Here is a 57671-nt window from a genome sequence, read left to right as displayed (position 1 = left end):
TCGCAAAGTCGCTGGCAGCGTTTGTCGTGGCGGCTTCCGGGCCGGCAAAAAACAAGCCCGCGCCGATGATGACCGCCAGCCCCAGCAGTTTGGCCCCGGTGAAAAGATTGGCGAACCACTCGCCGATTTTCACGCCAAAAAGATTCACCACCGTCAAAAAAACAATCATGCCTACTGCTATTGGCAATTCCAACGGGTGGTCGCGCCCGAAGCCGAACAGGTACATCAAATGCTCCACGCACACCAAACTCAGCGCCGCGATGCTGCCCGACGTGCTGATGAACAGAATGAACCAACCATACACGAACCCCACCGCGTCGCCGTAAGCCTCCCGCAGATAAACATAAAGCCCGCCCGCACCGGGAAACATGCTGCCCATCTCGGCGAAAGTGAGCGCCCCGGTCAGCGCCGCTATGCCGCCCAATACCCATAGGGCGATGACGTATTCGGGCAAATGAACCTGCGCGGCGATGCCGCCGGGCGTGCGGAATATCCCGCTCCCGACGGTGCTGCCGACTGCTATCATGACGAGGCCATACAAGGTGAGGCTGCGACGGAGTTCTGCGCTCATAGAAATGTCAGGTGGAGGGTTGAATAGTGTAGTGGTTAATAGCCCAATCCGAACCCAAATTTGTAGAGCGGGTCCTTTGAGTCGTAGGGCGCATCCGCTTTTTGATTGCGCACCGCCTCCATGCTCGATGGCAACTCAAAGGGCAATTTGCCTTCTGGCTTGGCCTTGCCAAAAATCACATCCAATGCGGCAGCGTCGCTAGCCCCGTAGTTGGCAAGCAAGGCCTTGGCCGATGCGTTGATTTCCGGGATAACGGCCGGGCGGTCGAGATATAAGTCCACGATGGTCGGCACGGCTTTGCAAATCGAGAGAATGTCGGCCAATTCATTCCCCTTGAAATCAAGGTCGCCGTGATGGAAGCCCTGTGCCATCGGGATGTCGGACTTGACGGGTACCCAGGGTGTTCGCAGGCGAACGATGGCAATGTCGGCTTCTTTGGGCGTTTGCGCCACTTTCCCATAGCGAGCCACTACCGTCGAATCGCAATTGGGCGCAAAAATTTTCAAATCAGGTTTGCTCAAAGGAAGGATGTTGCCCTCGTTTTTCAACAGTGTGTAAGCCCTGCGCTGGGCAGCATCGGCTTCTTTCTGAAATTCAGGATTGCCGACAACATCGGCCACTTTGGTCTCATCCACAAACGGATTGTCGAACAAGCCCAACTGGAACTTTTGACGCAACAAACGCCGCACCGACTCATCCACGCGCGCTTCCGTAAGCGCCCCCTCTTTCACCAAATCAATGATGTGCTGTGGGCAATTTTCGCCGCCGAATTGGTCAACACCCGCGTCAATGGCTTTTTTTACCCGCTCTTTCTCGCTCAAATGCTCCACCCCCCATGCCCGGGCAGGCCAAGTGAAAGCGGGCGTTTTCAGGTCGGTTATCAGCCCCCAATCAGTACAGACCACGCCGTCGTATTTGAACCGCTCGCGCAGGAGCGTGGTGATGATGGTTTTGTTGAAGGCCATCGCCACGTCCTCATCGGTTTGCCCGACGGGAATGCCGTAGTAGGGCATGATGGCTGCCGTGCCTGCTTGAAAGGCCGCCTCGAAGGGGATGAGGTGATATTCGAATTGGCCGCCCGGATAGATTTGCCCTTTTTGGAAGGGGAAATGCGGGTCGAGGCCCTCGTTTTGCGGCCCGCCACCCGGGAAATGTTTGGTCATGCAAGCCACGCCGTTTCGCAGGTCGTTGGTCTGCAAACCCTTGAGGTAGGCCGTCACCATGCGAGCCGTCAGTTGGGCATCCTCGCTGAAATTGCCGTTGATGCGAGGCCAGCGGGGTTCGGTGGCGAGGTCAATCTGTGGGTGCAGCGCCTCCCTGATACCGACCGCCAGATACTCTTGCCGCACGATGTCGGCAAAGCGCTCCACCAATTTTTCGTCGCCGATGGCAGCAAATCCCGGTGTTTCGCACCACTGCGAAAATCCATTGGCGGCCATGGCGAAAATATTTTCCGAAAAATGATTGCGGGGGTCGCTGGCAATGGTCACCGGGATGCCAAGTCGAGTGCTCTCGGCGTGTTTTTGCAGGTTGTTGTACCATTTTGCCAACACTTGTGGCGCGGGAATTTGCCACAGATTGAAATGCGACATTTTCAGGGTGCTGATGTTCTCCTGCGCGGAGGGCAACATGGCCGCGAAACCTTCCACTAACGCGGGGTTCTTCTCGATGCTGCCATCCTTGTTGACCGCCGCGCCATTGATGAACATTTGCCCTGCTTTTTCTTCGAGGCTCATTTGCGCCAAAAGGTCTTCCACCCGTTTGTCTGTCGGCTGCGAAATGTCTTCGTAGATGTCTTTCTTGCCGTTTTTATTCAAATCTCGGTAGGGCGATTCGCCGCCGCAAGCGATGAGGCAGAGCAGAAGTGTTGCGAAAAGCAATGTCGGAAGGTTTGTCATGTGTGTCCGTATTTTTGATTGAGACTAACCTAAGCGAATTAGAGGTCGAGGCAAAATGCTGAAAACGTGCGCTATTCAGGCAGTGATTTCAAATCAAGGCCTGAATAAATGTTTGAACATCAGACACTAAATTAGTCAAACCCCTAAAACGCATTCACCTATCAAATACCAATCTTGTGAGCGCAATATAGGAACGGCACTCGCATCGTTGGGTAAAAAATGGCCCATATTGTGTGCCCGCCAAGCAAAACCCTCCCAAATATCCGGCTCGTTTTACTTTTGCTGCCCGATTCACGGAGCGTTGACCAGACGCGGCGCTACTCAAAGTCTATCCCACCATGTCTCCCAGCAACTACTACCAACTCGTCCGCGACACCTTTCGCGAAAAGGGCAACCCGGAAATGGCTCAAATGCAAATGGCCTATATGCGCAATCAATACGAGTTTTTTGGACTGAAAATGCCGCAATGGAAGGCTTTGACCAAAGCCATCCACCAAGCGCACGGCCTGCCAACGGGCGATGATTTGAAAACACTTGCCCGGCTCTGCTTCGACGACGACCACCGCGAAATGCACTACTTCGCACTGCTGACGGTGGAAAAAGCCCTCAAAAAGCAATCGGCGACGTTCATCGAATTTTTGGAGGAGCTCATACTGACCCGCTCTTGGTGGGACACCGTGGATTGGGTGAACAAACTGGTCGGCCTGCATTTCCAACGTTTTCCCGAACTCATCAAACCCGTCACCGAACGCTGGATGGGCTCGGGCAATTTCTGGCTGCAACGGGTCTGCCTGATTTTTCAATTGAACTACAAGGAAAAAACCGACGCGGTGCTATTGTTCAGCTATGTGAGGCGACTTTCGGGCGCGAAGGAGTTTTTTATCCAAAAAGGCGCAGGCTGGGCACTGCGGCAGTACTCAAAGACGAACCCCGATGCCGTGCGCCAATTTGTCGAGTCCACACCACTCGCCCCACTAACCCGACGGGAAGCCATGCGCCTCATCAAATAAATTTAGGTAGCGGGTGGAGGGTGTTCACAAAACTGTGTCATCCTAACGGAGACAATAAGAAAACACAGAGACACGAAGAAGGACGCAAAGTTTCCACCCTCTACCTAAAAAACACGCACCTCCATGCCAGCCTTCCACACTTTCCCGGGTGCCAGCGCGACCAACCCTTCTCCGTTGTTGAAGGCATCCACGTTGCAGCTCATTGGTTCGAGGGCGATGCTTTCGCGGTGTGGCGGCGTGAACACCTGAAAGAAGGGAAAGTGGCGGGCATTGGCGCTCACGCTGACGCGGCGCCCGTCGCCTTCAAGCGACATTTTGTATTTGCCAGCCATTTTTTTGCTTGCAAAGCAATTGTCGAGAAAAGTGTCACCCACCTGTTTTTTACGCTGAAAGGCAGTGTATTCGGAGCGCGCCCCGGTGGGAATCATGCGCTCGTTGATGCTGACCATCTCGCAAGGGGGCAGCTGCATCAAATGCTCGTCGGCTCGGTCGCTCAGCCGAAAATAAGGATGCCAGCCAAAACCTACGGGGATGGGTTCGTGGTGCGTATTGTGGCAGGTGGCCTCCAGCGCAAAAATGCCCTCGTCGCCGAGCATAAATTCCACCGTCAGCACAAAGGGAAAGGGATAATAGGGTCTTTGCCCCAGATAAGCATAGCTGCACTGCACGAATGCGCAGTCTTTCGCCAACACCACATAGTCCAGCTCGAAAGCCTCCTCGCGCACAAAGCCGTGAATCGCGTTCTCCGTGGCAGCATTGTTGAGCGGGAACTCATATTTTTTGCCAAGCCATTCGTAGCGCCCACGGTCGAGCCGATTGGGGAATGGGAAAAGCAACACACTTTTGCCCCACTTGGCGGCTTCGAGTTCTTCGGGGCTGCGGTAGCCGTCGAGGATGCTTTTTCCCGAAAAAACGATGTCGAGCACATTGGCCCCGCGTGCAGGCACCACGCTGAATGAATTGCCAGTTGAAGGGTTGCGCAGGGTGTAGCGCGTGTAAGGGCCGAAAGCGGATTTGTCAAGTTCGTACATGAGAAAGATAAGGTTTTTGGTTTGGGAGGGGCTGCCTGCCCGGACGAACATTCGGACGGACATTTTTTTTGGTGGGCAAATGTGAAAAAACAAAAATTACTTTACGGCAAAATTTCACCGCAGCATGAAAGCGACCATTATCGGTGGCGGCATCATTGGTTTGAGCGCCGCCTATTTTATGAATCGAGATGGCTGGGATGTCACTGTGCTCGAAAAAGGCGACCTGACTGACAACTGCTCCTTTGGCAACATGGGCTATCTGTCGCCTTCTCATTTTGTGCCGCTTGCCGCGCCGGGCATCATCGGGCAAGGCATCCTCTGGATGTTCCGGCCAAAAAGCCCCTTCTATGTGCGCCCATCCTTGCGGCGCGACTTGTTGGATTGGGGATTTAAATTCATGCGCGCCAGCAACCAGCGACACGTCGAGCGCAGCGCCCGCCCGCTCGCGGATTTGCTCCTGTTGTCCAAACAATTGACCGCCGAGTGGCAATCAGGCGGCCTTATGCAATTTGAATACACGGAGCATGGCTGCCTCATGTATTACCAAACCGCCCAAGTCGAAAAGGAAGAATTGGAAAACGCCCGCGCCGCCGCTGGCATGGGGCTTAAGGTCGAAATCCTCGACCGCGGACAAGTGCAGGCGCTTGAGCCTGCGCTCCGCCCCGAAGTGCGCGGCGGTGTCTGGTTCAAGGACGACGCACACCTGCATCCCAATGCTTTGATGCGACAACTGCCCGCTCTGCTCGAACAACGCGGCGTGAAAATCGTCCGAAACGCCGAAGTCGTGGGCTTCCAAAAGCAAAACGGGAAAATTGCGGCCGCCATCTACCGCCGTGCCAACGAACAACCCCGTCTGAACGGGCATTCATCCGAGCAGGTAACATCCGATAGTGACCTCGTCGTGCTCGCGGCAGGCGCTTGGTCGCCACAAATCGCCAAACTCGCTGGCGAGTACATCCCTCTCATGCCCGGCAAAGGCTATTCGATGACTGTGGACACGCCCCGCCAATTGCTCCGATACCCCTGCATTCTGCTTGAAGCCAAAGTCGCGCTCACCCCTTGGGCCACCCGCCTGCGCATCGGCAGCACCATGGAAATCGGCCCCATCAACGACCGTATCCTTTTCCCCCGGGTGCAGGGTATTCTGGAAGCTGTGCCAAAATTCCTGCCCGGCTACTTGGACGACCCCGCCTTCCGCGAACTGGCCGATTTTGAGAAATTAAAAAGAAAAATGCGCGAAAAAGTCTGGTTCGGTTTCCGTCCCGTTTCGGCAGATGGCTTGCCCTACATCGGTTTTGCAAAAAAAACATCCAACTTGCTCATCGCCACTGGCCATGCCATGATAGGGTTGAGCATGGGCGCTGGCACCGGGAAATTGGTAGCCGAAATGGCCGATGGGAAGCCGACAAGTGTGGATGCCTCTGCTTTTGACCCTCGGCGCTACTGACCCTCACTCGCCCAAACCCCCATCTCACTCACCAAAAACACGCATCCACTCACCTATGCTTGAAGTGTGAGGTGCCTGCCCCCCACTTTCGTGTCATCAGTTCAACAAATATGAAAGACATGAAAGCACATCATTTGTTTCTTGCCTTGGGCCTTGCCACAGCCTTGGCCGCCTGTGAAAAAGAACAGCCCTTGCTGCCATTTGCCGTGAGCGACGATTTTGCCCCACCGCCCGCCGAGCGTTGCGGGTGCCTGCCGCCCCTCACACTCAAAGTGCGCAGCCTCGCCAGCACCACCGCCGAAATTGCTTGGAACACCATGCCCGAAGCCATTCAATACCGGGTGGAATGGAGCGGCGACCATGCCATAGCGCCTACCATGGCGACGACTGAAGACAACCAGACCACCCTCACGGGCTTGGTACCCGGCGCTTCCTATCGGTTTCGTGTCACCAGCATTTGCGGGAGCGTGGAGAGTGAAGCCTCGGCATCCTTATTCTTTGAGACATCCAAGTACGGCATTGGACCAGTCAGAGAACACACCGTGCGGGCACACTCGACGCCCGTAGTGGAGTAGAGCTATTGCATAGGTGCGGCATGACCGTTTCGAGCACAATGGTACATTACGCAATGAGGGGTTGATTTGATTTCAACCCCTCATTTGCATATACTACACTTCGCCCCTCCAAGTTCTGGGCATGGCTTCAATCGCAATCTGCTTAAAATCATCGGTGTTAATCACGGCTAGCTAACAAATCCTAGCAAATCAAGGCATAAAATTCCCATGAGCGGTTGTCCCACACCCATGCGCTTGCCCATACCTTTACGCCGTCATTGTCTCATATTGTGCAAATAGCCATCATCGGCGGCGGCGCAGCAGGTTTTTTTGCTGCCATCACTTGTGCGGAACTCAATCCGGCCTGCCGCATTACCATTTTTGAGCGCGGAAAAAGCGTGCTGGAAAAAGTGCGCGTGAGTGGCGGGGGGCGCTGCAACGTCACCCATGCTTGCTTCGATGCTCGTGAATTAGTCAAATACTACCCGCGAGGCGGTCGGGAGCTGTTGGGGCCTTTCATGCAGTTTGGCCCAGAACAGACGGTGGAATGGTTCGCCCAGCGCGGCGTACCGCTCAAGACCGAGGCCGATGGCCGGATGTTTCCCGTCACCGATGATTCACTTACCATTGTGCATTGCCTCCAACGCGCTGCCCACCAAGCAGGTGTGCAGGTGCACACAAGCGCCCGAGTGGAGCGATTTGCCCCCATGCCCGACGGTTCATGGCAAGTGTGGGTGGCAGGGCAGCAACGACCACTTGTTTTTGAAAAAATCATGGTAACCACTGGCAGCAATGTTGCCGCGTGGGAAACCCTGCGCTCGCTTGGCCACGACATCGTGGAGCCAGTGCCTTCCCTATTCACCTTCAACACAAAGGACACCCGACTGCGCGACCTATCGGGCGTGTCCGTGCCGAACGCTACACTATCCATTCCGGGCACCAAACTTTCGGCTGACGGGCCGCTGCTCGTGACGCATTGGGGGCTGAGCGGGCCGGGCATCTTGCGCCTTTCGGCTTGGGGCGCTCGTGACTTGCACCGTGTCGCCTATCGTTTCCCGTTGCAAGTCAATTTTTTGGGAAACATGAATGCCGAAGGAGCCGCCGAAGCATTGAAAGAAGTGAAAGCGGAGCAAGGGAAAAAACTTGTGGCTGCACACACGCAATTCGGGTTGCCGCTCCGCTTGTGGCAAAATCTGACAGTCGGGGCATCCATCCCCGAAGCACAGCGTTGGGCCGACATGGACAAAAAAAAATTGGCAGCATTGGTCGGCCAGCTGACTGCTGCCGTTTTCCCCGTCGCGGGCAAAAGCACGTTTAAAGAAGAGTTCGTGACGGCGGGCGGGGTTTCGCTCAAAGAATTGAATTTCAGAACATTTGAGAGCAAAATATGCCCCGGCCTTTTCCTCGCGGGCGAGGTGCTCGATATTGATGCCATCACGGGTGGCTTCAATTTTCAAGCCGCTTGGACGGGGGGCTGGCTAGCTGGCCGGGCCATAGCATCGCTCAATGTTTCCGCTCTCCTCTGAAATTTTTCTCACCCGCGTCCACCATTATGTCGAGGTGGTTCTCTTTGGGCGGGATGGGGCAGTTGAACCCGTCGCTGTAGGCGCACCACGGATTGTAGCATTTGTTGAAATCAATGCTCATCGTGTTGTCAGTGCCGATGTCACCAGTTTTGAGGTCAAGATAGCGCCCGCCGCCATAAGTGGAATCGCCGTTGCTGTGGTCCTTGAAAGGTAGGAACAAGTAGTCGAAGTATTTTTGGGAGTTGAGCAATCTCAGATTCTGATAGACGCGGAGGGTGTGTTTTTTTCCATCTTTTTCAAAAGTAAAAATCCCGTATTGCTGGTAGCGTGCGCTTCGGCCACTGTAAGTGGGCATATCGAAGGGTTCTGTGTCGAAGGTGCGCTCAAAGGTCGCGTTCACACGCCACGAAGCATCCGGCGCAAAAAAGTCGAGGAAGGCCGTGTCGTCTTCCATCAATGGGGAGCGACTTTCGGTAAGAAAATGTTCCTTGTACGCTTGGCGGTGGTGCGCCATTTGCGCCGTGTAGGTCGAGTCGGTGGTTTGTGCGCCGAGTGTTTGCGCCATGAAGAGCAGTAAGAGCGAGGGCAGGTGTTTCATCTTATGAACTTTTATGCCCGCAAAAATCTGAATTATACCCAGACAAAAAAGGGTTTGAACCAGCCTATTGGCAAGGCAAGGGCACTCTTGTTTGATTTGTATGATTTTCAAAGAGTCGCAAGCGTCTTTCGCTCAAAACCACCTTGCCAGAGCCTGTATTCAGGGGCTTGCACGGCCAAGTGAAGCGGACGGGGCTGATTTGCGTTGACTTAAGCGGCATGGCGCACCTGCCGCCGCTTGCTCGCCAATCGGTGCCGGAAAATCTTGCAACGCCGCCGTTGGTAGATTTTGCGCCAGAAATGGCAGGGCGGGGGGAGATTTGTAACTGTTCAGGCAAGGGCAGCGCCCCGAAACACATTCCGAGACGCTGCCCTTGTCTGAATAATCACACAAGCTTTATTTGCAAGCCCTTGTATTTCGGCAGGTTAATCAGCAACACACCAGCGAGAATCACCGCCAAGGCCAACAATTGCCTGCCAGAAAAAGGCTCGTTGGCATACATCCAGCCGAGCATGACAGCCACCACGGGATTCACATAGGCATAGGTGCCTACCTGCACCACGGGTCGGACGCTCAACAACCACACATAGGAGAGATAGCCCAACAAAGACCCAAAGGTGATGAGATACGTCAAGCCCAACCACGACTCCAAACTGACCGCCGATAGGGAGAACTCGCCCGCCTCCCCCAACAGCCCGCCCACCATCAGACTGAAAACGCCCGCCGCAAGCATTTGCACACCCGCGTTCATCATGGACGACTGCGTGTTGGTGTTGTATTTCAGATAGAGCGAGCCGCCCGCCCACGAGATGCAACCCGCCAGCAAGACCAACATGGCGAAAATTGTTTTTCCTGAAAAACTACCGGAGTCAGCAGCAAATAGCGTCAAAACACCCACAAAACCGATGACTATGCCGCCCAGCACTACTTTCTGCGAAAAATTGTACGCCCATTGGCGATAGTCGAGCAACACGAACCAAAAGGGCATGCTCGCCACCACAATGGCTGCCAGCCCAGAGGCAATGTGCTGTTCCACCCACACGACCGCGCCAGTGCCGCCAAAAAGCATCAGCACGCCTGCAAAGGCATTTTGAAACGTAGGGCGAAGGGAGAGTTTTTCTCCTCGCCCCAAACGCCACGCCAGCAGAACGGCACCAGCAATGGAAAAGCGAATGCCAGACATGAGAAAGGGGGGCATGGTCTTCAGGCCGAACAAAATGGCGAGATAGGTGCTGCCCCAGATAAGATAGATGGCGGCGAATGCCGCCACGACAAGGCCCGCGGAGGGCTGCGTTTTTGTGTTCATAGGAAAAGTGTTTTTGTGTTCACGACTTCATTGTTTTATCCTTTGCGTTGCCAAACTATCAGCATGACCGAAGTGGGAATCTATTCAAAATCAGGGTTGCATTTCATTGGCTCGCTCCATGACGACGGCTTCGTCTTTGTCGGGCGTGTGGCGGACAAGATGCCACCGGTCGTCGTTCAGGCGCGTCCAAGTCATGGGCAAAAGATTGGGTTTCACGGGGTCGAGTCGCACGTCTTTTTCTCCAATCCAAGTAACGACCCATTGGCGGTTCGCGCCGTAATAGTAGCGCCCGTCGTTCCAAGTCAGATAGAAGTTATCGGCTCCGCCGGTTTTGCTCGACAACATGATTTCCAGCGAGTTGCCACCGTGAAACAAGAAGGTTTGGTTGTTTGCCGAGCTTTTCCACGCTCCGGCCAACCACCTCATTTTTTGAACGTCGGAGGGCTGGTAGCGAACCTCCGACACGGGTTTTTCCGGGAGGGTTTCATCTGATGGGGGAGGGGTGTTTTGGCAGGCAAATAGAGCAAGCAGAAAGAGTAAAGCAAAAAAAGAGCGATACATGGCAGGGATTGTTTTTGTTCGAGTTCATAGCAAAAGTGGTTTTGGATGGAGTCTGTCGGTTGGTGGGTCAGGATTCAAATCTCAAAAACTTGGTCAAAAGTTCCCTCAACGCCCGTAGCCCTGAGTGGGATAGGCGATGTTGAAAATTTGGTCGAGGTGGTGGTTGAGATGCCGCACATAGTCCTCCGCCACAAAGCGCAGCGTGGCCGGTTCTTCCCACACATCCAATTCGTTTTCAAGGAACTCGGGTTGCAAAGTGGCGATAAGACCCGCCAAATGCACATTGTAGTAGTACCACAACGACAGCAGCGAATGCCAGTCCGCCGACTGATACTGTTGCAAGCCGACCCAATGGTCTTGCGCGTAGCGGTAGGGTTGCAAGTCCGTAGCCCCCAACTGTGCCCGCACGAAACGCTGGTGGTTGTTCGCCGCCGAGTCCACCAAATGGCCGATGATTTCCTTGACCGACCATTTTTCCGGGCGCAGTTTGATGGAAGCCACCTTCCCGCTCAGGGCTTCGAGGCGCGGGCGGGCGGCTTCGACGGACTCGCGCAGCATCTGCGCAATATCCCTCATGTTGGAGTTAGGGGGCTTCTCTGGTTCGGGTAGCCGCGCTTTGAGTCTCGCCTGCAACAGCCCGATTTGCCCGATGTGATAGGCGTCATGCTGGATGATGCCCTCTAAAAGATGACGGAAAGGGTGTTTGTCGTCAAATTTCCGTTCGAGCAATTCGTCCGACTCGGCAGACAGGAGTTCGAGCAGTTCGCGGTGGTTGTCGGCGAGTTCGGCCAATAGATTTTCCCAGCCTTTTTCCTGCAACGTTTGTTGCGCAGGCCAATCCTCCACTGAATTCAGTTTGATTTTAAATTCGGCATGGCCTTTCAATTTCTCCACCAGCATTCGCCGCCAAATCAGAATGTGTGCCGTAAGTTGCGCCACCGAATGAGCACCCGGCACGGGCGTTGCGAAGGCCTCTTTTGGCCTAATCTGTTCCAGTTTATGAAGCAACGAATCGCCGTACCATGGGTGCCCATCGTAGTTTTTTTCCAGTTGGCGGATGTATTGAGCCAATTCTGTTTTCATTTCACGCATAATTTTTACTGTCAAAGCAAATTTAGGCCGTAAAATTGCAAGGGGTTTTACCAATAAAACAAGGTTTGACCGTAAAATTTTTTTATGAACAGCCCGATAGAAGAAATCACGCTCGACGGCGGATGGCTTTGCCTTGATTTCGCGAACACCGTCTCGACGCGCAAACCCGCCAAAGGCGAGGAATATCTCAACACCTGGGACGACTTCGCTCGGTGGGTGCGGCGGCTGGGCGTGTTGCCGGAAAAGGAATACGAGGCGTGGGAAAAAATGCCGCCCGGCGACATGGACGAGGTGCGGGCGCTGCGCGAGGCGATTTACAATTTCTTTGACTATTACGCTAAAAACGGGAAAGTACACCCCGCCCACTTGGAAACACTCAATGGTTTCCTCCATGAGGTGTATATGTACACTTGCATCAAAATGACCGACAGCGGCCTCCAACGCGGCATTTTCAAAAAAACCTACATGGAAAAACCGCTCTGGATTATCGCCTTGTCGGCTGAGTCATTGCTGCTGAGCGCTCGCCTTCCACGGGTGAAAGCCTGTGACAATTGCGGCTGGCTTTTTCTCGACACTTCCAAAAACGGCGCACGGCGTTGGTGCAACATGTCCACCTGTGGCAGCCAAACGAAGGCCAAGGCTTGGTATCACAGGAAGAAAGAGCTGGAGAGCGGGAAGGGGGATAGAGGATTGTATGATTGACGAATGCGCGATTGACGATTTCGGCACTTATTGACATCCCCGCCCACAGCAGCACCTTACTTCAGTCGCGCCCGGCACATCAACAAATCGTGCAACCGTCAATCCCCCTCTTCACCGCACCACCGCCTCGCCAATGGCCGTTCGGATGTGCAGAAAATAGATGCCCAGCACATAGCGCGACACGTCGAGCTCCGTGCCGACGCGCTCGGGCGCGAGCGCGAGGTCTTCCACCTAGCGGCCCATGGCATCGAACACCCGCAGCGAGCCGCCCTCGCAGTCGGGCAGCTCGCTGCGGGCGAGGTGCTGCGCCGGGTTGGGGTAGACGCGGATGCGGCCGGCGCATTGGGGCGGCGGCGGGCCGTTGATGCCGAGCGTGTCGCAGGGGCTGTCGTGCGCGTCGAACAGGCGAAAATGGGGGAAGTTGGGGAGGGTATAGGCGTTGCTGGGAGGCAATTGAAAATGTTGTTCCAAATCGCAATCCATTCCGCTCTTGTCAGGCTGATGGATAATGTGCCAGTAAGGGATTCCGTCTGTACAGGACATGTATACTTCTCGCCGTTAAGTTTTTGCCATGCACAAAACCTAACGGCGAGAAGTATAAAACCATTAACCGGACACGGCATCAGAGCGATGATTTCGGCAGAATCCTCTTTCTCACCGCACTATCAGTTTTTCCCGCTCTGGCCCCGTCGAAATCATTTTGATGGGCACCCCTAGGTAACGCTCCAAATCATTCAGGTAGGCGCGAGTTTCGGCTGGCAAGCTTTCAAAAGTAGCAGCCGACTCCAGCGTGGCATTCCAGCCCTTGTAAGTTTTGAACAAGGGTTCGACGGCGGTCTGGCAAAGGTCGAAGGGCAAGTTCTGTTGCTCTTTTCCGGCATAGCGGTAGTGAGTGGCGGCCTTTATTTCGGAAAATATATTGAGCACATCAATCTTCGTCATGCACAGTTCCGTCGCGCCGTTGAGCAAGATAGTGTAGCGCAGCTGTGGCAGGTCAATCCAGCCACAACGCCGCGCCCGACCCGTGGTGGAGCCAAATTCCTGACCTTCCTGCCGCAGCATCTCGCCAATCTCATTGTCCTGTTCGGTCGGGAACGGGCCGCCGCCCACGCGGGTGCAGTACGCTTTGGTGATGCCAATGACCCGGCCAATGTGCTGCGGCGCAACACCCAGCCCCGTGCAAACCCCAGCCGTAATCGTATTGCTGGAAGTGACAAAAGGGTAGGTGCCATAGTCAATATCGAGCATGGAGCCTTGCGCTCCTTCGGCCAGTATTTTTTTTCCGGCAGCGAGCGCCTCGTTGATGTAGTATTCGCCATCCACGAAGGGCAAAGCGCGAAGCGTGTCGAGGCTTTCAAACCATGCCTCCTCTTCCTTTTCCAAATCAAATGGCACTTCGGGGTAAATTTTCAATAGTTCCAAGTGTTTGGTTTTCAGCATTTCATAATGCTCTCGAAAATTAGGGGACTCAATATCGCCTGCCCGTAGGCCGTTGCGCCCGGTTTTGTCCATGTAGGTAGGGCCGATGCCTTTGAGGGTGGAGCCTATTTTTGCAACGCCTTTGTGCGCCTCGCTGGCCGCGTCGAGCCAGCGATGGGTGGGTAATATGAGATGCGCCTTGCGTGCGATGAGCAACCGGCTATGGAACCGAACGTTGCTCTGCTCCAACGAGCGCAACTCGCGCTGAAACACCAATGGGTCAAGCACTACGCCATTGCCGATGAGATTCACCAAATCTGCTCTAAATATGCCGGAAGGGACAGTGTGCAGCACATACTTGTTGCCACCGAATTTGAGGGTGTGGCCAGCATTGGGCCCTCCCTGAAAACGCGCCACGATGTCGTAATCGTTGGCGAGAAAATCCACTATTTTGCCTTTGCCTTCGTCGCCCCACTGAAGGCCCAAGATGACATCTATCTTCATTGATAAAAAAGAAATTCCGGCTTCCGCACACACGGGCACCGGAGATGAAAAAGCGAGGCAAAAGTAGGAAAGAAATCAGCCCTCGAATGCACAAAATATGCGCAACCAAAAAAGGATGTAAAAACGCAGGCAGAGGGTAGAAGGATTATTCCCTCTCCATTGAAACAGCGTGCGACCCAAAAGCAAGTGTCTCTATCCTCCACCCTCTACTGTCTACCCTCTACCCTAAATTTTTACAAAAGGATTTTAAACTAAGTACCCGGACAGATTTATTTCACACAACGACACGGCGACACTACGATTTTATTTTTCTGATAATCAATTCTTTGTGCCGTTGTGTCGTCGTGTGAAATGCTTGAATAATTTTGTCTCGGTACTTAATGCCGTGTCCGGTCAATGCCCTTTGGGTTAGTGGGCATTCGCCCGGCACAACTTTGCGTAAGGCGCATAGAGGCATTCGGAAAGTGATGCGGCTGCCTTACCTTTGCCCCATGATTCGGTTCGCACTTTGTTTGGCGTGTTGCCTTGCCCTCGTCGGCTGGTCGAAGGGGCAGGATTCGGCCAACCCGTTTGAACTGAAGCAACGCCTTGCCTTGCTGGCACCCTCATCTCCGCTCGACGCCAATCCTTTCAACGTGAAGCCACACCGGGTGCCGGGCGCGGCGCTTGCGCTGGCTGAGAACACCACCAAGCCTTTCCGCCCTTCCTCCTTTTTGCCTCGGCGCGGCAACACGCTGTCAGAACAAGCCTTGTTTTGGATATTGGTTGGGATATTCGCGTATCTTACATTCAGCGTGGCTGCCAATCGGAAAGTGGTGGGGCGAGCGTGGAGGGGCTTTGTGAACGACAATGGCTTGGCGGTGGCACAAAGAGAAGCCTCGGGTTTTGTCGGCCTTGCGCCCTATTTCCTGCTCTACGGCAATTTCCTCCTCAACGCAGGGATGTTCATGTTCCTGCTCGCGCGCATCTTTCGTCGGGAATCGTACAACAACTCGTTGTTCCTCGTGGTGTGCATATTGGCGGCAAGCGCCATCTTTCTTTCCAAACATTTTTTTTTGAATGTCGCTCGCTGGTTGTTTCCCGTGGAGAAAGAAATAGACCGTTACAATTTTCTCGTCATTATTTTCAACTGCGTGTTGGGGCTGTTTTTGGTGCCCTTCAATTTTTTGCTGGCCTTCTCCTCGAAAAGCAGGCTATTCGAAGGCTATTCGGAAGAATATCAGCAGTTTTTGCCGCTTTGGATATTGAGTTTGGTGGGTATTTTTTACCTCTACAGAGGTTTGCGGTCGCTTGCCATCGGCTCTAAAATTTTGGCTGACAACAAATTCCACTTTTTGTTGTACCTTTGTGCCGTCGAATTCGCGCCGCTCTTGCTCTTGGTAAAACTGGCGCTCATTCAGGCAAAATAGAGGTTCTGGGGTTTCAACTCGTTTTTTCAACGCGCTCAAACCTTGTAACCGCAAAGCATCGAACCCTTGCAGTCTCTTTTTCACCTGACAAATTTCACATAAACACACTCCCGAATGTCTGCAACCGCTGCACCTGTTCAAGGAGAGACCTTCAAAAAAGTCCACAACATCCTTATCTCCCAACCCAAACCTGCCCAAAGCGCTGTTTACGACGAGTTGTCCAAGCGGTTTGGCGTGCGAATTGATTTTGTGCCCTTTGTGACCGTAGAGGGTCTCACCGAAAAAGAATACCGGAAAAATCGCGTCTATCCGAACGACTACACCGCCATCGTTTTCACCAGCAAGAACGCAGTGGACCATTTCTTTCGCCTTTGCGGCGAGCTGCGCATCAAGATGTCGGAAGAGACCAAGTATTTCTGCGCCACCGAGACCATCGCCAACTACTTGCAAAAGTTCATCATGTTCCGCAAGCGGAAGGTCTTCAACGGCGTGAAATCCATCACCGAACTGAAAGCCTACATCCTGCGCAACAAAGACGAAAAATTCTTCTTGCCCTGTAGCGACCAAGGCAACCCGGAGGTGATGCGCTATTTCAAGGACCTAAAGGTGCCCATCCAAGAGGCTATCATGTATCGCACGGCCAACACGGATTTGAGCGACCTGAAAGACATCAAGTACGACATCATAGCGTTCTTTTCGGCGCTGGAAATCAAGTCCTTGTTCGAGCAATTTCCTGACTTCAAGCAAGAAGACCGCCGCATCTGCGTGTTTGGCCAAGCAGCCTTGAAAGCAGTGAGCGACCGCGGTATGACGGTCAATATCCAAGCAGGCACACCAGAAGCACCGTCCATTTCGGTGGCTTTGGAGAACTATTTAAAAGTGTCCAACAAAGCCTGATAGGTTTTTTTGGGACATTGAAGATTGAAATTTGTCGGGGCGACTTTTGCAAAAGTCGCCCCGATACTTTTTGTGGGCATATCCATGATAGATAATGTTCCAACCGTCTTTTTACGCGAATTAGGGCTTGAAGCAAGGTGTTGAAAATGCGCGCTGTTCAGGCGGTTATTCCAAATCACCGCCTGAACAATGGATTGAATGTCAAACGCCAAAAACTTTACCTTGATTCGTTAGGATTTGTCGGATGACCATGATTGATGTCCTTGATTTTGAGCAGATTGCGCTTTTAGCCCTGCCCAAAACCTAACGACGCGAAGTATAGCAACTCTTACTTCGCGTCGTTTTTCAAAAACCAATTTTCCAAGCACGCTTTTTGTGTGCTGTAATTGGTTGTTAAAGAACACGTTTCTACCTTTGTTTCTCCGAACAATCCCAAAACTGCGACCGAACCATGCCTACTGATTCATCCGCCTCCTCTGGGAGTACTGCCGCGTTGACCGACACCGTATATCAAAATATCGCCCGCAACATCAGCGAAGGCTCCTGTGTGTTGTTTCTCGGCCCAGCCGCCATCACCGCCCGGCAGCCCGATGGAACTTATCGCCCGCTTACCGAATTGTGCGCCAACCAATTGGCCAAAGGGCTGGGGCTGAGCAAAGAAGAAGAAGACTCGCTCTACCACGTTGCCAGCTACCTGCGTGTGCGGGCGCAACGCTCCGACACGATGCTGATTTCGGAGGTGCAGGATTTTTACAACAAGGCCGAACGCGAGGCGCAGTTGCACCCGCAATTGGAGCAGCTCGCCGACCTGCCTTTCAGAATCGTCGTCAATACCACCCCCGACGATTTTTTTGCCCGCTTCTACGCCACGGCCGTGCGCGATTACCGCTTCGACTTCTACAATTTCAGAAAGCCCTCCTCCGACCCGCTCTACTCTTTTGGCGACGACGCGGCCCCACTGATTTACAACCTTTTCGGCTTTTTCAAGCGGTCAGAATCGCTCGTGCTTACCTACAACGACCAACTGGCTTATGTGAACAAAATCACGGGCGCGCAACACGAACGCCTACCCGACAGTCTTCTGGCGGCGTTCACCGTGCCCCGCTTCTACCTCTTTCTCGGCTTCGACTTTGAGGACTGGAGCCTGCGCGTCTTGCTGGACGCACTGTTCAAAAATGCCCGCAACAGCATCCAGCCATTTGCATACCCGCTCAAAGGAAAGCGCGAGACAGGCCCTTACGCAAGGGTCTTTTTCCAAAGCGAATTCCGCATGGAGTTCCCAAAAGTGGATATGGAAACCTTTATCGGGAACTTGCTGGAACACATCGGCAAACTCGAAGGACAGGCCTCCAGCGACAGCGCCACACCCTTGGCAGATGCCCTTGTGCTGCACAATGAAGCCAGCGACGACGATGGGTGTCAGGCGCTTTTGAGCCACCTGAAGCCCCTGCGTATGCGCACCCTCACGCTGCGCGACGCGGTGGGGCAAGGCGACGTGCAGGCATGGATACGCAAAACCCTCGACTCGGTGCAAGTAGTGCTGCCCTTAGTGAGCGCCGATTTTTTTGACGCATCCAACCCCGCCTTGCCCCTGCTCGAAGAAATCGTGCAGCGCAACGACCCGCGCAATCGCTTCCTCGTGATGCCGATTCTGCTTAAAAGCTGCGCAATGGATGCCACGCCGCTCGGCAGGCTGCGCACCACCCGGCCCCCAAAAAATGAGCCTGTCTATGGCAACGGCCAAGAAAACAGGCACTTTGCAGACATAGCAGACAAGCTAAAAACCTACATCGAAAATCTCACTTGAAATATACCCCTTGAAAACCCTCTCTGACGCAAAGCACAACGCGACACCAGCATGACACCCTACGCCGCCAACCTGCAGCGCCGTTATCCGGGTTTGAAGCCCTTCGACCGCACACAGAGCGCCGTGTTTTACGGACGCCGGGAGGATGTCGTGCGCCTGAGCAACCTCATTTTGCAGCAGCGGTTGGTCGTGTTGTTCTCAAAATCAGGCATCGGGAAAACATCCATATTGCAAGCCGGGGCAGCACCCATGCTGGAGCAACACGGGTTTGCCCCGCTTTTTGTCCGGCTCGACAAGACAGAAGCGCCATTGGTGGACACGGTGAGCGAAATGATGAGCCAAAATGATTTCGTCGGCGGGCGAAACACCAAAGGAGAAGAACCCGGGAAACGCCAAACACTCTGGGAACTCGCCAAACGACTTGAATTTGACTTGGAGGGCCTGCCTGCCACGCCGGTGCTGGTGTTCGACCAATTCGAAGAGGTTTTCACGCTCGGACATTCTGAAAACAGCCGCCGCCGATTTTTGGCCGAACTGGCTGACTTGGCCAACGGCGCGATGCCCAATGCGATTCGAGCCAGCCTGCTTGAGCGATTCCAGCGCGGCGACGCTTCGCTGACTGCTGACATCATGCGCTGGTGGGAGAGCCAACCCGATTTGCGCGTCGTCATCAGCATTCGCTCCGACTTTCTGCATCTCCTCGACGAAATCAGCCCGCTCATTCCCGGCATCCTTCACAATCGCTACCAACTCCAGCCGCTCAATCGCAAACAGGCTGAGGAAGCCATCGCGCTGCCAGCCGACGCACCCGGTGGCCCCTATGCCAGCCAGCGCTTTCGATACCACCCCGATGCAATGACCCAAATCATTGACTTCTTGGCTGGCCGGGAAAGACAGGAGGTGCAACAAGTGGCCGATGACTTGCCTATGCTGAAGCGCGAGGATGAAATCGAGTCGTTCAACTTGCAGATTCTCTGTCAGTATGTGGAGGAAAAAATCATTGAGGAAATCAAGCCGGAAGGCTTCGAGGTCACCACTGATTTTTATGGAGCAAAGAAGGGGCTGGAAAACGAAATCCGCTTTTTTTACAAAAAACAATTGCAAACGCTGCCCGACGTCTTCACCCGAAGGACGGGCAAAACGCTCGAAGCTCCCGCGACCATGGTGGCGACGGTGCAACGATTGATTGAGGAAAGTCTCGTGACGCCCAACGACCGCCGGTGCAGCATGGTGGACGATTATTTGATAGCCGCTTATCCCGGCGTGACGCAGGAATTCCTTGATGTGCTGGTGGATAGCCGCCTCCTGCGCAAGGAAAATCGCCTCAACGATTTTTACTACGAAATCAGCCACGACACCCTTTTGCCTGCTATCGTAGAGTCGCGCAATGCCCGTCGGGGCGAGGAAAAGGCCGAACGAGAACGCCTGGAATACGAGCAGAAATTGGCCGAGGAAGCCCAGCGCCGCAAGGCGGTAGAAGCAGAGCTGGCAGCCATTCGCAAGCAGCGCCGCATGGCTCGGTTGGTGGCCATCACCTCGCTCTTGTCGCTGGCAGTCATGGTGGGTTTTGGGATTTGGTTCGTGCGAGACTACATCAACTCTGCCAAAGACCAATTGCACAATGCCGAGCGAAGTATGCAGGACGAGCTTTTTGGCGCAGCCATTCCCGGCTACGAGGAATTGCTGAAACATCCGCGCCGCTGCTGGGTGTTGCGACACTCCAAGCCATCGAAAGAAGTGAAAGATGAGCTTGCCATCGCTCAGCAATTCAACCACTTATACCGATTGGTGGAGGACAGCCTGCTGGTGGGCGATGGTTTTTTCTTCCGCGACGACTACGCCGCTTCGCTCGATGCTTATCATCACGCAAAAAAATTGCAGGAGCGATACGAGGCACTCAACCTCAAGCTTTCCATACAGACCGACACGGGGCGGGTGTGGCGCGTGGACTCCCTGCGCGTGGCCGCCAAATTCAGCACCCTCGACTATCGCATCGAAAATGCCCGCAAGGCGCTCATTCGAGAGTTCAAAATCCGTCAGCGAGACTTTGAGGTGTTTAGCGAGGCAAGGGTGTGGGGACAAGCTATGCGCAATTTGGAGCGAATGAGACAACTCTTGCCCAACGACGACGTAGACAGGGCTATCCTTCAGCAAGAACTCAACCTCGGCGACGAAGACCCACGCCGTTATGTGGAGCGAGAAATGGAGCGATGCGGCAGGGAGCTGGCACGGATTTGACCAAACATTATTCCTCCGGTGTTTCAATATGCAAAACCCCCGTATCTCCGATGCGCCGAATCTTCAGGTTTCTTTCAATTTTATCGGCATCTTTTGTCTCCACGACGAGCAAAGTCACATCCCATTGCCAAGTATTTTCGTCGGTGTCTGCCCTTTCGCGTTTGGCGGACTTTATCTTTATCAAATCGTGGCTCACCACCTGCCGGCCCGTACTTGAGGAGGTTTCAATTCTGATTACATTGTTATCGGGATTGAACGTGGCCCGGCGTTGGTTCCCATCGTTGTCCGTCATGGTAGTGCCAGCGGCGACATTCAACAGCGAAGCGACAAAATTGCTTTGAAACGTCTTGCATAAGCCACAATTGGGCAATGGCGGTTTAAAGTCATTGACATAGCGAGGGCTGTAAGTCATGTAGGTCGCCACTTTTCGCTCGTCAAACATTCTGCTCAGACTATTGTATTCGGACGTGTCGGCACAGTTGCAGTCGTAGGTAAACACCTCCTTTTTGTTATAGAGTTTTTCAAAAAAAACAGAGGTCAGTTTGAAATAAGAGAAAAGATTGCAATCCAGAAAAATGAAATCGAGGTCTTTGAGAAAATTGGTGTCGGGTTGAGGTCTGAACCGGAAATCGCTTATCATGTTGTAAGACAAGTCCAATGACCTCAATTTCTTGTGAATGTATGGTATTTGGGTCAGTTGGTTTCGTGCCAACGACAAGGCAATTAAATTTTCAAAATTTTCTAAGGACGACAATTCGGTTTCATCGTTCAATTGACAATCTTCTATAGCCAGCCAGTTTAGTCTGGGGTATGCAGTGTTCAATTGTTGCAACAAACTATCGCATTTGTCTTGAAAATTTTTCACCCTGACAAAGCGCAGCTCTCGCAAGTCTTTCATAAGGTCTCCTTTAAGCGACCATTTGGCGACGCTACCAAAGTCGGCATCCACAAATGAAAGAGAGATGATTTCGTCGTGAAACTTTTTGCGTAGTTTGTTATCGGCACCCAGCTTTTCCAGCTGGTCATTGATGCCTTGCAGATGAAGATTGGGGCAATGGACAAACACTATTTCAAATAGACGCTTGAATTGACCCAGCTCTGGAGGCAGTTGTTCCCAGTTGGCATTACAGAGAGTGATGCGTTTCACCTTGTGATGATAGTTGCGCCAAGTGCATGATTTGAATTTTTGAGGGTTTTTGCACTTGGTGTCGCCCACGAGGCGGCTTTGCAGAAACATTCGCAAAGTGTCAATGATTCTTTGGTCACCTTCCGTGCTATTGTCGCCTTTCACAATGATTTGTTCGACGGCGCTTTTATTCATGCAGCACATTTCCCGAGCTATCTCGTGATAGTGGAAAGAAGGCGCTCCATTGTGCTGACCAGCCATTGGAGTGTATAGAAAGGGCGAAAGGAGAAGGAAGAAAAATAGATTTTTCATAGTTGGTGTTGAAGTTTTCAAAAACCTGTGATGGTGGGATGTTTTAATTGTTGGTTCAGGGATATTGTCAGTTGCAAAACTCCACTACCAACCTTGTAAATCCTGTCAAAAAACCGATACAACCTGTTTATGGTTGGGGGAATGATTTTCACATTCTATCAAAACCACCGAAAATAAGGATAAATCAGCTGTCCATCCAATTCATAGTAGAATTTTGGCTTCTTGTGATACAAGGTCTGGCTCTCCCACGGGAACAGGGGGGAGCTCGTGCCGTTCACGAAGTTGCCCCAAATGCCCCTCGCCCATTTTGCAGGCAAGTGGCGATAGCCTTGATGGGCAAATCGCTGCATATCCCGGCCCCATTTCAAGTCGTCCTTTCCCATTTGAAGCCGCAGGTTGTAGAAGCCCGACTCCACTTTGGCTTGTATGCCGTAATATCCGTGAAAGCTATTCTCCAGCCCAAGCACATCGTAAGTGCCCACCCTTGCTTGGTTGGAGCTCGAGCGTTTGTGGGTGCGGCGGTCAGTCACCATGCGCAAGGCGACGCTCATTTCCAGTTTTTGCAAGCTTTCGGGCAGGTAGTCGAAAGTCTCGTTAGCATCGCGGCTCTTGCGTTCTAAGGGGCGCCAATAGCCAGCGATATGGGCCGAATTGGTTTCGCCATGGTCGTGGCTGAGCAAGAAATTGCGAAGCCCCCCGACGATGAAAGCATCATTTCCCCAATTCAGATTGATGCCCCATCGGTCGTCGAGCGAAGAGACGCTGAGCGTGAAATACCCAATCGTATTGCTCAACTTGCGGTAATAGTAGGAGTGATAGCGCGACAGCACATCGTAGCGCAGGCGCAATTTCGAGCGCATCCTGAAGCGGTCGTTCAGCCCCCCCGTTTCCATGTCGGTCAATCTGCCCGGACGGTATAGGCCAAAGTCAATGGATGCTCCTACGTTCGTCAGATACGTCCACGATAGGTTTTTGAATTGAAGTTGGCTGTTTCGCCGTGAAAAAGCCGTGTTGTAAAGCCTAAAATCCTTGGTGGTCTGCAACTTGAGATGCAGGTTGAAACGGTGCTGGTTGATGCGTATTTGCTCGCGCAGGTCGGTAGGAGGATGGACGTAATGAACCACCAAGCAAGATGCGCACACATCTGTCTCCGTGAAAAAATAGAGGTGCCGATTGTGGTTGCCCAACTGGTAGCCCACCCCAATCCGGCCATTCAGCCAAGCCGCGCTTCGATAGTCCCACCACTGGAACTGTCGAGCGTCGTATTGTTGGGCCAAACCAAAAAAGGGAAACGAAACAATGGCTAAAAGGGAAAGTGTCAGATAGTTTTTCATGGAGAATGGTTTTTTGAGAAATTTTCATTTTCTCCACAAATGTATGGTGGATTACAAAATTGGAAAAATTTTTTTTGACGAACTCCTTCCCATGAAGTGGATGAAAGAAAAGACCTATGCCCCCAACCGACTGACGGGTTCAATCGGAAATGTTCCTGACAGTCAGCCAGTCGTTATGCAAGGCTCAACGTGGTTCGCGGGATTGAGGCTATCTTTTTCAAACTCCTGTAAACCATGTCAACCCTGTCAAAAACATACCTTGACTCGCTAGGATTTGTCAGTTCGCGATGATTGATGCCCCTGATTTTGAGCAGATCGCGACCATGCCCGAAACTTGTCGGCGCGAGGTATATAGTCCTGCCAAAAAAACTATCAGCCCGACGGGCGCGAGCCAAGAAAAATCTCCCTCAAAACCCAAACCTTTGCAGGTGCGGCTGCAATCTTCTTGACCTGACCAGCCAACACCCTACCTTCACCTCATGTCCACTACCTACACCAATGCCCGCATTTTCACCGGCACTCATCTCTTCGAACGAGGCTACATCGTGGTCGAACAAGGTCGCATCGTTGAGGTCGGCGAAGGCTCCCCTTCCTCGAAAGGCATCGAATGGATGGATTTGCAAGGGCGCTTCATCGCTCCAGCCTTCATTGATTTGCAGGTGTATGGGGGCAACGGCAAACTTTTCAACAATGAACCGACGCGGGAGGCCATCGAGCAGACCTACCTGAGCGCCCATGCTGGTGGGGCCGCCTATTTTCAAATCACCCTTTCTTGTTCGCCGTGGCACACGATGTGGCAAGCCATAGATGCTTGTCGCGATTACTGGGCAGCAGGAGGGCAGGGCCTGCTCGGCCTCCATTTGGAAGGGCCTTTTTTCAACGCCGAAAAACGCGGCGCCCACCCGCTCCAGCATATTCGCAAACCTCGCCCGACAGAAGTGGCCGAGCTCATAGCTCGCGGTCGGGGCGTGGTGCGCTACATGACACTCGCGCCGGAGGTCATGGACGATGCCTCGCTTGCGCTGCTTTTGCAGAGCGACATCTTGCTCTCCGCCGGACATAGCAACGCCACTTGCCGAGAGGCCATGCGGGGTTTTGAAAAAGGCATTGGCAGAGTGACACACCTGTTCAACGCCATGAGCGCCTTCCAAAGCCGCGAGCCTGGCCTTGTCGGTGCCACTTTCCTCCAAAAACCTTGGACAAGCATCATCGCGGATGGCATCCATTGCGACTTCAACAGCCTGAAAATCAGCAAATCGCTGCTCGGCGAAAAGCTGTTCCTGATTTCGGACGCAGTGACGGAAAGCCATCAGGGCGACTACCGATTCCAGTACGCTGGCGACCGCTTCGTGAATGAAGCGGGGGTGTTGGCTGGCTCCGCGCTCACCATGTGGCAAGCCGTGAAAAATGTGGTGCAACACGCCGATGTCGCACTGGATGAGGCGCTGCGCATGGCCAGCACCTACCCTGCCCAAGCCATTGGGCAGGGACATCGTTTGGGGAAAATAGCACCCGGATACGAAGCACGTTTTGTGGTGTTCGACGAGGAGTTGGAGCTGCGCGTGGTGGGGTAAAGGAGGTTTGGGTGCGTTTCAAATTCAGTCCCCCAGCAACATCGTCCACCTTACATTTCCACACAAAAGGCACTGAATTTGCAAATCGGTTCGCAAATTTCCTTTCCCTACTTTTGCCTTCCCTTATTCACAACCAGTACAAAATGAAATGGCGGCTTGGCTGTCGCGGTCAGCGCCCTATTTTTGCGCACTCAAACAACGAACAACCCCGTCCATACGGCTTGGCCGGGCGGGCAACAACAAGCAACAAAAATGTCTGACATCGTCTTCTCCCTTATCCAAAAAGAACTCGACCGCCAGCGTCGCGGCGTGGAGCTCATCGCTTCCGAGAATTTTACCAGCCAAGCTGTGCTCGACGCGATGGGCACCTGCCTCACCAACAAATACGCCGAGGGCTATCCCGGCCGCCGCTACTACGGCGGCTGCGAAGTAGTGGACGAAGTGGAACAACTCGCCATTGACCGCATCAAAGAACTCTTCGGCGCGGCATGGGCCAATGTGCAGCCGCACTCTGGCGCGCAGGCCAACGCAGCGGTGTTCCTCGCCTGCCTCCAGCCCGGCGACAAAATTCTCGGCTTCAATCTCGCACACGGCGGCCACCTGTCGCACGGCTCGCCGGTGAACTATTCAGGCAAGGTCTATCATCCTTCTTTTTACGGCGTGGAAGAAGACACCGGCCGCATTGATATGGACAAGGTGGAGGCCATCGCCCGCGCCGAAAAACCCAAACTCATCATTTGCGGTGCCTCGGCATACTCCCGCGATTGGGACTACGCCCGCTTCCGACGCATCGCCGACACGGTTGGCGCCTTGCTCTTGGCCGACATCGCACACCCCGCCGGCCTCATCGCGGCCAAACTGCTCAACGACCCGATGCCTCATTGCCACATCGTCACCAGCACCACGCACAAGACCCTGCGCGGCCCACGCGGCGGCATCATCCTGATGGGCAAGGATTTCGACAACCCCTGGGGCCGCACCACCAAGAAGGGCCTGCCTATCCAGATGTCGAGTATCCTCGATAGCGGCGTTTTCCCCGGTATGCAGGGCGGGCCGCTCGAACACGTCATCGCGGCCAAGGCCGTCGCTTTTGGCGAAGCCTTGCAGCCAACATTCAAAGCCTACGGCCAGCAAGTCGTCAGGAATGCGCAGGCAATGGCAAAAGAGTTCGTGTCGCGTGGCTACCGCATCATCTCGGGCGGCACCGACAACCATCTGATGCTCATTGACTTGCGCTCGAAAAACGTGACCGGGAAAGTTGCCGAAAACGCCCTCGGCGAAGCCGACATCACCGTGAACAAAAACATGATTCCGTTCGACCCGCAGCCACCGATGACGACCTCTGGCATTCGCGTCGGCACGGCAGCCGTCACTTCGCGTGGCTTCAAAGAGGCCGACTGTGTGCAGGTGGTGGAGTGGATTGACGAGATTCTGAAACACCCCGAGGATTCGGCGCATCACGCCAAAATACGCGCTGCCGTGAACGCTCACATGAAGAAGTTTCCGCTGTATGAGTAAGTTGGCAATGATTCGATTGAAAATGGCTGACCGTAAGGAATTGCGGTGACAGCTGCCCCCGCCTACGGCGAGGCAGAATATCGGCATCAGTTTCGGTGGCAACAAGTTTCTACTCACACGACAAGCCCCAACGTGGCTAAATTTACAGGCCGGCTGTTTCTACCGACCTCTCTTGGTGAAGAGGATGTCTGAGAGGTGATAGTTGTTGACAGGATTGATAAGATTTACACGATTAGCGCCTTTATTTTTGGAAAAACCTGTAAATCTTGTCAATCCTGTCGAACTTTGAACTCGTGAGACAACCTGTTCGCCGTCTCTCAAAAAGGAAAAAACACCGGAATAAGGATGCTGGCCAAAATCCAGAACAGGATGTTGAGCGGAGCGCCGATTCTGAAAAAATCCTTGAACGAGTAGTTGCCTGCCGCATACACCATAGTGTTGGTCTGATAACCGACAGGGGTCATGAAACTCGCCGACGCGGCAAAGGTGATGGCCATCAAAAAAGGTTTGGGCGATACGCCCATGGATTGCGCCAAGGCAATCACGATGGGTGCCAACAGCACCACGGTTGCGTTGTTCGACATGGCTTCCGTCAGCAAGGTGGTGACGAGGTAAACCAAACTCAACACGACGATTGGCCCATGCTCGCCACCGAGATGGTGAATCTGGTCGGCCAGCATTCTGGCGGTACCCGTTTTTTCCAATGCCGCGCCCAAACTCAACGACCCGGCCAGCAGGATAATCACTTTCCAGCTGATGCTCTTATAGACCTCCTCCGGCGTCACCACATTCGACAACACCAATAATATGCAACCTGCAATGGCCGCCGTGACAATGGGCAACACGTTGAACGAGGCCAACACGATGACCGAGATGACAATGCCCGCCGCGATAAGCGCCTTTTTTCTGGAAAAATCAGAATGGTCGGTGTGATTGATGATGAAAAGGTCGGGAAAGTTCTTGTGCAGCGTCTCCGATTTGTCTTTCTCAGATGCCAGCAGCAAACAATCGCCCGACGTGAGCCTCCAGTTGCCGATGAGTTTGTTTTGGAGGCCCTTTCTGCCGCGTACTCCCAGAAATACGGCCCCGAACCGCTCCTCAAAATCAATTTCGTCGAGCCGCACCCCGGCCAAGTCGGAATTGGGCAACACCACCACCTCATGCAGCACCAGCTCGCTGCCGGGGTTGACGGACATCTCCTTGTTGAGCAAGGGCTGCACCAACACCCGGTTGCGTTTCTGCAACTTCCTGATTTTGTCCACGTTGCCTTTCACCTTGAGCGTGTCGCCCTCCGCCAGCACAAAATCTTCGGGAGGGGAAAAGAAACGCTCGCTGCCGCGTTTCACCTGAATGATTTCCACTCCCAACTCTGTGATTAAGGGCGATTTCCTGATGGTTTTCCCCACTGATGGCGCCCCGCTTTGCAAAACCACATTGGTGATGTATTCGCCCAAATGATACTTGTCCTCGAAAGTAGCCTCCCTGATGTGTTTGGGCAACAATCTCAACCCAATCAACAACAGATATACAAAGCCCGCAACGAGGAACACCGTCCCCATTTTTGTCATTTCAAACATCGTGAAGGCGCCCAAGCCTACGGATTCGGCGTAGTCGCTCACCAGCAAGTTGGTAGAAGTGCCTATGAGAGTGCACACGCCGCCAAACATGGAGGCGAATGACAGCGGAATGAGCAACTTTTCCGGGCTGATTTTGATGGCACGCGCGCAACTCAACACGACCGGAATGAAAAGCGCCACCACGGGGGTGTTGTTGATGAACGCCGAGAGGAAAGAGACGAAAATGAGCATGAACACAATGCCCAACCAGAAACTACGGCGAAACAGTTTTTCCAAAAATGCCGTGAGCGGGTTGAGCGCCCCGCTTTTCTCGATGCCCGCACTCAACACAAACATGGCGGCCACCGTCGCTACCGCTACATTGCTGAAACCCGATATGCCCTCTTGTGGGGTCAGAATACCCGTCAGCACCAGACAGCCGATGACAATGACAGCCGTCAAGTCAATGGCCACCGCCTCCGTGGCGAACAGGATAATTGCACCCAGCAGGATGCCAATTGTGATAATAACGTCGGCATTCATGGAGAAAAACAATGGCCTTTAAAGGCCGTACTTGTCCAGCAAATATACCAAGGCCGCCATGCTTGCTGCACCGAGTTCAAGTTCGCGTTTGTTCACTTTGTCGAACGTGTCGTCAGCCGTGTGGTGCAAGTCAAAATAACGCTGCGAATCGGGTTGGTAGCCGCTCAATAATCCCTTCATGCTTTTGAGCGGACTGATGTCGGCCCCTGAGCCGCCCTTTGTAAATTTCAACCCGTAAGGTTCCAGCAAATTCTGGTATGTCGATATTTTTTCAAAAAATTTTCCAAAAACACTCTCGTCACCCTCAAACGAAAAACCACGAGGCGTGAAGCCTCCTGCGTCGCTCTCAATGGCCGCCAAATGAAACTCGCCCTTGCGTGCTGCCTCCTCTGCGTATTTTTTCCCGCCGCGCAGCCCGTTTTCCTCGTTCATAAACAACACGCAGCGAATCGTGTGGCGCGGGCGGTAGCCGAGCTGTTTGAGGATGCGCAGCACATCCATGCTTTGGGTGCAACCCGCGCCGTCGTCGTGCGCGCCATGTCCTGCGTCCCAACTGTCCAGATGGCCACCCACCACGATGATGTCGTTGGGGCGTTCCGTGCCGCGTATCTCGCCGATGACGTTGTGCGAAAGCACTTCGGGCAGCATCTTGCAATTCATTTTCATGGACACGAGCGCCTTGCCCTCTTCTTTCAATACTTGGCTCAATTTTTCGGCAGCTAATGTGCTTATCGCCACCGCAGGGAGCAGGGCGTGGGTAGAGTCGTAGAGGAGCGTCCCAGTATGCGGAAAGTCGTCGAGGCGCAAACTCATGGAGCGCACCAGCACACCCACGGCTCCGTATTTGGCTGCCCGCGACGCACCATGCACCCTTTGGTCCACCGCGCCCCCGTAAGCTTCGAAGGTGCGAATTTTGGTGGCATCCATCGGGCGGTTGTAAAAAACGATTTTGCCGCGGATGGCTCGTTCGCCGAGATCGTCCAGTTCCTCCCAAGTCTTTACTTCCACCACCTCGGCGCTGATGCCTTGGGCAGGGGTACCGACCGAGCCGCCGAGCGCGAGGGCGCTAATGGTAAATGTGCCGTACTTCTTGGAGCCCACAACGCGCACCTGTTCGGCTTCTCCACGCACCCAGTGCGGCACCATCACCGGTTGGAGCCATACCGAATCGAGACCCAAAGTGTCAAGCATGGAGCGCGTCCATTGCACCGCTTGCGTTGCCCCGACGCTGCCGCTGAGCCGGTGGCCGATGTTCAGGCAGAGGTGTTCGAGCCAGGGATAACAACGTCCGTCGGTCAGGGCTTGGTCGTAAATTTTACGGATGAAAACGGCATCTGCCCCATTTTGGGTGGCTTGGGCGCTCAATTTTACATGAAGTGTAAAAACGACAATAAGGGTGCAAGCGCAAATTTGAGTGAAAAAGTGATTTGGCCGAAAATTTTTCATTTTTGAAAGCAAATAAAATTATGTTTTAAATGCGGGTTTGCATTTCCCGTGCTTTAAAATTTGTTTTGTAAAGTTTTCATTTTTGCAGAATTGCCTGTTCCCATATTTTCATAGAGGCAAGGTGTGTCAGCGGGTCCTCGAAATTGGAGGCAAAAAATTTTTCAAAAAAATTTCACTTTCTTCTTGTAGAATCTACACAAAGAGATTTACCTTTGTTGCAGAAAGCAAGATACGCTGAAGAATAATTTGGTTTTATTTGGTTAGGGCTGAGGTAGTGCTGTGGTGGCACTGCCTCATTTTTTTTTGCCGCGCAAACATCCGCATTTTTTTCAAAGGCAAAACGAAGCGCCCCGCATGGCATGGATGCCGTGCAGGGCGCTTCGTCGAATCGTGGGCGTGGAATGCGTCTGTCTCCTTTCTCGAACTGCGCTACCTGATCACCAATTTGCCGCCACCTACCCATTGGCCTCGCTGCTCGACGGAGAACAGATAAACCCCGGGCAACCAGTTGCCTCTGCGCAAGGCAAACACGGGCGAGGGGCTTTCCATTTCGTGTACCATAGCGCCTTGCGAATCATAAACTCGCAAGCGCAATGGGGTGCCACTGTGCAGCCCTTTCACTTCCAGATTCGCCCAGTCGCCGAACGGGTTGGGAGCCACCGTTATCACGGCTCCGGGCATATAGGGTTGCCATGCGCGCACGATGAAATTTTCGCCCAATCGGTGATAAGTCCTGTTGGTGATGACGGGTTCGTTGAAATCGAAATAAATGGCCGCTCTGTTTTCGAGCACCGTTTCTAATGGCGCGTCGGCCCGATGCAGGATGTTGAATTTGACAAAACCATTGGAGGCCGGCTCATTCACGTTGCTGTCGGGTAGCAAGATGTTTTCATAAAGAAACTCCACGATGCCCGGGCCAGTCAGGTTGAATTGGTACGCATGGCTGCTCGCGCCGGGGCGAATGGTGGCCGGGTCGAGCCAAGCAGAAAGCGTATCCACAATGCGGACTGTGAAGGCAGTGTCGGTGCCGGTGTTTTGGAAACGGATGAGGTACTCGATTTCGGTGCCGGGGCGGATGTAGTGCATGGGGCCGTAGCCGTTCGGGAAGCCTTGTTTATCATTCGGGTCGTAAGCACCAATGTTTTGGGTGCAGTCAATGTCTATCCACGGGTCGGCTTCATCGTTGGGGAATTGGGTGACAAAACCCGTCGAAAACACAGTCGTAGGAGAGCACCCTTCCACAGAAAGAGCGGGCTGAGAGTTGCCGGGATGGAATGGCTCTTGCTCCACTTCGAGCCGCCAAGTGCTGCCATTGGCCGGAAATGCAAGCGTCATGGACTCTCCCGCCAAAAGGGGGGGCAGCACGCCTGACATGAACATCACCGCGTCTTCGACGACCACATAGTCCACTGGTCCACCCATGTTGCCGTTGCCGATGTTTTCGACGACGAAACGCACCGAGTCCGCGTCGCACTGACTGCTCACTTGCAGGCTTGCGCCCGACCAGAATGGGTCGAATGGCAGGCAAGTGCTATCAGGATAAATATGTGCCTCGGTGCAATGGGTTTGCCCCAACACCGCGTCGCAGCTGACCTTTACTTGGAGGCTGAAACTACCACACTCACCCACATTTATCTCGCCGAGAGCGAAGCGCAAGAGGTTGTTGCCCAAGTCGGCATATGGGAGCGAGGCACCTACTGGCAGCAAGAACGGGTCGAGGGTGATAAGGACGTAGGCATCCTCGGCGGTGGCGGTGCCATTGTTGCAGTACGAGACAAAGTAATAATTGGTCGAGAAGCAGCGCCTCAACAGGTTCGTGCCAATGGAAACCGTGAGAGCAGGGCAGTCGAACACTTTTTTCACCAATATGTCGTCAACGGGGAGGGTATCGCCCGTGACATTTACATTCACGACGGTTCCCACCGGACACAGTTCCCACAGGGTGTTCGGCGGAATCGCCGTCACCACATAATTGCCAAGCGGCACCCCTATCACATATTTTCCCACAGAATTGGTGACACCATAGATGGTGTCGCTCGCTCCTTCGGCTCGAACAAGCCACCCCGCAAGCCCCGGCTCCCCTGAGTCGGCGAGGCAATTTTCGGAAACGTCGCGGATGACGTGGCCGGAGAGATTTCCGCAGTCGCCGCCTGTCGTTTGAACAATGTAAGAAATGATGCTCGAACAACCATTTGCATCAACAATCGTGACGGTGTAAAGCCCACTATTTCCCGCAGGCACGACTATGGTCGGTTGAGCTGAGGTAAAGTTGCTGGGGCCTGACCACGAGTAGGTGTATGGGGGTGTTCCGCCAAATGCTTGTGCTTGAATGACGGCCTCCTCACAAGTGTTGGACAATTCATTGACTACACTCGTAATGGAGGGCGGTTGTTGAATAATTATTGGAGGAACGATTGCGGTGCAGCCGTTGGCATCGGTTATCGTAAAATTGTATATCCCAGCAAGCAAGTTGTTCAAGGTGAATTGATTGGTTGGGTTGACGATTGGCACATTGGGTGTCCCATTCCATTGATAAGCAATGGTGTAAGGCGGTGTACCACTTGTAATAGAAAAAGAAATAGCCCCGTCGTTGCCTCCGGGACAGGTGGCAGATGTGACAAGGATTTGCTGAGCGGGTATCACGATGCCTCCCGCCAAGCCCACGGTCACATCGGCGTAGTAGGTGCAATCTGTCGCGTCGGTTGCTTCGATGCGGTAGGTGCCGGGCGAAAGATTATTGATGTCCTCACTGCTTGCGGAAAAGCCATCTGGCCCTGTCCATAAAAATTCAAATGGCGGCTGCCCCAAGGAGAGCGTTAAGTCAATGCTGCCATTGCTAAGCCCTTGGCACGAGGCATTAGTGACCTCAAAATCCTGCTGCGGTATTGCCGGCCCCGGAAAGACGGTGACCTCGTCGGTGGCCGTGCATCCATTGCTGACGAGGGTCGCAACGCAGGTATAGACACCCGGCCCGCTCACCACCGGGTTTTGTTGCGTGGAGGTGAAATTATTGGGTCCAACCCAAGAAAAGACGACTTGTCCCGGCGGTTGGGCGATGGTGTTGAGCGTGACCGTGCCGCCACCACAGGGTATGCCCGTGTCTGGCCCAGCGTTAATAAAGGGTATGGCGTTGTCGCTCGTCACCGTCACGAAACTGGAGGATGTGCAACCATTGCTCGTGTTGGTCACTATTAGCGTGTAGGTGCCGGGCAAGGTGACAACGGGATTGAGCAAATTGGCATTGGCAGGCGTGATACCCGGCCCGGCCCATTGATAGGTAAAATTCGGCCCTGTTGAGGAGTTGCCGCCCGTTAGCGTCACCTGACTGTTCGTGCAAGTCAAGAGTTGCGGCGACCCGGCATCGGAAATCGGAGGTATTGCATTCTGCACCACCGCGACACATTCGGTGGCGGTGCATCCCGCTTGATTGGTCACGGTGACGCAGTAGAAGCCCGGTTGCGAAATCGGTGGATTGGGACCAACAAAACCATTTGTCCATAAGTATGTGACATTGGGCTGATTGCTGCTGGTCGTTATCGTCACGGTTGGGGTGAGGCAGGTGAGCGTTCCGCTGACGGTGACCGAGATGGTGGGAGGTGGCATATATGTCACCTCCAGCGCGTTGGATACTGAAAGACAGGGGTCGTTCCAATCTATCGTGCCGCCGAGGTTGTTGCCTGCCACGGCGGCTATTTTGAAAGGCGAATTGGCGAGGAAGTCGCTTTGGTAAGCAAAGCTTTCATCCGTTGAGGTGGCAAACACGTTGCCTGCATTGGGCACATCGCCAGTGTAGGCCACGAACAGCAAAATGTCATCGCCGTCCAATACTTGGTTTCCATTGTGTGTGAAATGGAGCGGGTCGTTTTCGCAAGTGGTTCCCTGCAAAAAGCCAAGGGAACCCGCGTCGCTTGTGCATTGGGCGTGAGCGTTTTTCGTTGTGGCCAGCAGCAGGCACAGAAACAGGAGCGAGCATGTGTAGCGTACGGATGTCATAGGAATCATTGAATGTGTTGCGAGTTGAATGAACGCAGACTTTGATGCTGCAAAAATTCGGGATGCTGCTTGCCCGAACAAAGACAAATTTTCACGATTGTAACACCATTTTTAGATTTTATTTTTTGTAAAAATTGATTATCAGTAATTTAAAATAAATAAAGTAATTTTTATTATGCCGAAATGCGCGTATAAATTTGCTCCGCATGGAAAAAATACTCCTACACGAAGCGTTTGCCGCGCTCACATCCGCCGAATTGCGCGAGTTCAGCAAATTCGTGCGCTCCCCATTTTTCAACACCAACCCGCAGTCGGTGGCGCTGTTCGACTATCTGCACGAATGTAGAGAGGCCGGAACATCTCCCCAAGCGGCGGGTGCTTTGGCGGCCATCGGCGCGGATACCGACCAAAGACTCCGACTCGCCAACAGCGCCCTGCTCGCCCTACTGGAAAAATACTGGATGTACCAAGAGAAATTCGAGGATGCCGACCGCGCCAAAATCCGCCTCGCCGCTGCCTATCGCAAACGGGGATTGAGCCGGCATTTCAACATCACGCTGCGCGAAGCCCGCCAAAGCCGCGAGCATCTCCCGTGGCGCCATGCCGAATATTACCACGACCTGAACTTGTTGGAATGGGAGCAATATCAATTCGACACCTCCGCCAAGCGCACCGAATCGCTCAACCTCCAAAGCACCTCCGACCTGATGGACACGGCCTACATCGCCCGAAAATTGCGACTGGCTTGCCTTGCCCTGTCGCATCAGGCTGTGTTCAAGACCGACTATCGCATCGGGATGCTGGAATCTATACTGTTGCACGTCGAGGCGCATAATCTGCTGGAAATCCCCGCCATCGGGCTGTATTTCCACTGCTATCATTTTCTTGCCGACGCGAAAGCGGAAGCGCATTTTGAAAAATTCCGCGAGATGCTGCTGGCGCACTCCGACCAGTTTCCGCCCGAAGAGCTGCGCTCGTTTTATTTGCTGGCCATCAATTTTGGCATCAAAAAAATCAATGAATCCGCCGAGGGGTGGCTGCGCGTCACCCTCGACCTCTACCGAAGTGCCCTCCAACGAGACCTTTTGTTCGAACATGGGCTGCTCTCGCGCTTTGCCTTCAACAATATCGTCGCCATCGCGCTGCGCACAGGAGAGACGGACTGGGCCGAGGGATTCGTCCACCAATACAAGCCGTACCTCGAGCGCCAGTGGCGCGAGGCTTCCGCCAAACTCAACCTCGCTCGCGTGGCCTACGCTCGCCGCGACTACAAAACCGCCCTGCTCAATTTGCAGCGCTCCGACTACAAAGACCTCATCAATAACTTGATTGCCAAAACCTTGCAACTCAAAATCTACTACGAAACCGCCGAATACGATTTGCTGGAGAGCCACCTGTCAAGCATGCAGACTTTTATCCGTCGGCACACCGCCATCGGCTACCACCGCACCAATTACAGCCGCATCGTGCATTACACCCGCCAGCTGATGGCGCTCAATTTCAACAATTCCGCCGCCACCGCCGCCTTGCGCGCCGCCATAGAACAGGAAGAAATACTGACAGAGAAAGAATGGCTGTTGGAGATGCTCGATAGTTAAAACAAACTATTTTACTTTTGCCAGACAAAAACCCACAACCATATTGCCATGAACAACCCTTCTTTTTCATCATTGAATGATTTGTTGAAAAAGAGAGAGTGTTCAGAAAACTGTGTCATCCCAAGGGAGACGATAAGAAAACACAGAGGCACGAAGGGCACAGAGTTTTGGTTTTCAATAATTTACATTCCTTTAAGCGCGGCGTGTATTGCGTAAAAAGAAAACATCCGGTATGGTTTGACACACTTTTCTGAACACTCTCGAAAAAGAAGCCCTCGCAAATATCAAAGCCCATACAGGCAAATAACGAAATCAACAAGTCACCATCCAACGTGCCCACCCTCGACTCCAACATCGAATATCTCAAAGGCGTCGGTCCGCAACGTGCGGAGGTGCTGAAAAAGGAATTGGGCATATTCACCTGCCGCGACCTGCTGTTCCATTTCCCCTTCCGATACATTGACCGCACCAAATTCCACAAGATTCGGGACATCCACACCGAAGGCGAACTGGTGCAAATACGCGGCACCCTCCGTCGCCTCGAAACCCTCGGCGAAGGTCGCGCCCGGCGGCTTGTCGGAAGCCTCCGCGACGAAACGGGGATGATGGAGCTCGTGTGGTTCCAAGCCGTGCAATGGCTTGAAAAAAGCCTCACCGTCGGCAAAGAATACATCGTTTTTGGGCGTGTCAACGAGTTCAATGGCCGTTTTAACATCACCCACCCGGAGATGGAAAGCCTCACCCTCGACCCCTCTCCAACCGGAGAAGGGCCGGGGGTGAGGCAACGCACCTTCGACCCCGTCTATCCCAGCACCGATAAACTGACCCAAAAAGGGCTTGACGCCAAAGGTCTGCGCAAAATCATCCGCACCCTGCTCGACGGGCTTTCCCCGACAGATTTGCCGGAGACGATGCCCGATTATCTGACCGCGCAATACAAATTGACTTCGCGCTGGTTAGCCTTGAACAAGATTCATTTTCCCGAAAACCAGCAAGAGCTCGACGTAGCCACGCGGCGGCTGAAATTCGAGGAGTTGTTTTTCTTGCAATTGCGCCTTTTGCAAATTCGCACCCGCCGAAAAGATGCCATTCGAGGCTTCGTTTTTTCCAAAATCGGCGATTTTTTCAATAAATTTTATCACGAAAAACTACCCTTCGAACTCACTGGCGCGCAAAAAAGGGTATTGAAGGAAATCCGTGCCGACCTTGCCGTGGGCAAACAAATGAATCGTCTTGTGCAAGGCGACGTAGGCTCTGGCAAAACCGTCGTGGCCTTGATGACGATGCTCATGGCGTTGGACAACGGCTTTCAGGCGGTGCTCATGGCCCCCACCGAAATCCTCGCCCAGCAGCATTTTGCCAACATCACCGAACTCGTGGGTGATTTGGGCATCCGCGTCGGCTTCCTTAGCGGCACGGTGAGAGGCAAAAAGCGCGAGGCCATTCTGCAACAGCTGGCCTCCGGCGAGCTCCACATCGTCGTCGGGACGCACGCGCTCATTGAAGACTGGGTGCAATTCAATAATCTGGGCATCAGTATCATAGACGAGCAGCACCGCTTCGGCGTGGAGCAACGCGCCGCGCTGTGGAGGAAAAATCCCGCCGGGCCGCCCCATGTGTTGGTGATGACGGCCACACCGATTCCGCGCACGCTTGCCATGACGTTGTATGGGGACTTGGACGTGTCGGTGATAGACGAGTTGCCCCCCGGTCGCAAGCCCATCACCACGATGCACAAGAGCGAGCACCATCGCTTGCGGGTGCAGGGGTTCATGCGCGACGAGATTGCCAAGGGGCGGCAAGTGTATGTCGTTTATCCGATGATAGAGGAAACGGAAACGATGGACCTGCAAAACCTGATGTCGGGCTATGAGGCATTGAGCCGCGATTTCCCGCCGCCGCAGTATCAAATTTCCATCGTGCATGGGAAAATGAAGGCTGCCGACAAAGACTTTGAAATGCAGCGTTTTGTACGCGGCGAGACACAAATCATGGTGGCCACCACCGTCATAGAAGTCGGGGTAAATGTCCCGAACGCCTCGGTGATGGTGATTGAGAACGCCGAACGTTTCGGCCTCTCGCAACTTCACCAGTTGCGTGGGCGCGTGGGGCGCGGCGCGGAGCAGAGTTTTTGCATCCTGATGACCTCTTTCAAACTCAGCGCCGATGGCCGCGAACGCATCCAGACGATGTGCCAGACCAACGACGGCTTTGTCATCGCGGAGACGGATTTGCGGCTGCGCGGCCCCGGCAATATAGAGGGTACTCAACAAAGTGGTATGCTCCAATTCCTCATCGCTGACCTTGCCCGCGACGGACAGATTCTGACGGCGGCGCGGGAGATAGCCTTGCGTATTTTGGAGGACGACCCTGCCTTGGCAGCCCCCGAACACGAGCGGCTCCGGCAGCACCTTGCCTCGGAAGGCAAGGAAGCGCGGGTGTGGAGCCGCATCTCCTGAGCTCAATCCGTTTTCAAAGAAAACCGTCCCTTCTCGAAGATATATTTTCGCTCACCGATTGCCAGCAATGTGCCTTCGACTGCTTTGCCTTTCAGGTCGAGGTCCATTTTGGAGGTATGCACCGCTCCCCCCGTGAGGGCAGCGATGCTGATGTAGTCGGAATGTACCTCTTCTCCATTGCCGCCGCACACCACCACATGAACGGGCTTCCTCACCTCGCTCATCAATTTGAAGTCGCGCACTGGGGCGTAATTGTCGGCTATCATCACCATCATGCTACAATCGGGACACCTCGTCTGGGCATATATGGCGGCTTCTATGTTGTTCTCGGGATTGTCGCCGCCGCTGCCGGCTCGCGCTGCTCTATGGGCGACCTCTTGAATCTCCGACAGGCGATTCGACTGGACGTAGTAGATGCCTCCTACCTTGCCCAATACCTTGTCCTTGTCGGGTTTCCCGTCGCCGTCATTGAAAAAAACGTAGTGTTCCACGCCTTTCGAGGCGTAGAGTTCGTGCCAAATGAAGATTTGCGTCAGGTAGCCGCTCATACTACCCGTGACATCCTGCACCACGATGACTTTCTCTTTCCGCCAGTCGTCCCAATTGCGATCCATGGCATCTATTACGGTTGTGTCCCTTCGGCGGTCTATATCCAGCGAGCGGTCAATCGCCTTGCCAGTGGCCGCATTTATCTTGATACGGCGGTCGAAGTAAGTGGTGTCGTAGGCATAGCCCAGAGATTTGGTCTGACATTTTTTCTCCGGGATGCGGTTGCGCCCCGGTTTGTCGTATCGCACACCTTTGCGAGCTTTGTCCTTGTTTTTCGGAATGTATTTGCCCGTTTCCTCGCATTCGCGTTTGGTGATTTCGCGCATGGAGACGCTCATTTCCCGCACGGTGGAGTCGCGGGTGACGAGCGGTGTTTTGTTCGATGATTTTTTGGTGGGTACGACGGGTGAGGGTGCGGGCATAAGCGTGCCGTCGTTGCTGCGCACCGCCACGCCAGACGCGAGATGCACCACGAACCCGTGGAACAGTCGCTCGCTTTCTTCGAGGGTGCGGCAGTTGGTTTGGCGCAACATATTCCATTTAATGGACTCGTTGTCGAAGAGGCCGGGAGAGGCTTTTTCGAGGTTGGTCAATCGCTCGCGATTGAGCGAGACTTGGTCAAAGTTTTTCGTGCGCGAAAACGAGCTATACACCACGTCCACTTGCGCGATGTTTTTTGCATCGAAGCGCTTGAACACATCGAGGTTCCGAAACTCGGAATCCCCATATTGCACCTGAAGCAAGATACAATCCTTGCAGGCGGTAGTGTCATACAAGGGAATATCGCTGACAGGCTGTTCGAGCAGCGAGGAGAGGGTGGTTTGAGCAGAGATGGTGAAACAGGTGAGTACCCAAACAGCTGCGCTTAGCAGCGGGCGATGGTAGGGGGTAAGCATGGCTGGCTAATTGTTTTGGAGGTGATTCGATTGTTTGCAGCTCCAAATGTAAAGTCTGTCTGGTGAGGATGCAAATATTTGTTAAGGTTTTTATGTGGGAAGGGTCTAAATTCAGTTGTATATGAAACTTGAATCCGCCGAAGCGGTGCGTTTGCCCCGACAGCTCGCCCCTTCAAAGCCCTTGAAAAAAGGTAGGCACAATTTGAAAAATCATGGTCGAAAGAGGTGAGGTGTCCGTGAAGCGACTTTTCGAGCAACTATTTGCGTAATGTTACGCAGGGAACTTTTCCAACCGGATGAGTGGGCGACTTTTGTGGCGATTTTTTTTACAAAATTCTCCTTTCTATATGAAAAACATCCTTGTGTGGCCACTCCGTCTGTTGGTGGCGGGCATTCTCCTGCAAACCCTTTTCTTCAAATTTACGGGCGCGCCCGAAAGTGTGTGGATTTTCCAAACGTTGGGCATGGAGCCTTGGGGTCGCGTCGGCTCCGGGGTGGTCGAGCTGGTGGCTTCTGCTTTGATATTATGGCCGCGCACCACTGGCTTGGGCGCTGTCGTCGCGTTGGGCGTGATGAGTGGCGCCATCCTCTCGCACCTTACCCAACTGGGCATCGAAGTGCAAGGCGATGGCGGCTTGTTGTTTTATCTGGCCCTCCTTGTTTTTGCCGGGAGCGCTGTGTTGTCTTGGCTGCATCGGCGGGAGATTCCGGTGGTCGGGAAATGGTTTTCGACATGACCTGCATTCAGCCAGTCGAAGCGGCCTCCCGCGCTTTATCAGGCTTTTTTTATCGAAAAACGACCCATGTCCTCGCATGAGCTCCCATTTTTGGGCAAAAACAAATTCTCATGCGACAAAGCCGTGCTTATTATTTATTGATTACCGCCGCGTTTCTGACGGCGGCTCTCTCCGCCCAAAGAGAAGACAAGGCCATCAAGGCCGTCATCAACAACTTTTTTGCAGGTATGGAAAACGGCGATACGGTGCTGCTCAAAAGCGCCTGCACCGACAAGCCTGTTTTCCAGACCTTCATGGCCAGCAAGGATAGCCAGATGCAGGTCTATACCGAGGACTTTGACGAATTTGTCCGCTTTATCGGCACGCCCACCAAAGACAAGTATAAGGAGGAAATCACGTTCGAAGCCATCCATGCCGAAAAATCGCTCGCCAGCGTATGGACGCCCTACAAATTCTATGTGAATGGCAAAGTGTCGCACTGCGGCACTAATTCTTTCCAATTAGTCAAGACCACCGATGGCTGGAAGATTCAATACATCATTGACACGCGACGGCGGGGGTGCAAGGAATGAGGCTATGACACAAACAACAAAGCTCGAGCATGGCGGAGCGCGCATGGATTGGGTCTTTTGACTACATGTGCAGCGCCCGATTGGCGGTGGCAGCCAAGCTCGCCTCTTTGAATGCTTCGGTGTAGGTGGGGTGCGCGTGGCTTATGCGTGCGGCATCTTCTGCCGAGGCGCGGAATTCCATGAGCGCGACGGCTTCGGCTATCATGTCGGCGGCGCGGGCGCCCACGATATGCACGCCAAGGATTTCGTCGGTCTCTTTGTGTGCCAGCACTTTCACCATGCCGTCCAAGTCCATGCTCGCACGCGCGCGGCCCAAGGCACGGAAGGGGAACTTGCCGGGCTTGTAAGGGATGCCCTTTTCCTTGAGCTCTTCCTCTGTGTAGCCCACGCCTGCCACTTCGGGCCAGGTATAGACGACGCCGGGAATGAGGTGATAGTGAATGTGTGGCTTTTGACCGACAATCGTCTCTGCCACGAACACGCCCTCTTCTTCCGCCTTGTGCGCCAACATGGCGCCCTGTACCACGTCGCCAATGGCGTAGATGCCTGGCTCGGTGGTTTGCAGATGCTCGTCCACAGGGATGCGGCCTTTTTCATCCAAGGCGATGCCTACGTTTTCCAAGCCAAGCCCGTCGGTGTAGGGGCGGCGACCGATGGCTACGAGGCAGTAGTCCACATCCCAAGAAAGTTTTTTTGAATCGTCGTCGCGGCTTTGGGCGACCACTTTCACTTTTGATTTGGAGGGGGTGACTTCGGTGACGGCATGGCGCAGGTGGAACTCGACCCCAAGATTTTTCATGCTCTTCATCAACTCGCGGCTACAGTCGGCATCCATGCCTGCAATGATGCGGTCGAGAAACTCCACCACAATGACCTTGGTGCCCAAACGGGCGTACACGCTGCCCAATTCCAGCCCGATGACACCGCCGCCGATGACGACCATGCTGTCCGGCACTTTCTCGATGTTGAGCGCTTCCGTGCTAGTGATGACGCGCTTTTTGTCGTAGTTGAAATTGGCTGGCACGATGGGTTTGGAGCCTGTCGCAATGATGACTTTGCTGGTCTCTATTTCCTCGGCGTTGCCGCTCGAGCTGGTGATTTTGATGCGGTTTTTATGCACAAACGAGCCGTGCCCATAAAACACGTCTATTTTGTTCTTCTTCATCAAGAACTCCACCCCCTTGTTGTTGTCGAGCACCACCTCGTTTTTCCGTCTAATCATTTGCGGCATATTGACCTTCAAGTCTTTGAGGTCAATACCGTGCGTCTGGAATTTTTTGTGGGCGTTGTGGTAGTGTTCGGATGAGTCCAGGAGTGCTTTTGAGGGGATGCAGCCCACGTTGAGGCAGGTGCCGCCGAGCACGGAGTAGCGTTCGACGATGGCTGTTTTGAGTCCCAATTGGGCGCAACGGATAGCGGCTACATATCCTCCGGGGCCGGAGCCGATGATGGTGACGTCGTAAGTCATAATGTTATGTAAGACAACAGATTAATCTTGTTTGTTCAGTTTTTCTTCGGCCCTTTGTTTTTAAAATTTCGTTTGTCGCGTTGGCGGTGATGAGCGGCATCGTTGGTTTTGGGCGCAGGTGGGGCGTTGCCCTCCTGTCTTTTCGCTGGAGGTTGATTGGGCTGTGGCCGCCGCCCATCTTCCTTGTTGTTTGGCTTGTTGCGTGGTTGCTCTCGTCGGTTGGCCACCGGCAGGTTGTCCTGTTGGGCTGCTTTCTCCACAGCAGCAGCGGCGGACTGTGAGCGGTCGCGGCTTTTCTTTTTCTTTTTCTTCTTTTTCTTGCGTTTTTCGATGGGGAGTTCTACCACGTCGTGCACATTTTCGAAGTCAGGTTCTGCCTCTTCTGGCTCATCCACCTCTGGTGGCGGGGCCATGGCGAGGATATCGTCGAGGCTGCCCGGCAGTTGCCCTTGTTTTATCATGTCCAGCGCCTCCCATATCTGGTCCACATGAATCGCATAGAGCTTGCCGCGATTTTCGGCGTAGGTGTAGTACATGAGGCGTTTGAACACATCGGTCTTGACCAATATGGCTAATCCTGCGGCGGTTTTGAGTTTTTCCGCACGGTCGGGGAAGTCTTCGAGTGCGTCAATGTAGGTGTCAAGTTCGTAGTTGAGGCAGCATTTAAGGCGGCCGCACATCCCAGACAGTTTTGTCTGGTTGATGGCGAGGTTTTGGTATCGGGCCGCGGCCGTGTTGACGCTTTTGAATTCCGTGAGCCAAGTGGAGCAGCACAGTTCCCGGCCACAGTTGCCTATGCCGCCAACGCGAGCCGACTCTTGGCGTGCCCCGATTTGGCGCATCTCTATTTTCACCTTGAACTCACGGGCATAGCTTCGGATGAGCTCGCGAAAATCCACGCGCCCATCGGCGGTGTAATAAAAGGTGCATTTGCGGCCATCGCCTTGGAACTCCACGTCGCCAATCTTCATGTCCAAATCAAGCGTGCGGGCGATGACGCGGGCTTGCACCATCACCTCTTTCTCTGCGTGGCGCACTTCGTCGAGGCGTTCAAGGTCGCGCTCGTGGGCTTTGCGCACCACCGTTTGTAGCCGGGCATCGGGGCGGACGCGCTTTCGTTTCATTTGCAGGCGCACGAGCTCTCCCGACAAGGAAACCTTGCCCACATCGAACCCCCCGGATGGGGATTCCACCACGACCCAATCGCCGGTGGTGGCACGGGTGTAGGGTGGGTTTTTAAAAAACTCCTTGCGGGAGCCATTTTTGAAGCTGACCTCCACGATATCGAAGGGCTTGGCATCCACGATGCCGAGGGCGGTTATCCAATCGAACGTGTTGTGGCGGTTGCAGCCGCCGGAAGCGCAGCCGCCATTGGAGCGGCACCCGCTTACGCTATCTTTACCTGTCGAGCAGGAACATCCTATGCATCCCATGTTGGTTGTTAGTTATTGGTGACTGGTTTGGTTTGAGGTCAAACGGATATGAGCACTATGCCGACGATGATGCAAACGGCGGCGATTAGCAGGAAGATTTTTCCCACATGCACTCGGAACAACCGCATCATGCCGGCTATCAGCAAATTGGGGAAGGCCATGCCAAGAAACACGGAGCCTATGACCGCTGGGGTGATGACGCCATCGTTGAACTCGTGTGCCGTGACGTAAGCGCCGATTCCAATGAGCGCCGTCATGAGGGCAATCAGCCCGATGCGCTTCAAGGTGAATGTCTGTTTGTTTTCAGGCATTTTTCAAAATGTGGTTCATTTGGATGGAGGTGTCGAGAAAAAGGATTTTCGGATTGGCGTTCCGTTCGACGTAGTAAATGTTGTCGTTGAAAAGGCCGACCAATCGGGTTATTTTGTCGAAGTTGAGCACTTTGGCCATGTTTTGGGCGGTGGCGAGTTCTTCGGGTTGCAGGCGCAGGTTGGGGTTGCCCGTCAGGACCAGCGCCATCAGCTCACGCAAGAAATGCAGCCCATAGTGGAGGAATTGCTTTTGGTTTTCGCGGCCTAGCTTGGCGAAGTCCTCTGTCCATTTCACGAGTTCCACTCCGTTGCCGCGCCAGCATTTGCGGAGCCAGTCGAGCAGTAAGCGGGCATCGTCGTTTTCGGGGTTGTCGGCGATGTGGAGCGCGGCGCTAAAGTCGCCATCGGCCGAAAAGGCGATTTGCCGGGCGCGGCTCTCGTCGAGGCCCCGTTGCAGATGCAGGCCCGTCGTTATTTCCTCGTCGCTCAGCAGGTCGGTCTTGACTAATTGGCAGCGAGAAAGGATGGTGTTCAGAATGGCATCCTGATTTTCGGCAGCCAACAAAAAAATCGTCTGCTCAGGTGGCTCCTCGACGAGCTTGAGCAGGCGGTTGCCCTCTTTGCCGAGATATTCGGGCAGCCACATCACAAGTATTTTGTAGCGCCCTTCAAAGGCTTTGAGGCTGAGTTTTTTGATGATGGCATTGCACTCGTCTTTGGTGATGTTGCCCTGCTTGTTTTCAGCACCCAGACGCTGTAGCCAGGTGTTTGCATCCATGTAAGGGTTTTCGGCAAGTGCCGCACGCCACTGCTTGAGATAGTCAGTGCTGACCGCATTGGCACCGACGGTCGGGAAAGAAAAATGAATGTCGGGATGGGCAAATTGGGCAGCTTTTCGGCAGGCGGAACACTCGCCGCAAGCATCGTGGAGCGCAGGCGCGGGTGGGTGGTTTTCGGAGGAGTCGGGTGCTCCAAAGAGGCTGTTTTCTGTTGGTTCGGCTTTGCGGCTTGTCGGATTTTTTTCACATTGCAACAGCTGGGCGAACGCGAGCGTCAAGGCCAAATTGCCACTGCCCGTCGGCCCCAAAAACAGCAAGGCGTGGGGTATGCGCTCGCTGTGTGCGAGTTGGAGCAGGAATGTCTTGGTCCTGCTTTGGCCGATAATGTCGCTGAAAATCATTGTTTTGTGCAAAGAACCCCACGCTTGATTGGCTAATGGCACGACGTGGCAACACAAAACCTTCGCAGACAGCACTGCGCTTATTGACTTGAAATTGGGTCAGACGATTGGGGCCGTGTGCATGGTTGTCAATGGATTCGTCGGACTATGTTTTGGCGAAAATTTGCCTCGTATATGGAGAGTCAGATGTGACTGTGCTGTTGAAAAGGTTTTTGCGTGAGGGCGAAGGTACGGCAAAAGATTGAGTGAATGAGCGCAATATCGAGTACCTGATTTGCAAAAAAACTATTTTTGCCCGTATCGGTTTTATGAGCCAACTTGCTGTCACCTATTCGCACACTCCATGAAAGTCGCCGTTATTCGCCGTGCTCATTTCAACGCCGCCCATCGGTTGCACAACCCCGCTTGGTCGGATGCCAAGAACAAAGAGGTGTTTGGGCTTTGCAACAACCCCAACTGGCATGGCCACAACTACGAGTTGGAGGTGAAGGTGACAGGTGATATTGACCCCGACACGGGCATGGTGATTGACCTCGGTTGGCTGGCCGATTTGATAAAACGCGAGGTGGAACAGCGATTTGACCACAAAAACCTGAACTTGGACACCGCCGAATTTAGAAACCTGAACCCGACCGCCGAAAATATCTGCGTGGTGATTTACATGATTCTGCGCCAGCAGATTCCGAAAAAATACGACCTTCATGTGCGGCTTTACGAGACACCGCGCAATTTCGTGGAGTATCCCGCCTAAGCATTTGTTTCAAAGCCCCTTCCTGCTCCGGCAGAAGTTTTAAAACAGGTTCTGTTCCCGGAAATCCGGTATTACCGTGATTTTTTGCAAAATCCCTATGCGCGACTTTGGCTGTCCGCCCAAAAGTCCGTCACTTTTGCCGCACCCATTTTTTTCTGGGGGAAACAACCTGTTTTGCGCTGTAAGTGGCTGATTCCCTGCTCATTTTTAATCCTTGCTATCGTATGCAAAAGGCAAGCTTGTTCTATGTTATCAGCCTGTTGCTGACGGCGACGGGCGCTGTGTGGTGTCAGCCACTTGAATTTCGCAGCACATCGAACACATTCAAGCCGAAGGAATTGACGGCAGCGATGTTTGTGGATTCGACCAAAAATATGCTCGAGCGTCATGTAAGCGTGCAGGTGCTGAACGACCGAGGGCGCGACTCGACAAGGAGGCATTTGCTGGATTCGTTGTTCGAGCTCAAATCGAACGGAAAAATCAGTGCGGCGGCGCTCTTGGAGGCTTTGCCCGATTCATTTTTTGAAACAAAAAAGCGTTGCTGCAACTTTATCTGGGACAAGCGTGATGTCTATTGGCTGCGGTTTGCATTGGAAAACAAAACCGATAAAGAGGATTTTTTGGTCGAAGTGGTCAATCCTTTCATCAACCGCATCGAATACTATTCACTGAATTCGCTCAAAGACACCGGGCTTTTGACGGGTACCAATTTCAGGTTTGGCGTGCGCCCTGACTCCAATTTCCGCAATTTCCTCTTCCCTGCCCATATCGCCCCAAACAGTGTCGCGTGGTTTTACCTGAAATTCGAGTCCGAAGCGCCGCTGCACCTGCGCATCTTGATATTTGACCGAAAAGAACGAGTGGAAGGGGGGCCTCAACAATGGACGGTGGACATCCTAATGACCATTTTTTATGTCTTCACCGTTCTTTTTCTCATTTTATTGGCCATTCTCATTGTTGCTTCCAAGCAGTCTTTCCATTGGTACTACTTTGGCTATGTGTTGGTGACGGCACTATTCATCCCCGCGCATCTGGGGTTGGGCTTCATGTATATTTGGAAAAATAACGGCGATTTGCAGCACATTGTGCCGATGGTGCTCAACAACCTCCGCTTAGTATTGGGTATTCAGTATTTCAGGCTCTATTTTGATTTGCCTAAAAGCTCGCCGCGGCTCAACTATTTTGCGGAATCCTTCATTGGGGTTTTTCTGCTCACGTTGTTTCTGCAAGCCATGCGATTCATCGTCTGGGTGTTCAACCTGAAGTTCACGAGCGAAGTGTTCATATTGTTTTTAGGCCTGTTGGGACTGTTTAGTTTGGCCATGCTGGCTTGGCTGTTCCGCGAGATGTTTTTGAAAAAGCGCCGACGTTTTTCTTGGCTTTTGTTGGTCATCGCGCTCAACTGCATCGGTATCGGCATCACCTCGCTCCAGCATCTGGGCTATGGGTCCACGGGCTTCGACTTGGCTGACCGCGTCTTGGCCTCGTTTCGCATCGCCAACACCTTTTTCCTCTCGCCGTTTGTCATTGGAGCCTTTTTCTTGGAAATGGTGCTGGTGTTCAATTTTGCGGTGCGACGTTACTTGCGGCTGATTGAAGTAAACCAAAAAACCGAACTGCGTATGGCACAAGCCAAAGAACAAGGATTGAGCGAGCAGCTTATTCTGGGCATCGAAAAAGAGCGTCGCCGCATCGCTCGCGACCTCCACGACAGTGCTTGTGTGCAGTTGGCTGCAGTTAATATGAAAGTGGATGCCATGCGGGAGGATGTCTCGACCGACCATGAGCTCGCCCAAAAAATGACCGATATCGCCGATGACCTCGACGCGATTTATCACGAGGTGCGCGGCATTTCGCACGACCTTATGTCGAAAACACTCGATACCACCGGGCTGGAAACTGCTTTGGAAGAATTGACGGTGCGCATCCAGCAGGCCCAAAAAGGGCTAAACGTTCAGTTTTATGCCAATTATCCCTTAGACCGAGTTGGCAACGTGACAAAAATCCACCTATACCGCATCGCCCAAGAGCTCCTTGCCAACGTGCTAAAACACGCTCGAGCCTCAATGGTCAATCTACAACTGCTCGAAGTGGAAGGCAACCTGCTCCTCACGGTGGAAGACAACGGTCAGGGTTTCGACGCATCCCACAATGGTACCGATGGCATCGGTATCTCGAATGTGCGTACCCGTGTAGAGGCATTGCGAGGTAAGATGCACTTGGAATCGGCCCCAGGTCGGGGTACATTTGTCAGCATCGAGGTGCCGCGTGCAAGTTTGGTCGGGAACTTCGAGGATGGGTAATCTCCTCCGTTGCCCCCTCACCCCCTCACCAACCTTCCCACGCCCACCGCCTTGCCACTCCCGTCGCGCAAAATCACCGCGTACGCCCCGGCGGCCAGCCCCTCCAGCGACACTCGCCACCGCTCCCCCGCCGCCGACACCCGCTCCGACCGAACCAAGCGACCCCGAGCGTCGTACATCTCCAGCACCGACGGCATCGCCCCCTCCCACCTCAGCCACGCCGACTCCCCCGCCGGGTTCGGCCAGATGACCAGCGTCGCCACGCCCTCCGCCTCCGTCACGCCCACCAGCGCCTTCACCTCGAACGTCCACGCCGCCTCGCAGCCCCGCGCGTCCGTCACCGTCAGCGCGTAGGTGCCCTCCGACAGCCCCGCAAGAATGGCCTCCATGCTGCCGCCCGGCTCCCACAGGTAGGCGTAGGGCGGCGTGCCGCCCGTCACGCTGTTCACCACGATGCCCCCGTCGGCGCTCTGTGGGGTGGAGGGCCGGGTGACGGTGGCGGCGAACTGCAGGGTGTCCGGCTCGGGGATGTCGAAGGAGAAGGTGGCCGTGCAGCCCCAGTCGTCGGTGACGGTGACGGAGGCCGGGCCGGGGCCGAGGCCCGTGTCCACCGAGTCGGTGGCGCCGGAGGGCGACCACAGGTAGGCGAAGGGGGGCTTTCCGGTGAGCGCCCTGACGGAGAGCATGGCGTCGGCGGCGCCGAAGCAGGAGATGGGCTGTCCGTCCACCTGCAGGGTGGGCGCGGGGGCGGCAGGCACGGTGACGGAGGCCGTCAGGGAGTTTCCCCTGGCGTCGGTGACGGTGAGCAGGTAGTTGCCGGGCGCGAGGCCGGAGAGCGAGTCGCCGGAGAGGGGGCCGGACTGCCACGCCACGCCATAAGGCTCGCAGCCGTGTTGCGGGGCGATGGCAACGCTCCCGTTGCTCCCGCCGACACAGGCGGGCGACACCCCCGGCTCGGCGGCGAGGGCGAGGGCGGGGGTTTCGTAGGCGCCGATGTCCACCGTGCCGTCCTGGATGCGGGGGGTTCCGGCGAGGTCGGTGGGGATGTTGGCGGCATGGAGGTTGTTGCCGGCGTTGCGCAGGGGCGAGCAGGCTTGGAGGCGGAAGTCGCCCGCGTCGGGGTCGACGAACATGGGGTCGAGGCCGATAAGGGTGTTGTTGCAGGTCACGTTGGGCGGGGAGCAGTCGAGCGAGTCGAGGGCGCAGTTGTCGAAGGTCACCGACGGATAGGTGCCGAACAGGTTGAGCGGCCCGATGTCCGTGTTCGCGTGGAAGACGCTGTTGCGGTATTTGGTCGGGACGGGGGCGGACGAGCTGTGGTTCTGGCGGTAGTAGAGCCTGTTGCCGACAACGCTGAGGTGGCTGAAGTTGAGCGAGGTGGTGTATTGGGGGGCTATGCCGTACAGGTGCATGCTGTCGTGGTTGGCAATCTCTATGTTGCGGAACCGCACGTTGGGCGTGTTGTAGCAGACGGCGAAGGCACGCATGCCGATGCTGCCGGGAACCTTTCTGTTGTTCCTGATGACCAGATTGGAATACTCGCAGTCGCCGCCGGGCGCACAATAAGCATCAACTACAGAAGAGATGACGCATGAATCCACGACACAGTCGGTCACTTCTATCTTGAGGCCATTTTGTGAGTGGATAGAAGCAACTATCCCGCCTACGTTGTTTTTTAACAGGCATTTCTTAATTTTACATTCTTTTTGCCCGTAAGCGTTGAACGATATGCCGTTAAGGAACCTCGAGTTCGTCACGTGCGAGGTCTGGGTAAAGTTCCCGGAGGTGAAATAATCGTCCCTGAAACTGATGGACAGGTTCCCGTCGAAGAGGCAGCTGTCAACCCTGGAGTGGTTCCCTGAGTGGTTCTCCAAGACCCAGCGGGTGGAGTCGCCGTTGAGGTAGAAGCGGCAGTTGAGGTATTGCAGGGTGTCGTCTTGCGAGAGCGACTTGTACAGCACCGCCTTGCCGAAACGGGCGGCCTGATTGGCCGTGAAGGTGCAGTTGCCGAAATCCGGGACGCGCTCGACGCCCACATGCCCGGTGCAGTAAACCGCCCCGCCGTCCGCCCCGACGCTGTTGCGCTCGAACACGCAGTCGAGAAACTGGACGGCCATGGAGCCGTCGGCGGCGGCGTGCACGAACACCGCCCCGCCGTGCAGGCGCGCGTGGTTGCGCTCGAAGCGGCAGTTGCGAAACACCGGGTAGGCCACCCCGCCGCCGGCGTTGATGTGGACGGCCGCGCCGCAGGCGTTGCGCGGGAAGGGGAAGCCGGTCAGGATGGGAGGCTCCGCCCTGCCGTGGCGAAAGGTCAGCCCGTCGAAGAGCGTGCCGTCGGCGGCCTCGCCCATCACCAGTATGTTGAAGGAGTTGTCGGTGCTGTCGCCCGCCGCGCCGATGTCGCCGCTCAGCACGGTGGGGTGCGCCTGCCAGTCGCGCTGCGCGAGGTTGGCCTCGGTGCCGGCGAAGCCGCCGTAGAGCCGCACGCCGCTGGGCATGAGGAAAAAGGAGTCGCGGTTGCCGTCGCCCGTGGGCCTGTACTCGCCCCCGGCCACCCACACCTCGTCGCCGGGCTGGGCGGCGGCAAAGGCGGCGTGCAGGTCGGCGTAGGCGTCGGCCCACGACGAGCCGTTGTTCTGGCCGGTGGCGGCATGGTTGACGTGGAGGCGCTTTTGCGAAAGGGCGGGGCCGAGCGCCCCGAGGAGGAGTATGGAGAGGAGGAGGATGTTTTTCATGAGAATAAAAATTGTGTTCGGTTCGTGTAAGTCATGCGAATCAAGAGTTGGAAAACCCAAAGTGTTGAAAATCATATTTTTAAGCACCCACGTTTACGAAACTTTTGAAAGTTTCGTAAACGTAAGTCGCTTAAAATGAAGTCAATTTTCTAACCCTTGATTCGCATAAGTCATTGCACATTGAGCATTGGACATCGAATATTTAAATAGACTTGTTGCGGTGGAGGGTTTTGAGTGAAGGGGGTTGTCATTTTTTCGACTGGCGAGGCAAATTTTGCAGTCGAAATTGGGCATATTCGGCGAAAAATTTAACGAAGCCAGTCGGAAAAAGGGCTTTCCCTTCGCCAAAGGCCTCCACCGCAACAAGTCTAATAAATGCCCAATGTCGCCTTTGATTCGTCCGACGATTTCGATTCGTCGGGCGAGTGTCCTGAAAGGGATTGGCTGGCGGCCGGGCGACGCTGTGCCGCCCGGCCACTATATGCCCAAGAGCACTCACTGCCTCACCACGCGGCCCTCGGCCTCGGCGTCGCCCACCCTCACTTTCCAGAAATACACCCCGGCGGGCCAGTCGGCGGCCTCCCGGACGATGAAAGAGGTGGTCGGCCCCGTCAGGGGCGTCTCGCGCCGCAGCAGCCTCCTGCCAAACGGGCCGAACGCCAGCACGACGGCCCGGTCGGCGCCCTCGGGCGCGGCGATGTCGAGCGCGAACGCCCCGGATGTCGGGTTGGGGGGGCAGGCGACGGCGAGGGCCGGGGTCGTCGGGGGCGCGTCCTGCCGGGGCTTGGCAGGCTCGCCCAGCCGCAGGCCGTAGCGCCCGCCGCGGGCGTTGAAGGCCATGGCCGGCATCAGGTCCGCGCCCGCTTGAATCACGCGCTCGCCGACGCCGACCGCGCGCCTGGCGCGCAGGGTGAGCCAAAAGACGCTCTGCCCCTCGCGGGCGTGCTCCTCCGGCAGCCCGGCATACCACGCGAACCTGATTTCGCCGCGGGCGGCATCCGACAGGTTGAAGCAGGCCTCCGTCACCTGTGGCAGGTCGCCGGCGCTCACCCCCACGAACTCCCACCGCTCGGCATCGAAGCGCAGCCCGAGCTGCATGGCGGCCAGCGGCACCGCGCCCTCGTAGCGCAGCGGCAGGCTCAGGTACGCGCCGGCCGCCGCCGCGCCGGCCGTCTCGCCGCTCAGGGTCAGCGTCCCCAGGGGCTGGCCCTTGGCGAGGTCGGCGTCGTGCGAGTGGTTCACGTCGCCCACCTTCACGGCCACGAAGTCCACGGACGTGTTCGACGGGTTGCCCACCCAGTTCTCGTCGGGTAGGCCAAATAGGCCGGTGGGGATAGAAGGCAGCGTACCAGTAGAGTACGCGTCGAAATATCGCCACGAGGCATTGTCGGGCAAGGTCAGGTGGATGCCCAGAATCAGCTTTCTTATCTCGTCAATGTCGTCGCTCTGAACCTGACCGTTATTGGTCGCGTCCGCCGCCGCGTACTGGTAAATGGAGGTGAAGGGGATGATGTTGTGGATGTGCCGGGAGATGAGCGCGAGGTCGAAGGAGGTCACGCCGTTCACCCAATGCTCGAAGCCCGTGAACCTGACCTGTGGGGTCACCTTATAGGTGGCCATGTCGCAGGGGCACAGGGACCACGGGGCGTTGTTGGGCCATATACTGATCGGCGGGCAGTTGGGGTCCGTCATGGTACGCTGCACCCGGATGGCCGCGTCGTCTATGTCCGCCCCGTTGGCGTTGCGCACCCAGCCCGCCAGCATGGGGGTGCAAAGCGGGAAATCGTCCTCGAAGATATACACGTCGGCCACGCACCCGTCGCCTCCCGGCGGGTCGGTGGCCACGTCAACCATGGATTCTCGCACGGTGACGCCGTTGACGCAGTTTATCGGCGCGTCGAAATTGACCGTGAACGACGAGCCCAACTCGACGGGCTGCGCCGTCACGGGGAAGAAGCAGAAAGTGACCCTGTTGCCCTCAATCTTGAAACAATCGGTGAAGCCCCCGTCGGGCAGGCATTGCGGGTTGGCCGGGCACCCGAACTCGTTGTCGCTTATGCCGGCAATGGCGACGCCGGCGGGCAGGTCGAACTCAAGGGCGACGCGGATGCGGTCGAAGTCGAGCGGGTTGGTCGGGTTCGCCCAAGCGAGCGATGCTTTCACGCCCAATTCGCTACAGGTGCTGTTCTCTTGCGCCGCCCGGACGATGACCGTGAACTGGCCCGGTGGGCAAGGCTCGTCCCCGTCGAACACGACCTTGGCGCAATCGAGCGGCAGGCAGGCAGTCTTGCAATCGCTGCCGATGCGTATCTGGCCCTGCGCGAGGCAAACGTTGGCGCCTGCCTCAAGAGATTCGTTGACGGGCCCCTTGATTTCGATGTCGAACAACCTCAACTCGTCTTGCCCGGGCACCACAATCCCCGAGCTCTCGTCAAACCTGACATAACCGCGCCAATTGTCCGTGCCCGCTATTGGCTCGATGGATTGCTCGGCGGGCGAGTGCGCGAAATTTGTCATTTTGGGCGGGTCCATGATGTTGTCGGTTTCTATCACGAAGGAAAACGAGAGGTGCCCGACATTGACGGCACCCATCCCGGTGTTGGTTGCCAACACTGGCAGCAACCCGTCGTCATGGTCAAAATCCGCGAACGACACGCAAAGCCCCGATTCGAGGTCGTTGGGGCTTGGCACCGCGAACACGTCCGATTGCAGGGACAGGTTCTGGCAGTGGATGTTGGCCAAGTCATGGTCGTAGGCGGAAAGCACGGTCAAGAACTCCAAATCCTCGCCCGGCACGCCGTCCACAGCCAGGACAAAAAGGCTTGCCCGGTATTGGTTGAAGCCGTTGTTGACAAAGGTTATCGTCGGGGAAGAGCAGATACCTTGTTCGTAGGCGGCGCAGAACAAGGCAAGGGTCACTTGGTTGTCGGGGTCAAAGCCCAAGGCGCCTTGATAGGCTATGGGAAGGCAATTGGCCGTCTCGACCCGGTTGACCGACGACAGCCCGCCCGAGGGGATGGTGGCCACTCGCAGGGATACAATCAACTCATCGTAGCACAAGTCGAACGAGGCTGGGTTGCCCGGCACCGAGAGGCTGTTGGTCAGCAGCCCGACCTGGAAGAAGAAGCGATTGCACTCGCTTTCCCCGCAGGCGGGGGCGGATATTGGCTCCACGAAAATCCCTATGTTGCTGCAACTCGGCGGCACGACGCAAGTCGCCGTGCCTTGCCCCCTGACCTCTTCTTTCGCAACCAACAGGAGCGACACAAGGAAAAAGACTGTGCGCAGCAGGTCAAGCCACCCACCCGCATAGCGGGCGGCCGGGAAAGACAAGCGGCGAGACTGGCTGGCGCCGCCTGTCACGGCTCTTGAGACGGGGTTTTCCATGAGCGTGCCGAAAGGGGCAAGGGATTGAGATGGGGTGCCGGGCGATTCAATGTTTTGCCACCCCGTTTTTTTCGGAAGATAATTTTGTCAAGCATGGTAAAAGGTTTTTGAAAAATGAATGAATAACGGTTTGCATGATGCTCAAGGGATGATTGGCATGCCCCTCGCCGCCGCGTCGTGTCGCGGCGAGCGCCGTGGGGTGCGCCGCGCACTCGAGCACGCGGCGCACCCCGCCGGGCGGGGCATCGGTGAGGATTAAAAAAACTGCCGGGCAAAAAGGCCGCCTCTCGGTGGCGTCGCGCAAAAACGTCGGTTTGCGAGGACGCACACCCAGCGGTCACAGGGTGAGATTAAAGCGTGCCGCCCGTCGTGCCGGGCAACGTGATGGGAGGGGATTAGGCGCGCCAACGTCTTGGCGAGGGCTAATGTAGGGAGGGGCGGCGACATGGGCAAGGGGGTGGGGAGATTTAACATACGGGAATGTGCGATTTTTAGTGGGAGGGCGCCTGCAATCAGAATGCTGTATGTGGAAAAGGCTTGCCTAACCCTCCCAAAGCCCGTGTTTTTTTAGCCATTCCTCCACGCAGTATCGGTTTTCGCAGCCAGTTTTTGAGCGAATGCTCTTGATGTGGCTTTCCACAGTGTCGTCGCTGATGAAGAGCATGGAGGCCATTTCCTTGGTGGCTTTTCCTTTGGCGTATGGTCGGGCTACCTCGAGCTCACGGGGGGTGAGCAGTCCGCGTGGTGGTTTGGGGCCGGGGATGACGCTGCCATGAATGACGACTTTGAGCGAGGTTTGGTCAAGAAAATACTCTCCATCGGCCACGGCTCGAAGGCCGCGCAGCAACTCGTTTTTCCCGATTTCCTTGGTGGCGTAGCCTTTGGCACCTTTGGCGAGACAGTCGCGGATGGTGGTGATTTCATGGCTGACGCTCAGAATCAGAATGCCGAGGTCGGGAAATTCTTGCATCAACAAATGACTAATGGTGCCGCCGTCAAGGTTTTTTTCCTTGAATTGGTAATCGAGCAGCAGCACATCGGGACATTGGACGCGGGTTTTTTCCAGCACCTCGTCGCCGTTGCGGGCGCTCCAGATGACTTCGACTTCGTCGTCGGTGTTGGCGAACATGGCGCTCAGGCTTTCTAGCAGCAATTCATGGTCGTCGGCAAGGGCAATGCGAAGGGGAGTGGGCATAGTGCGGTAGGGTGGTTAGGTTGTGGCGGTGAAAGTAAGGAAGTCACGATTTTTCACTAAAAAATAAGTAAGAACTTAGCCGCTCATGTCAGCCCCACCCCCTCCCGGTGTGGAGGGGGTGGGGCTGACGCGTTAAGTTTTTACAAAAATAAATGGAATTTGATAATCACGCGAATAGTGGGACAGGTCGTGCCGATTTGGGAATATGGTAATGTCGCAATGGGGCAATTGGACCTGACTTGAATTTTAGCACCTTTGCGCATGAGCTCGCGCGATGCTTATACCCGTTTTTGCGACAAGGCCCCTGACCTGCCGCTGTTCATGCAGCCGTGGTATCTGGACGCTGTTTGTCAAGGAGGGCAGTGGGAGGTGGCGTTGGTGGAAAAAGCGGGGCAAGTCGTGGCGGCATGGCCTTATTTTTTGAAAAAGAAATGGCATTGGCGTTATGTGGCCATGCCCCCGCTTGCTCGCATGATGGGGCCTTACTTGCTTCCCGAATGGCGTTCCCCGCGCAAGGAAATGTCTATACTTGGTGATTTGCTTGAGCAATTTCCCGTTGGGCGGCTGGCGGCATTTGAGCAGGATTTCAACTACACGGCCCAAAACTGGCTTCCTCTTTACTGGCGGGGTTTCCGACAAACTACCCGCTATTCTTATTTTTTGGAAATCAACGACTTGGATGCGGCTTGGAAAAATCTGGCACCCGACTACCGGAATCAAAAAATACCAAAGGCTCGCGAACAAACGGCGGTGACGACGGAGGGCACGCTGACCGATTTTTTCGCGGTGCAACAATTGAGTTACCAGCGGCAAGGCTTGGGCTCTCCTGTTCCCCTCACTCTGTTGGCCCGCCTCGATGAGGCACTTGCCGCCCGGGAGCGGCGCGCCATTTTTTTTGCGCGCGACCTTCGGACGGGGGAGGCGCACTCGGTGGCCTATCTGGCCTGGGACGAACGGACCGCGTGGCTGCTCATGGCGGGCGACGACCCTGCTCACCGCTCATCCGGTGCGGGCATCCTGTTGACTTGGGAGGCCATTCGATACGCTGGCGAATCGCTGCGATTGCCCGAATTCGATTTTGCCGGGAGCATGATATATGCCATCGAACGGGTGCGACGGCAGTTCGGGGCCGCGCAGCGGCCTTATTTCAGGGTGCAAAAGGAGTGGTCGGCAGCGTGGAAGGTTGGGAAATTGCTGTTCAGATGATTTTCCGCAAAAACTTAGCCGCTCGTATCCGCCCCACCCCCAGGGCAAACGCATCAAAATGGCACAAACCTCGGAGAGGTCAAATGTTGGTAGAAACGCCCCATTTTCGCGGTGTGTACGACCCCGGAGGGGTCGAATGTTGGTAACCTGTTTGCTGCGATAGACATTTGACCTCTCCGAGGTCGGTTGTATTTTGATGCGTTTGCCCTGCGCCCCACCCCCTCCCGCCTTTTGGCGGGGAGAGGGGGGCTCGCTAAGTTTTTACGATTTTTCTTGGGTTGTTTTGTGCAATGGCTCATTGGGAGGGCATCAAGAGCGAATCGTTTCACAAAAAAGAACGCAACTGCCTCTGTTATGAAAATCACACTCTTCCTGACGACCTTTTGGTTGATGCTTGCCGCGCTTTTTTCCCCTGCCGAAACAACTGTTTTGACTGGAAAAGTCTCCGACGAATCGGGGGGGGCGCTCCGGGATGTCGCTGTCAAAATTTTAAAAAATCGGGTGTTGGTCGCGGAAACGACCACCCGCGCTGAAGGCGAATATCGCCTCGCATTAGCCCCTGGCACTTACGATGTGGTGTTTTCCAAAGATAGCTTTGTCTCCCTGCGCATCGTGGACGTGCAGGTGTTGGCGAATAAGGAAACCCAGCTCAGTGTGCATCTTGAAATGGGCACCACATTGGGGGAGACGCTTGTTCGAGATTTCAGCACGTTGGCGAGGGGTTACGGAGCGGGCGCTGGCGCGGAGCCTTTAAGTATGCGCGGTAGCCGGGATGCAACTGTCTCCAAACGAAAAATCGGTTCCACTCCCAAGCTTGCTGCCGAATCAAAACCTGCCGCTGCCGAGCCGCCACCCGCCGCTGCCGATGAAGGCGTGGTAGAGATAGATGGGGCGATGAAAAGGATGCGTGTCGTTTTTT

General features: G+C 54.8%; 41 protein-coding genes (2 of these 41 running past the window's edge). 19 read left to right on the top strand and 22 right to left on the bottom strand.

Annotated elements, in window-relative coordinates; translation table 11 throughout:
* A protein-coding gene (locus KIS77_09020) for an amino acid permease (GenBank protein MCW5922473.1) crosses the window boundary here: on the bottom strand, positions 1–571 show its start. The gene continues 755 nt to the left of window position 1, outside the view; 571 of the gene's 1326 nt are visible here — the first part of the coding sequence; it begins with the start codon at positions 569–571; the stop codon falls past the left edge of the window.
* A 35-nt stretch (positions 572–606) separates the two neighbouring features.
* Positions 607–2469, bottom strand: a complete 1863-nt coding sequence (locus tag KIS77_09015) for a glycoside hydrolase family 3 protein (GenBank protein MCW5922472.1) — start codon at positions 2467–2469, stop codon at positions 607–609.
* Between the two features lie 338 nt (positions 2470–2807).
* Between KIS77_09015 and KIS77_09010 the strand changes: the two genes are divergently transcribed.
* Positions 2808–3479: a DNA alkylation repair protein gene (locus KIS77_09010; protein ID MCW5922471.1), complete on the top strand. Its 672-nt coding sequence runs from the start codon at positions 2808–2810 to the stop codon at positions 3477–3479.
* Positions 3480–3583: 104 nt separating this feature from the next.
* Here KIS77_09010 and KIS77_09005 read toward each other — a convergent pair whose 3' ends face one another.
* A complete protein-coding gene (locus tag KIS77_09005) occupies positions 3584–4573 on the bottom strand; it encodes a hypothetical protein (GenBank protein MCW5922470.1) in 990 nt (329 codons plus the stop codon).
* A 61-nt stretch (positions 4574–4634) separates the two neighbouring features.
* On the opposite strand from KIS77_09005, the gene KIS77_09000 reads away from it, so the two are divergent.
* The 3 genes from KIS77_09000 to KIS77_08990 all read left to right on the top strand — a co-directional run bounded on the left by KIS77_09000 (position 4635) and on the right by KIS77_08990 (position 8037).
* Positions 4635–5957 carry an FAD-dependent oxidoreductase gene (locus tag KIS77_09000; GenBank protein ID MCW5922469.1) on the top strand — a complete coding sequence of 441 codons (1323 nt, stop codon included), beginning with the start codon at positions 4635–4637 and terminating at the stop codon, positions 5955–5957.
* Between the two features lie 119 nt (positions 5958–6076).
* The gene (locus KIS77_08995; protein ID MCW5922468.1) at positions 6077–6532 is read left to right on the top strand and encodes a fibronectin type III domain-containing protein; all 456 of its coding nucleotides are present in this window, start codon (positions 6077–6079) and stop codon (positions 6530–6532) included.
* 269 nt (positions 6533–6801) lie between these two features.
* Positions 6802–8037: an NAD(P)/FAD-dependent oxidoreductase gene (locus KIS77_08990; GenBank protein MCW5922467.1), complete on the top strand. Its 1236-nt coding sequence runs from the start codon at positions 6802–6804 to the stop codon at positions 8035–8037.
* Here KIS77_08990 and KIS77_08985 read toward each other — a convergent pair.
* The 4 genes from KIS77_08985 to KIS77_08970 all read right to left on the bottom strand — a co-directional run bounded on the left by KIS77_08985 (position 8015) and on the right by KIS77_08970 (position 11585).
* On the bottom strand, positions 8015–8635 hold the full coding sequence (locus KIS77_08985) for a DUF1684 domain-containing protein (GenBank protein MCW5922466.1): 621 nt from the start codon (positions 8633–8635) through the stop codon (positions 8015–8017). The two genes, KIS77_08990 and KIS77_08985, sit on opposite strands and share 23 nt — an antisense overlap.
* 385 nt (positions 8636–9020) lie before the next feature.
* Positions 9021–9941 (bottom strand): EamA family transporter, encoded by a 921-nt coding sequence (locus tag KIS77_08980; protein MCW5922465.1) that lies wholly within the window; start codon positions 9939–9941, stop codon positions 9021–9023.
* A gap of 90 nt (positions 9942–10031) precedes the next feature.
* Positions 10032–10502 carry a hypothetical protein gene (locus tag KIS77_08975; protein MCW5922464.1) on the bottom strand — a complete coding sequence of 157 codons (471 nt, stop codon included), beginning with the start codon at positions 10500–10502 and terminating at the stop codon, positions 10032–10034.
* Between the two features lie 105 nt (positions 10503–10607).
* Positions 10608–11585 carry a DinB family protein gene (locus KIS77_08970; protein MCW5922463.1) on the bottom strand — a complete coding sequence of 326 codons (978 nt, stop codon included), beginning with the start codon at positions 11583–11585 and terminating at the stop codon, positions 10608–10610.
* Positions 11586–11678: 93 nt separating this feature from the next.
* Here KIS77_08970 and KIS77_08965 point away from each other — a divergent pair, with 93 nt between their 5' ends.
* Positions 11679–12296, top strand: a complete 618-nt coding sequence (locus tag KIS77_08965) for a CGNR zinc finger domain-containing protein (protein MCW5922462.1) — start codon at positions 11679–11681, stop codon at positions 12294–12296.
* A gap of 231 nt (positions 12297–12527) precedes the next feature.
* Here the strand turns inward: KIS77_08965 and KIS77_08960 are convergent, their stop codons facing one another.
* Together KIS77_08960 and KIS77_08955 are read right to left on the bottom strand one after the other, a co-directional pair.
* Positions 12528–12839 (bottom strand): hypothetical protein, encoded by a 312-nt coding sequence (locus KIS77_08960; GenBank protein MCW5922461.1) that lies wholly within the window; start codon positions 12837–12839, stop codon positions 12528–12530.
* A 111-nt stretch (positions 12840–12950) separates the two neighbouring features.
* A complete protein-coding gene (locus KIS77_08955) occupies positions 12951–14219 on the bottom strand; it encodes an adenylosuccinate synthase (GenBank protein ID MCW5922460.1) in 1269 nt (422 codons plus the stop codon).
* A 434-nt stretch (positions 14220–14653) separates the two neighbouring features.
* Between KIS77_08955 and KIS77_08950 the strand changes: the two genes are divergently transcribed.
* From KIS77_08950 to KIS77_08935, 4 genes are all read left to right on the top strand, one after another.
* Positions 14654–15628 (top strand): DUF4271 domain-containing protein, encoded by a 975-nt coding sequence (locus tag KIS77_08950; GenBank protein ID MCW5922459.1) that lies wholly within the window; start codon positions 14654–14656, stop codon positions 15626–15628.
* A 114-nt stretch (positions 15629–15742) separates the two neighbouring features.
* Positions 15743–16525 carry a uroporphyrinogen-III synthase gene (locus tag KIS77_08945; protein ID MCW5922458.1) on the top strand — a complete coding sequence of 261 codons (783 nt, stop codon included), beginning with the start codon at positions 15743–15745 and terminating at the stop codon, positions 16523–16525.
* 451 nt (positions 16526–16976) lie between these two features.
* On the top strand, positions 16977–18332 hold the full coding sequence (locus KIS77_08940) for an SIR2 family protein (protein ID MCW5922457.1): 1356 nt from the start codon (positions 16977–16979) through the stop codon (positions 18330–18332).
* A 51-nt stretch (positions 18333–18383) separates the two neighbouring features.
* Complete coding sequence (locus KIS77_08935) at positions 18384–20570, top strand: hypothetical protein (protein ID MCW5922456.1); 2187 nt, start codon at positions 18384–18386, stop codon at positions 20568–20570.
* Positions 20571–20577: 7 nt separating this feature from the next.
* On the opposite strand, the gene KIS77_08930 is transcribed toward KIS77_08935, so the two are convergent.
* Both KIS77_08930 and KIS77_08925 read right to left on the bottom strand, forming a co-directional pair.
* Positions 20578–22008, bottom strand: coding sequence for a hypothetical protein (locus KIS77_08930; GenBank protein MCW5922455.1), 1431 nt, complete (start codon positions 22006–22008; stop codon positions 20578–20580).
* Positions 22009–22166: 158 nt separating this feature from the next.
* Positions 22167–23342, bottom strand: coding sequence for a hypothetical protein (locus KIS77_08925; protein MCW5922454.1), 1176 nt, complete (start codon positions 23340–23342; stop codon positions 22167–22169).
* Positions 23343–23821: 479 nt separating this feature from the next.
* Between KIS77_08925 and nagA the strand changes: the two genes are divergently transcribed.
* The gene (gene nagA, locus KIS77_08920) at positions 23822–24916 is read left to right on the top strand and encodes an N-acetylglucosamine-6-phosphate deacetylase (GenBank protein MCW5922453.1); all 1095 of its coding nucleotides are present in this window, start codon (positions 23822–23824) and stop codon (positions 24914–24916) included.
* A gap of 252 nt (positions 24917–25168) precedes the next feature.
* Complete coding sequence (locus KIS77_08915; GenBank protein ID MCW5922452.1) at positions 25169–26434, top strand: serine hydroxymethyltransferase; 1266 nt, start codon at positions 25169–25171, stop codon at positions 26432–26434.
* Between the two features lie 317 nt (positions 26435–26751).
* Here KIS77_08915 and KIS77_08910 read toward each other — a convergent pair whose 3' ends face one another.
* The 3 genes from KIS77_08910 to KIS77_08900 form a co-directional block, all read right to left on the bottom strand.
* Positions 26752–28533, bottom strand: coding sequence for an anion permease (locus tag KIS77_08910; GenBank protein ID MCW5922451.1), 1782 nt, complete (start codon positions 28531–28533; stop codon positions 26752–26754).
* 18 nt (positions 28534–28551) lie between these two features.
* Positions 28552–29979: a M20/M25/M40 family metallo-hydrolase gene (locus KIS77_08905; GenBank protein ID MCW5922450.1), complete on the bottom strand. Its 1428-nt coding sequence runs from the start codon at positions 29977–29979 to the stop codon at positions 28552–28554.
* A gap of 429 nt (positions 29980–30408) precedes the next feature.
* Entirely contained in the window at positions 30409–33972 is a 3564-nt protein-coding gene (locus KIS77_08900) for a SprB repeat-containing protein (protein MCW5922449.1), read from the bottom strand.
* 206 nt (positions 33973–34178) lie between these two features.
* Here KIS77_08900 and KIS77_08895 point away from each other — a divergent pair, with 206 nt between their 5' ends.
* Together KIS77_08895 and recG are read left to right on the top strand one after the other, a co-directional pair.
* Positions 34179–35570, top strand: coding sequence for a hypothetical protein (locus KIS77_08895; GenBank protein ID MCW5922448.1), 1392 nt, complete (start codon positions 34179–34181; stop codon positions 35568–35570).
* A gap of 311 nt (positions 35571–35881) precedes the next feature.
* Positions 35882–38029 (top strand): ATP-dependent DNA helicase RecG, encoded by a 2148-nt coding sequence (gene recG, locus KIS77_08890; GenBank protein ID MCW5922447.1) that lies wholly within the window; start codon positions 35882–35884, stop codon positions 38027–38029.
* A 2-nt stretch (positions 38030–38031) separates the two neighbouring features.
* On the opposite strand, the gene KIS77_08885 is transcribed toward recG, so the two are convergent.
* Positions 38032–39474 carry a hypothetical protein gene (locus KIS77_08885; GenBank protein ID MCW5922446.1) on the bottom strand — a complete coding sequence of 481 codons (1443 nt, stop codon included), beginning with the start codon at positions 39472–39474 and terminating at the stop codon, positions 38032–38034.
* 347 nt (positions 39475–39821) lie between these two features.
* Here KIS77_08885 and KIS77_08880 point away from each other — a divergent pair, with 347 nt between their 5' ends.
* Both KIS77_08880 and KIS77_08875 read left to right on the top strand, forming a co-directional pair.
* Positions 39822–40211 (top strand): DoxX family protein, encoded by a 390-nt coding sequence (locus KIS77_08880; GenBank protein ID MCW5922445.1) that lies wholly within the window; start codon positions 39822–39824, stop codon positions 40209–40211.
* A gap of 110 nt (positions 40212–40321) precedes the next feature.
* Positions 40322–40783, top strand: a complete 462-nt coding sequence (locus KIS77_08875) for a nuclear transport factor 2 family protein (GenBank protein MCW5922444.1) — start codon at positions 40322–40324, stop codon at positions 40781–40783.
* A 61-nt stretch (positions 40784–40844) separates the two neighbouring features.
* On the opposite strand, the gene lpdA is transcribed toward KIS77_08875, so the two are convergent.
* From lpdA to KIS77_08855, 4 genes are read right to left on the bottom strand one after another with little or no spacing between them, the layout of a single operon-like run.
* On the bottom strand, positions 40845–42251 hold the full coding sequence (lpdA, locus tag KIS77_08870) for a dihydrolipoyl dehydrogenase (GenBank protein ID MCW5922443.1): 1407 nt from the start codon (positions 42249–42251) through the stop codon (positions 40845–40847).
* Positions 42252–42286: 35 nt separating this feature from the next.
* Positions 42287–43684, bottom strand: coding sequence for a hypothetical protein (locus KIS77_08865; GenBank protein ID MCW5922442.1), 1398 nt, complete (start codon positions 43682–43684; stop codon positions 42287–42289).
* A gap of 38 nt (positions 43685–43722) precedes the next feature.
* Entirely contained in the window at positions 43723–43995 is a 273-nt protein-coding gene (locus tag KIS77_08860; protein ID MCW5922441.1) for a hypothetical protein, read from the bottom strand.
* Positions 43988–45175, bottom strand: a complete 1188-nt coding sequence (locus tag KIS77_08855; GenBank protein MCW5922440.1) for a hypothetical protein — start codon at positions 45173–45175, stop codon at positions 43988–43990. Before KIS77_08855 ends, KIS77_08860 begins: the two co-directional genes overlap by 8 nt.
* A 343-nt stretch (positions 45176–45518) precedes the next feature.
* Here KIS77_08855 and KIS77_08850 point away from each other — a divergent pair, with 343 nt between their 5' ends.
* Positions 45519–45926, top strand: a complete 408-nt coding sequence (locus KIS77_08850; protein MCW5922439.1) for a 6-carboxytetrahydropterin synthase — start codon at positions 45519–45521, stop codon at positions 45924–45926.
* 224 nt (positions 45927–46150) lie between these two features.
* The gene (locus KIS77_08845) at positions 46151–48229 is read left to right on the top strand and encodes a hypothetical protein (protein ID MCW5922438.1); all 2079 of its coding nucleotides are present in this window, start codon (positions 46151–46153) and stop codon (positions 48227–48229) included.
* Positions 48230–48246: 17 nt separating this feature from the next.
* On the opposite strand, the gene KIS77_08840 is transcribed toward KIS77_08845, so the two are convergent.
* From KIS77_08840 to KIS77_08830, 3 genes are all read right to left on the bottom strand, one after another.
* The gene (locus tag KIS77_08840) at positions 48247–50964 is read right to left on the bottom strand and encodes a hypothetical protein (protein ID MCW5922437.1); all 2718 of its coding nucleotides are present in this window, start codon (positions 50962–50964) and stop codon (positions 48247–48249) included.
* Between the two features lie 495 nt (positions 50965–51459).
* Positions 51460–54351 carry a hypothetical protein gene (locus KIS77_08835; protein ID MCW5922436.1) on the bottom strand — a complete coding sequence of 964 codons (2892 nt, stop codon included), beginning with the start codon at positions 54349–54351 and terminating at the stop codon, positions 51460–51462.
* Positions 54352–54892: 541 nt separating this feature from the next.
* Entirely contained in the window at positions 54893–55546 is a 654-nt protein-coding gene (locus KIS77_08830; protein ID MCW5922435.1) for a response regulator transcription factor, read from the bottom strand.
* A gap of 261 nt (positions 55547–55807) precedes the next feature.
* Between KIS77_08830 and KIS77_08825 the strand changes: the two genes are divergently transcribed.
* Positions 55808–56752 (top strand): GNAT family N-acetyltransferase, encoded by a 945-nt coding sequence (locus KIS77_08825; protein ID MCW5922434.1) that lies wholly within the window; start codon positions 55808–55810, stop codon positions 56750–56752.
* 354 nt (positions 56753–57106) lie between these two features.
* Positions 57107–57671, top strand: partial view of a carboxypeptidase regulatory-like domain-containing protein gene (locus KIS77_08820; protein ID MCW5922433.1) — the 5' end (the start) only. The gene runs 1412 nt beyond the window's last position; the window shows 565 of its 1977 coding nt (coding positions 1–565); it begins with the start codon at positions 57107–57109; the stop codon falls past the right edge of the window.

Source organism: Saprospiraceae bacterium (assembly GCA_026129545.1).
GTDB lineage: Bacteria > Bacteroidota > Bacteroidia > Chitinophagales > Saprospiraceae > M3007.
This window is presented reverse-complemented; position numbering and strand designations above follow the sequence as displayed.

What these genes read in the sequence shown, in the direction of transcription:
- KIS77_09015 (MCW5922472.1), bottom strand. Translation starts at nt 2,469, where the DNA reads ATGACAAACCTTCCGACATTGCTTTTCGCAACACTTCTGCTCTGCCTC.
- KIS77_09010 (MCW5922471.1), top strand. Translation starts at nt 2,808, where the DNA reads ATGTCTCCCAGCAACTACTACCAACTCGTCCGCGACACCTTTCGCGAA.
- KIS77_09005 (MCW5922470.1), bottom strand. Translation starts at nt 4,573, where the DNA reads ATGTCCGTCCGAATGTTCGTCCGGGCAGGCAGCCCCTCCCAAACCAAA.
- KIS77_09000 (MCW5922469.1), top strand. Translation starts at nt 4,635, where the DNA reads ATGAAAGCGACCATTATCGGTGGCGGCATCATTGGTTTGAGCGCCGCC.
- KIS77_08995 (MCW5922468.1), top strand. Translation starts at nt 6,077, where the DNA reads ATGAAAGCACATCATTTGTTTCTTGCCTTGGGCCTTGCCACAGCCTTG.
- KIS77_08985 (MCW5922466.1), bottom strand. Translation starts at nt 8,635, where the DNA reads ATGAAACACCTGCCCTCGCTCTTACTGCTCTTCATGGCGCAAACACTC.
- KIS77_08980 (MCW5922465.1), bottom strand. Translation starts at nt 9,941, where the DNA reads ATGAACACAAAAACGCAGCCCTCCGCGGGCCTTGTCGTGGCGGCATTC.
- KIS77_08975 (MCW5922464.1), bottom strand. Translation starts at nt 10,502, where the DNA reads ATGTATCGCTCTTTTTTTGCTTTACTCTTTCTGCTTGCTCTATTTGCC.
- KIS77_08970 (MCW5922463.1), bottom strand. Translation starts at nt 11,585, where the DNA reads ATGAAAACAGAATTGGCTCAATACATCCGCCAACTGGAAAAAAACTAC.
- KIS77_08965 (MCW5922462.1), top strand. Translation starts at nt 11,679, where the DNA reads ATGAACAGCCCGATAGAAGAAATCACGCTCGACGGCGGATGGCTTTGC.
- KIS77_08960 (MCW5922461.1), bottom strand. Translation starts at nt 12,839, where the DNA reads ATGTCCTGTACAGACGGAATCCCTTACTGGCACATTATCCATCAGCCT.
- KIS77_08955 (MCW5922460.1), bottom strand. Translation starts at nt 14,219, where the DNA reads ATGAAGATAGATGTCATCTTGGGCCTTCAGTGGGGCGACGAAGGCAAA.
- KIS77_08945 (MCW5922458.1), top strand. Translation starts at nt 15,743, where the DNA reads ATGTCTGCAACCGCTGCACCTGTTCAAGGAGAGACCTTCAAAAAAGTC.
- KIS77_08940 (MCW5922457.1), top strand. Translation starts at nt 16,977, where the DNA reads ATGCCTACTGATTCATCCGCCTCCTCTGGGAGTACTGCCGCGTTGACC.
- KIS77_08935 (MCW5922456.1), top strand. Translation starts at nt 18,384, where the DNA reads ATGACACCCTACGCCGCCAACCTGCAGCGCCGTTATCCGGGTTTGAAG.
- KIS77_08930 (MCW5922455.1), bottom strand. Translation starts at nt 22,008, where the DNA reads ATGAAAAATCTATTTTTCTTCCTTCTCCTTTCGCCCTTTCTATACACT.
- KIS77_08925 (MCW5922454.1), bottom strand. Translation starts at nt 23,342, where the DNA reads ATGAAAAACTATCTGACACTTTCCCTTTTAGCCATTGTTTCGTTTCCC.
- nagA (MCW5922453.1), top strand. Translation starts at nt 23,822, where the DNA reads ATGTCCACTACCTACACCAATGCCCGCATTTTCACCGGCACTCATCTC.
- KIS77_08915 (MCW5922452.1), top strand. Translation starts at nt 25,169, where the DNA reads ATGTCTGACATCGTCTTCTCCCTTATCCAAAAAGAACTCGACCGCCAG.
- KIS77_08910 (MCW5922451.1), bottom strand. Translation starts at nt 28,533, where the DNA reads ATGAATGCCGACGTTATTATCACAATTGGCATCCTGCTGGGTGCAATT.
- KIS77_08905 (MCW5922450.1), bottom strand. Translation starts at nt 29,979, where the DNA reads ATGAAAAATTTTCGGCCAAATCACTTTTTCACTCAAATTTGCGCTTGC.
- KIS77_08900 (MCW5922449.1), bottom strand. Translation starts at nt 33,972, where the DNA reads ATGACATCCGTACGCTACACATGCTCGCTCCTGTTTCTGTGCCTGCTG.
- KIS77_08895 (MCW5922448.1), top strand. Translation starts at nt 34,179, where the DNA reads ATGGAAAAAATACTCCTACACGAAGCGTTTGCCGCGCTCACATCCGCC.
- KIS77_08885 (MCW5922446.1), bottom strand. Translation starts at nt 39,474, where the DNA reads ATGCTTACCCCCTACCATCGCCCGCTGCTAAGCGCAGCTGTTTGGGTA.
- KIS77_08880 (MCW5922445.1), top strand. Translation starts at nt 39,822, where the DNA reads ATGAAAAACATCCTTGTGTGGCCACTCCGTCTGTTGGTGGCGGGCATT.
- KIS77_08875 (MCW5922444.1), top strand. Translation starts at nt 40,322, where the DNA reads ATGCGACAAAGCCGTGCTTATTATTTATTGATTACCGCCGCGTTTCTG.
- lpdA (MCW5922443.1), bottom strand. Translation starts at nt 42,251, where the DNA reads ATGACTTACGACGTCACCATCATCGGCTCCGGCCCCGGAGGATATGTA.
- KIS77_08865 (MCW5922442.1), bottom strand. Translation starts at nt 43,684, where the DNA reads ATGGGATGCATAGGATGTTCCTGCTCGACAGGTAAAGATAGCGTAAGC.
- KIS77_08860 (MCW5922441.1), bottom strand. Translation starts at nt 43,995, where the DNA reads ATGCCTGAAAACAAACAGACATTCACCTTGAAGCGCATCGGGCTGATT.
- KIS77_08855 (MCW5922440.1), bottom strand. Translation starts at nt 45,175, where the DNA reads ATGATTTTCAGCGACATTATCGGCCAAAGCAGGACCAAGACATTCCTG.
- KIS77_08850 (MCW5922439.1), top strand. Translation starts at nt 45,519, where the DNA reads ATGAAAGTCGCCGTTATTCGCCGTGCTCATTTCAACGCCGCCCATCGG.
- KIS77_08845 (MCW5922438.1), top strand. Translation starts at nt 46,151, where the DNA reads ATGCAAAAGGCAAGCTTGTTCTATGTTATCAGCCTGTTGCTGACGGCG.
- KIS77_08840 (MCW5922437.1), bottom strand. Translation starts at nt 50,964, where the DNA reads ATGAAAAACATCCTCCTCCTCTCCATACTCCTCCTCGGGGCGCTCGGC.
- KIS77_08835 (MCW5922436.1), bottom strand. Translation starts at nt 54,351, where the DNA reads ATGGAAAACCCCGTCTCAAGAGCCGTGACAGGCGGCGCCAGCCAGTCT.
- KIS77_08830 (MCW5922435.1), bottom strand. Translation starts at nt 55,546, where the DNA reads ATGCCCACTCCCCTTCGCATTGCCCTTGCCGACGACCATGAATTGCTG.
- KIS77_08825 (MCW5922434.1), top strand. Translation starts at nt 55,808, where the DNA reads ATGAGCTCGCGCGATGCTTATACCCGTTTTTGCGACAAGGCCCCTGAC.